Annotated in this window: 55 protein-coding genes (1 of these 55 cut by a window edge); 17 read left to right on the plus strand and 38 right to left on the minus strand. The window is 64.3% G+C overall.

The genetic code is table 11. The annotated features are described in order from the left end of the window. Positions 1-116 precede the first annotated feature (116 nt). The gene (locus tag OEJ36_RS01915) at positions 117-1,082 is read right to left on the minus strand and encodes a CobW family GTP-binding protein (RefSeq protein ID WP_263400172.1); all 966 of its coding nucleotides are present in this window, start codon (positions 1,080-1,082) and stop codon (positions 117-119) included. 82 nt (positions 1,083-1,164) lie between these two features. Between OEJ36_RS01915 and OEJ36_RS01920 the strand changes: the two genes are divergently transcribed. Then, positions 1,165-1,524, plus strand: coding sequence for an NADH:ubiquinone oxidoreductase (locus tag OEJ36_RS01920; RefSeq protein WP_263400173.1), 360 nt, complete (start codon positions 1,165-1,167; stop codon positions 1,522-1,524). A 156-nt stretch (positions 1,525-1,680) separates the two neighbouring features. Here the strand turns inward: OEJ36_RS01920 and zigA are convergent, their stop codons facing one another. Together zigA and dksA are read right to left on the minus strand one after the other, a co-directional pair. Next, positions 1,681-2,886 (minus strand): zinc metallochaperone GTPase ZigA, encoded by a 1,206-nt coding sequence (gene zigA, locus OEJ36_RS01925; RefSeq protein ID WP_263400174.1) that lies wholly within the window; start codon positions 2,884-2,886, stop codon positions 1,681-1,683. A 51-nt stretch (positions 2,887-2,937) separates the two neighbouring features. Continuing rightward, on the minus strand, positions 2,938-3,357 hold the full coding sequence (gene dksA, locus OEJ36_RS01930) for an RNA polymerase-binding protein DksA (protein ID WP_263400175.1): 420 nt from the start codon (positions 3,355-3,357) through the stop codon (positions 2,938-2,940). A gap of 70 nt (positions 3,358-3,427) precedes the next feature. Here dksA and folE2 point away from each other — a divergent pair, with 70 nt between their 5' ends. Further along, complete coding sequence (folE2, locus tag OEJ36_RS01935) at positions 3,428-4,330, plus strand: GTP cyclohydrolase FolE2 (RefSeq protein WP_263400176.1); 903 nt, start codon at positions 3,428-3,430, stop codon at positions 4,328-4,330. A gap of 4 nt (positions 4,331-4,334) precedes the next feature. Here folE2 and OEJ36_RS01940 read toward each other — a convergent pair whose 3' ends face one another. The 3 genes from OEJ36_RS01940 to OEJ36_RS01950 form a co-directional block, all read right to left on the minus strand. Further along, the gene (locus OEJ36_RS01940) at positions 4,335-5,432 is read right to left on the minus strand and encodes a M14 family metallopeptidase (RefSeq protein WP_263400177.1); all 1,098 of its coding nucleotides are present in this window, start codon (positions 5,430-5,432) and stop codon (positions 4,335-4,337) included. Positions 5,433-5,604: 172 nt separating this feature from the next. After that, entirely contained in the window at positions 5,605-7,074 is a 1,470-nt protein-coding gene (locus tag OEJ36_RS01945; RefSeq protein WP_263400178.1) for a CapA family protein, read from the minus strand. A gap of 16 nt (positions 7,075-7,090) precedes the next feature. Further along, positions 7,091-8,380: an MFS transporter gene (locus OEJ36_RS01950; protein WP_263400179.1), complete on the minus strand. Its 1,290-nt coding sequence runs from the start codon at positions 8,378-8,380 to the stop codon at positions 7,091-7,093. Positions 8,381-8,511: 131 nt separating this feature from the next. Between OEJ36_RS01950 and OEJ36_RS01955 the strand changes: the two genes are divergently transcribed. Further along, positions 8,512-9,039, plus strand: coding sequence for a hypothetical protein (locus OEJ36_RS01955; protein ID WP_263400180.1), 528 nt, complete (start codon positions 8,512-8,514; stop codon positions 9,037-9,039). Positions 9,040-9,042: 3 nt separating this feature from the next. Here OEJ36_RS01955 and OEJ36_RS01960 read toward each other — a convergent pair whose 3' ends face one another. The 22 genes from OEJ36_RS01960 to rpmH form a co-directional block, all read right to left on the minus strand. Beyond that, the gene (locus tag OEJ36_RS01960) at positions 9,043-9,972 is read right to left on the minus strand and encodes a LysR family transcriptional regulator (RefSeq protein WP_263400181.1); all 930 of its coding nucleotides are present in this window, start codon (positions 9,970-9,972) and stop codon (positions 9,043-9,045) included. A gap of 155 nt (positions 9,973-10,127) precedes the next feature. After that, positions 10,128-11,975 (minus strand): glutamine--fructose-6-phosphate transaminase (isomerizing), encoded by a 1,848-nt coding sequence (gene glmS / locus OEJ36_RS01965; protein WP_263400182.1) that lies wholly within the window; start codon positions 11,973-11,975, stop codon positions 10,128-10,130. An 11-nt stretch (positions 11,976-11,986) separates the two neighbouring features. Then, positions 11,987-12,757: a DeoR/GlpR family DNA-binding transcription regulator gene (locus OEJ36_RS01970; RefSeq protein ID WP_021217154.1), complete on the minus strand. Its 771-nt coding sequence runs from the start codon at positions 12,755-12,757 to the stop codon at positions 11,987-11,989. 116 nt (positions 12,758-12,873) lie between these two features. Beyond that, on the minus strand, positions 12,874-14,238 hold the full coding sequence (gene glmU, locus OEJ36_RS01975) for a bifunctional UDP-N-acetylglucosamine diphosphorylase/glucosamine-1-phosphate N-acetyltransferase GlmU (RefSeq protein WP_263400183.1): 1,365 nt from the start codon (positions 14,236-14,238) through the stop codon (positions 12,874-12,876). 99 nt (positions 14,239-14,337) lie between these two features. Next, the gene (locus OEJ36_RS01980; RefSeq protein ID WP_021217152.1) at positions 14,338-14,763 is read right to left on the minus strand and encodes a F0F1 ATP synthase subunit epsilon; all 426 of its coding nucleotides are present in this window, start codon (positions 14,761-14,763) and stop codon (positions 14,338-14,340) included. A 43-nt stretch (positions 14,764-14,806) separates the two neighbouring features. Then, positions 14,807-16,183 carry a F0F1 ATP synthase subunit beta gene (gene atpD, locus OEJ36_RS01985; RefSeq protein WP_021217151.1) on the minus strand — a complete coding sequence of 459 codons (1,377 nt, stop codon included), beginning with the start codon at positions 16,181-16,183 and terminating at the stop codon, positions 14,807-14,809. A 30-nt stretch (positions 16,184-16,213) separates the two neighbouring features. After that, entirely contained in the window at positions 16,214-17,074 is an 861-nt protein-coding gene (gene atpG, locus OEJ36_RS01990; protein WP_021217150.1) for a F0F1 ATP synthase subunit gamma, read from the minus strand. Between the two features lie 50 nt (positions 17,075-17,124). Continuing rightward, the gene (gene atpA / locus OEJ36_RS01995) at positions 17,125-18,669 is read right to left on the minus strand and encodes a F0F1 ATP synthase subunit alpha (RefSeq protein ID WP_021217149.1); all 1,545 of its coding nucleotides are present in this window, start codon (positions 18,667-18,669) and stop codon (positions 17,125-17,127) included. Positions 18,670-18,690: 21 nt separating this feature from the next. Continuing rightward, complete coding sequence (locus OEJ36_RS02000) at positions 18,691-19,227, minus strand: F0F1 ATP synthase subunit delta (RefSeq protein WP_021217148.1); 537 nt, start codon at positions 19,225-19,227, stop codon at positions 18,691-18,693. 12 nt (positions 19,228-19,239) lie between these two features. Next, positions 19,240-19,710 carry a F0F1 ATP synthase subunit B gene (locus OEJ36_RS02005; protein WP_021217147.1) on the minus strand — a complete coding sequence of 157 codons (471 nt, stop codon included), beginning with the start codon at positions 19,708-19,710 and terminating at the stop codon, positions 19,240-19,242. Between the two features lie 48 nt (positions 19,711-19,758). Beyond that, complete coding sequence (gene atpE, locus OEJ36_RS02010; protein WP_003457994.1) at positions 19,759-20,016, minus strand: F0F1 ATP synthase subunit C; 258 nt, start codon at positions 20,014-20,016, stop codon at positions 19,759-19,761. Between the two features lie 190 nt (positions 20,017-20,206). Then, positions 20,207-21,076: a F0F1 ATP synthase subunit A gene (atpB, locus tag OEJ36_RS02015; protein ID WP_021217146.1), complete on the minus strand. Its 870-nt coding sequence runs from the start codon at positions 21,074-21,076 to the stop codon at positions 20,207-20,209. A gap of 16 nt (positions 21,077-21,092) precedes the next feature. After that, entirely contained in the window at positions 21,093-21,500 is a 408-nt protein-coding gene (locus OEJ36_RS02020; protein WP_043241800.1) for a F0F1 ATP synthase subunit I, read from the minus strand. 147 nt (positions 21,501-21,647) lie between these two features. Then, a complete protein-coding gene (locus OEJ36_RS02025) occupies positions 21,648-22,520 on the minus strand; it encodes a ParB/RepB/Spo0J family partition protein (RefSeq protein ID WP_021217144.1) in 873 nt (290 codons plus the stop codon). A gap of 9 nt (positions 22,521-22,529) precedes the next feature. Continuing rightward, entirely contained in the window at positions 22,530-23,318 is a 789-nt protein-coding gene (locus tag OEJ36_RS02030) for a ParA family protein (protein WP_021217143.1), read from the minus strand. 15 nt (positions 23,319-23,333) lie between these two features. Continuing rightward, positions 23,334-23,981: a 16S rRNA (guanine(527)-N(7))-methyltransferase RsmG gene (gene rsmG, locus OEJ36_RS02035; protein WP_263400184.1), complete on the minus strand. Its 648-nt coding sequence runs from the start codon at positions 23,979-23,981 to the stop codon at positions 23,334-23,336. Next, the gene (gene mnmG / locus OEJ36_RS02040) at positions 23,981-25,873 is read right to left on the minus strand and encodes a tRNA uridine-5-carboxymethylaminomethyl(34) synthesis enzyme MnmG (protein WP_263400185.1); all 1,893 of its coding nucleotides are present in this window, start codon (positions 25,871-25,873) and stop codon (positions 23,981-23,983) included. Before mnmG ends, rsmG begins: the two co-directional genes overlap by 1 nt. A 510-nt stretch (positions 25,874-26,383) precedes the next feature. Beyond that, positions 26,384-27,751 carry a tRNA uridine-5-carboxymethylaminomethyl(34) synthesis GTPase MnmE gene (mnmE, locus tag OEJ36_RS02045; RefSeq protein WP_263400186.1) on the minus strand — a complete coding sequence of 456 codons (1,368 nt, stop codon included), beginning with the start codon at positions 27,749-27,751 and terminating at the stop codon, positions 26,384-26,386. Between the two features lie 86 nt (positions 27,752-27,837). Further along, the gene (gene yidC / locus OEJ36_RS02050; RefSeq protein ID WP_263400187.1) at positions 27,838-29,553 is read right to left on the minus strand and encodes a membrane protein insertase YidC; all 1,716 of its coding nucleotides are present in this window, start codon (positions 29,551-29,553) and stop codon (positions 27,838-27,840) included. Positions 29,554-29,555: 2 nt separating this feature from the next. Next, positions 29,556-29,801, minus strand: coding sequence for a membrane protein insertion efficiency factor YidD (gene yidD, locus OEJ36_RS02055; RefSeq protein WP_021217138.1), 246 nt, complete (start codon positions 29,799-29,801; stop codon positions 29,556-29,558). Then, complete coding sequence (rnpA, locus tag OEJ36_RS02060) at positions 29,794-30,198, minus strand: ribonuclease P protein component (RefSeq protein ID WP_263400188.1); 405 nt, start codon at positions 30,196-30,198, stop codon at positions 29,794-29,796. Before rnpA ends, yidD begins: the two co-directional genes overlap by 8 nt. Before the next feature lie 14 nt (positions 30,199-30,212). After that, a complete protein-coding gene (rpmH, locus tag OEJ36_RS02065) occupies positions 30,213-30,347 on the minus strand; it encodes a 50S ribosomal protein L34 (RefSeq protein ID WP_021217136.1) in 135 nt (44 codons plus the stop codon). Positions 30,348-30,871: 524 nt separating this feature from the next. On the opposite strand from rpmH, the gene dnaA reads away from it, so the two are divergent. From dnaA to OEJ36_RS02105, 8 genes are all read left to right on the plus strand, one after another. Continuing rightward, on the plus strand, positions 30,872-32,335 hold the full coding sequence (gene dnaA / locus OEJ36_RS02070) for a chromosomal replication initiator protein DnaA (protein WP_031286948.1): 1,464 nt from the start codon (positions 30,872-30,874) through the stop codon (positions 32,333-32,335). A 38-nt stretch (positions 32,336-32,373) separates the two neighbouring features. After that, a complete protein-coding gene (dnaN, locus tag OEJ36_RS02075) occupies positions 32,374-33,477 on the plus strand; it encodes a DNA polymerase III subunit beta (RefSeq protein WP_263400189.1) in 1,104 nt (367 codons plus the stop codon). Between the two features lie 7 nt (positions 33,478-33,484). Then, positions 33,485-34,594: a DNA replication/repair protein RecF gene (gene recF, locus OEJ36_RS02080; RefSeq protein ID WP_184488150.1), complete on the plus strand. Its 1,110-nt coding sequence runs from the start codon at positions 33,485-33,487 to the stop codon at positions 34,592-34,594. Further along, positions 34,591-37,011 (plus strand): DNA topoisomerase (ATP-hydrolyzing) subunit B, encoded by a 2,421-nt coding sequence (gyrB, locus tag OEJ36_RS02085; RefSeq protein WP_263400190.1) that lies wholly within the window; start codon positions 34,591-34,593, stop codon positions 37,009-37,011. The genes recF and gyrB overlap by 4 nt, the downstream gene beginning before the upstream one ends. Before the next feature lie 166 nt (positions 37,012-37,177). Further along, complete coding sequence (locus OEJ36_RS02090; protein ID WP_263400191.1) at positions 37,178-37,378, plus strand: hypothetical protein; 201 nt, start codon at positions 37,178-37,180, stop codon at positions 37,376-37,378. Between the two features lie 355 nt (positions 37,379-37,733). Then, entirely contained in the window at positions 37,734-37,973 is a 240-nt protein-coding gene (locus tag OEJ36_RS02095; protein ID WP_263400192.1) for a type II toxin-antitoxin system RelB/DinJ family antitoxin, read from the plus strand. After that, a complete protein-coding gene (locus OEJ36_RS02100; protein ID WP_263400193.1) occupies positions 37,963-38,250 on the plus strand; it encodes a type II toxin-antitoxin system RelE family toxin in 288 nt (95 codons plus the stop codon). The genes OEJ36_RS02095 and OEJ36_RS02100 overlap by 11 nt, the downstream gene beginning before the upstream one ends. 6 nt (positions 38,251-38,256) lie before the next feature. Next, positions 38,257-40,812 (plus strand): TOTE conflict system archaeo-eukaryotic primase domain-containing protein, encoded by a 2,556-nt coding sequence (locus OEJ36_RS02105; RefSeq protein ID WP_263400194.1) that lies wholly within the window; start codon positions 38,257-38,259, stop codon positions 40,810-40,812. A 128-nt stretch (positions 40,813-40,940) separates the two neighbouring features. On the opposite strand, the gene OEJ36_RS02110 is transcribed toward OEJ36_RS02105, so the two are convergent. From OEJ36_RS02110 to glyQ, 4 genes are all read right to left on the minus strand, one after another. Next, positions 40,941-41,711, minus strand: coding sequence for a lysophospholipid acyltransferase family protein (locus tag OEJ36_RS02110; RefSeq protein ID WP_263400195.1), 771 nt, complete (start codon positions 41,709-41,711; stop codon positions 40,941-40,943). 13 nt (positions 41,712-41,724) lie between these two features. After that, positions 41,725-42,255, minus strand: a complete 531-nt coding sequence (gene gmhB / locus OEJ36_RS02115) for a D-glycero-beta-D-manno-heptose 1,7-bisphosphate 7-phosphatase (protein ID WP_263400196.1) — start codon at positions 42,253-42,255, stop codon at positions 41,725-41,727. A gap of 84 nt (positions 42,256-42,339) precedes the next feature. Further along, positions 42,340-44,394, minus strand: a complete 2,055-nt coding sequence (gene glyS, locus OEJ36_RS02120) for a glycine--tRNA ligase subunit beta (RefSeq protein WP_263400197.1) — start codon at positions 44,392-44,394, stop codon at positions 42,340-42,342. After that, the gene (gene glyQ / locus OEJ36_RS02125) at positions 44,391-45,338 is read right to left on the minus strand and encodes a glycine--tRNA ligase subunit alpha (RefSeq protein WP_031287876.1); all 948 of its coding nucleotides are present in this window, start codon (positions 45,336-45,338) and stop codon (positions 44,391-44,393) included. The genes glyS and glyQ overlap by 4 nt, the downstream gene beginning before the upstream one ends. A 207-nt stretch (positions 45,339-45,545) precedes the next feature. Here glyQ and OEJ36_RS02130 point away from each other — a divergent pair, with 207 nt between their 5' ends. The 3 genes from OEJ36_RS02130 (at position 45,546) to OEJ36_RS02140 (ending at position 47,425) form a co-directional block, all read left to right on the plus strand. Next, positions 45,546-46,097, plus strand: a complete 552-nt coding sequence (locus tag OEJ36_RS02130) for a DNA-3-methyladenine glycosylase I (RefSeq protein WP_263400198.1) — start codon at positions 45,546-45,548, stop codon at positions 46,095-46,097. Between the two features lie 82 nt (positions 46,098-46,179). Continuing rightward, positions 46,180-47,067 carry a lysophospholipid acyltransferase gene (locus OEJ36_RS02135; RefSeq protein WP_263400199.1) on the plus strand — a complete coding sequence of 296 codons (888 nt, stop codon included), beginning with the start codon at positions 46,180-46,182 and terminating at the stop codon, positions 47,065-47,067. Positions 47,068-47,161: 94 nt separating this feature from the next. After that, a complete protein-coding gene (locus OEJ36_RS02140; RefSeq protein ID WP_263400200.1) occupies positions 47,162-47,425 on the plus strand; it encodes a PilZ domain-containing protein in 264 nt (87 codons plus the stop codon). 1 nt (position 47,426) lies between these two features. Here the strand turns inward: OEJ36_RS02140 and OEJ36_RS02145 are convergent, their stop codons facing one another. The 6 genes from OEJ36_RS02145 to def form a co-directional block, all read right to left on the minus strand. Beyond that, entirely contained in the window at positions 47,427-47,855 is a 429-nt protein-coding gene (locus OEJ36_RS02145) for a hypothetical protein (protein WP_263400201.1), read from the minus strand. Positions 47,856-47,863: 8 nt separating this feature from the next. After that, positions 47,864-48,184 carry a tetratricopeptide repeat protein gene (locus OEJ36_RS02150; protein WP_263400202.1) on the minus strand — a complete coding sequence of 107 codons (321 nt, stop codon included), beginning with the start codon at positions 48,182-48,184 and terminating at the stop codon, positions 47,864-47,866. Between the two features lie 27 nt (positions 48,185-48,211). Continuing rightward, positions 48,212-49,585, minus strand: coding sequence for a Trk system potassium transporter TrkA (gene trkA, locus OEJ36_RS02155; RefSeq protein ID WP_043241845.1), 1,374 nt, complete (start codon positions 49,583-49,585; stop codon positions 48,212-48,214). Between the two features lie 11 nt (positions 49,586-49,596). Beyond that, the gene (rsmB, locus tag OEJ36_RS02160) at positions 49,597-50,910 is read right to left on the minus strand and encodes a 16S rRNA (cytosine(967)-C(5))-methyltransferase RsmB (RefSeq protein ID WP_263400203.1); all 1,314 of its coding nucleotides are present in this window, start codon (positions 50,908-50,910) and stop codon (positions 49,597-49,599) included. Further along, a complete protein-coding gene (gene fmt / locus OEJ36_RS02165; protein ID WP_263400204.1) occupies positions 50,907-51,851 on the minus strand; it encodes a methionyl-tRNA formyltransferase in 945 nt (314 codons plus the stop codon). Before fmt ends, rsmB begins: the two co-directional genes overlap by 4 nt. 67 nt (positions 51,852-51,918) lie before the next feature. Next, on the minus strand, positions 51,919-52,425 hold the full coding sequence (gene def, locus OEJ36_RS02170; protein WP_043241851.1) for a peptide deformylase: 507 nt from the start codon (positions 52,423-52,425) through the stop codon (positions 51,919-51,921). A gap of 141 nt (positions 52,426-52,566) precedes the next feature. Here def and OEJ36_RS02175 point away from each other — a divergent pair, with 141 nt between their 5' ends. From OEJ36_RS02175 to OEJ36_RS02185, 3 genes are all read left to right on the plus strand, one after another. Further along, positions 52,567-53,592 carry a LysM peptidoglycan-binding domain-containing protein gene (locus OEJ36_RS02175; protein WP_263400205.1) on the plus strand — a complete coding sequence of 342 codons (1,026 nt, stop codon included), beginning with the start codon at positions 52,567-52,569 and terminating at the stop codon, positions 53,590-53,592. An 84-nt stretch (positions 53,593-53,676) separates the two neighbouring features. Further along, positions 53,677-54,762, plus strand: coding sequence for a DNA-processing protein DprA (dprA, locus tag OEJ36_RS02180; RefSeq protein ID WP_263400206.1), 1,086 nt, complete (start codon positions 53,677-53,679; stop codon positions 54,760-54,762). Positions 54,763-54,801: 39 nt separating this feature from the next. Further along, positions 54,802-55,309, plus strand: partial view of an L-threonylcarbamoyladenylate synthase gene (locus OEJ36_RS02185; protein WP_263400207.1) — the 5' portion only. Its footprint extends 50 nt past the window's final position; only the first 508 of its 558 coding nucleotides appear in the window; the start codon lies at positions 54,802-54,804; the stop codon falls past the right edge of the window.

Raw genomic sequence — 55,309 nt, forward strand, 5'->3', positions numbered from 1 at the left:
CCGGCGCAACGACTGCGTTCGGCCTCCTGGAGGGGCGTTGGCGGCTGCTCCAACTCCTTCGCCAGGTTTACAGACTGCAGTGCGCTTGAAGGCTTCCGTCGGAACGACGGTACGGCTCAAGTCAGTCGACAAGCCTCGAATCCAGCCTTGAGCGGGTCCTCGTCCTGGGGCGTGGAGAAAATCAGCTCCAGCCGCGAGTCCTTGCGCCATTCGCTGGCCTGCCAGTGGAGGGGCGCACCGTCGAGGGCATTGCCGGAGAGCCAACCGGCGTTGCTGTGGATAACCAGCTTGGCGCGGCGCCAGCCGAGGCTCGCCAACCACAACTGCACACGCATCAGCTCGAAGGTCTGCGAGGGGTGCCAGCGCCAGCCGATGGTCCAGCCATCCGCCGCATCCTGTGCCTGGATAATGGGCTGCCCGGGGTTTATCCACAGCGCGGGCGGAGCCGCCTGGCCGGAGGGCAGGGTCGGGTTATCCACAGCGGCGCCGGCCTTGGCATCGAGCCCCGGCAGGTCGGCCAGGGGCAGACGGCCCTGCACCGTCCAGCTTACGGGCAGCGGCGGCAGTTGGTCGGCCACTCGCTGGCGGCTATCGGCATCGAGGTTCTCGGCCTTGTTCAGCACCAGCAGGCCGGCGCCTTCGAGGGCATCGCGCTGGCTGTCGGGCAAGGCATCGCCACGGGCCAGGGCGGCGGCATCCAGCACCAGCAGGCTCGGCTGCAGGGCCAGCACGCCTTCCCAGGGCGGCTCGCGCAGCTGGCGCATCAGCTCGGCGGGGTGGCCGAGGCCGGAAGGTTCGATGAACAGCCGGTCCGGCCGCGCCTTGCGCAGCAGGCGGCCGAGGCCGACCTGGAAGGGCGCACCGTTGACGCAGCACAGGCAGCCACCGGCCACCTCGGCCAGGGCGATGCCGTCGTCGCCGGTTTCCAGCAGCGCGGCATCCAGGCCGACCAGGCCGAATTCATTGATCAGCACCGCCCAGCGCTCGTCGTGCGGGCGCTGCGCCAGGAGGTGGCGGATGAGGCTGGTCTTGCCGGCGCCCAGGGGGCCGGCCACCAGGTGGGTGGGGATATGGGCAAGCATCGCGCTATGGTGCTGCGTCACGGGTTCGGAATAAAGCCTCGTGCTAGAGTCGCGCCCATTATTTTCCCGAGGTCCTGCGTTCATGCGTCTCTGCCTACTGCCCCTGCTGCTGGTCCTGTCCGCCGATGCGCTGGCCGAGGCCTGCATCGTCCACAGCCAGAGCGACCAGCTCGACGTGAAGGTCTGCCAGCAGAACCGCAGCATCCCGCCGCAGCTGTTCCGCGACGGCTTCTGCAAGCCGCAGATGCCCGGGCAGAAGGTCGAGGTGAGCTACGCCGACCAGTGCCCGAGCGGCGCTTTCGGCGTGTGCAGCAACGCCCAGGTGAGCAACATCGCCTACCGCCAGGACATCCACTACTACGGCGTGGCCACCGACGCGCGCTACCTCAAGCCCTTCTGCGAGGGGCAGAGCAAGGGCACCTGGGAGCAGGAGAAGCCCTAGTCATCCCCTGGTAACAGCGCCGTGCTTCACTGGCGCTGGGTACCTCACCCCATTCCGGCCCAGCGCCGGTGTGACTCTTGGTGATAGGGCCGCCCCACGGGGCGGCCCTTTTTTTGCCCGGCCGATGGGTTATCCACAGCCCGGCTTATCCACAGTTCAGGCCACCTGCTCACCCCAGCCACCGAAGGGGTTGGGCAACGCCTCCCAGCTCGCCATGCCCCCGGCCAGTTCGCGGTCGTCCAGCAGGCAGGCGTCCAGTTCGCGATGCAGGCGCTCGAAGTCGATGCCCTGGCCGATGAACACCAGCTCCTGACGGCAGTCGCCCACGTCCGCTTCCCAGTGGTTCATCACCGCGCGCAGGCCGTCTTCGTCGGTGGGCCACTGTTCGCGGGGTACGAAGCGCCACCAGCGCCCGGCGTGGCCATGGCGCATCAGGCCGCCGGCCTGGGACCAGCTGCCAGCCTCGCGGGGTTGGCTGGCCAACCAGAAGTAGCCCTTTGAGCGCAGCAGACGGCCGTTGGTCCATTCGCGGTCGAGGAAGGCGTGGAAGCGCTGCGGGTGGAAGGGCCGGCGCGCGCGGTAGGCGGTGGAGGCGATGCCATAGGCTTCGGTCTCCGGCACGTGCTCGCCGCGCATCTCCTTGAGCCAGCCGGGGGCTTCGGCGGCACGGTCGAAGTCGAAGCGGCCGGTGTCGAGGATCTTTTCCAGGGGCACCTGGCCCATGCTCATGGGCAGGATCTCGGCATGGGTGTTGAGGCGCGCGAGGATGGCGGTCAGCTCCTCGCGCTCGGCCTGGCTGATGAGGTCGATCTTGCTGATGAGGATGACGTCGGCGAACTCCACCTGCTCGATCAGCAGGTCGGTGATGGAGCGCTCGTCTTCCTCGCCCAGGGTCTCGCCACGGCTGGCCAGGCTCTGCGCCTCGTGGAAGTCACGCAGGAAATTCACGCCATCGACCACGGTGACCAGGGTGTCCAGCCGCGCCAGGTCGGAGAGGCTCTGGCCCTGCTCGTCGCGGAAGGTGAAGGTCTCCGCCACCGGCAGCGGCTCGGAGATGCCGGTGGATTCGATCAGCAGGTAGTCGAAGCGCCCTTCGCCGGCGAGGCGGCTGACCTCTTCCAGCAGGTCTTCGCGCAGGGTGCAGCAGATGCAGCCGTTGCTCATTTCCACCAGGCGTTCTTCGGCGCGATTGAGGCTGACGTCGCGCTGCACCTCGCTGCCGTCGATGTTGATTTCGCTCATGTCGTTGACGATCACGGCGACGCGCAGGTTCTCGCGGTTCTTCAGCACATGGTTGAGCAGGGTGCTCTTGCCGGCGCCGAGGAAGCCGGAAAGCAGGGTGACGGGGAGTCGGGCGGTCATGGGTTTCTCCGGTTCAGGCTGGGCGGCTCGGGTGGCCGCTCTGGGGGTTTCTCAGGCTTCGCGCCGGTGGCGCTCGCGTTGTTCCTGGCGTTCCTTGGCTTCGATGCACAGTTCGGCGGTCGGGCGCAGCAGCAGGCGGCGCAGGCCGATGGGCTCGCCGGTCTCCAGGCACCAGCCGTATTCGCCACGGGCCAGGCGTTCCAGGGCACCGTCGATCTTGTCGAGCAGCTTCTTTTCCCGTTCCAGGCGCCGCAGCTGCCACTGGCGCTGCTCCTCGCGACTGGCGATGTCGACGTCGTCGCTGGCCGGGTGGGCCTCGCGCAGCTCGTCGATTTCTTCGTCGATGCGGGCACGCAGGTCATCGCGTTCCGTCAGCAGCAGCAGGCGGAAATAGGTCTGCTGGGCGTCGTCCATGTAGCGATCGGCGGGCTGGTCGAGCAGGTCCTGCTCGCTGAAGGGAAGGTCGGGCATGATGGCGGCCACTTGATTTTCAAGTGTTATAACATAACATAATCTTCCGAATTCAAACCCCGGATCAACGATGAACGTCCAGACCTTGCCCGACATGGCCATCCAGAACGCCCCCTGCCACGGCGCCCTCGATTGGGTGGGCATGGGGGATATCGCCCTGCCCCTGATCCTCTGCGGCCAGCCGGTAAAGGCGCGGGTGGATATCGGCGTCAGCCTCGACGACGCCAGTGCAAGGGGCATCCATATGTCACGGCTGTACCTGGCACTGGGGGAGGAGCTGGGCAATAAACCGGCGACCTTGCCCGCGCTGCGCCAGCTGCTGCAGCGCTGCCTGGACAGCCACGAAGGCCTTTCCCGCAGCGCTTCCCTGGAGCTGCGTGGCGAGCTGTTGCTGGAGCGCCCGGCGCTGGTGAGCGCGCTGTCCGGCCACAAGGCTTATCCCTTCGAGATCGCTGTACGCCTCGATCCATGGGGGTTTCACGTGGAACTGCAGGCCGAGGTGGGCTATTCATCCACCTGCCCCTGCTCGGCGGCGCTGTCACGCCAGGCGACGCAGAATGCCTTCGCCCGGCACTTCGCCGAGCGCCTGGCGTCCTTCGAGGAGGTGCATGAGTGGCTGGGCAGCCAGGCGGGGATGCCGGCGACGCCCCACAGCCAGCGCAGCCAGGCGTACCTGCGCGTCCGCCTGGCTGGCGAGGAGTTGCCCCTGGTGGAGCTGCTGGACAGCGCCGAAGCAGCCCTGGGCACCGCCCTGCAGACGGCGGTCAAGCGTGCCGACGAGCAGGCTTTCGCAATAGCAAATGGCCACAACCTGCTGTTTTGCGAGGATGCCGCCCGCCGCCTGGACCAGGCCCTGAAAGCCCTGCCCTGGGTGTTGGCGCACCAACTGCGCGTGGTGCATGCGGAGAGCCTGCACGCCCACGACGCGGTGGCCTGCGCCAGCTGGCGATGGGAGCAGCAACCCGCGCGCTAGGGGCTCAGACGGCGAAATGCGGGGCGCCGCGCAGGCCGTCGAGGGTTTGCAGGGCCACTTCCCTGCCCTGCTCCAGCACCTGGCGCTTCCAGTCGTCCGCATCCACATAGAAGGCGTCGCGCATGCGCTGCTTGATGCGCGTGACGGTGGCGGCGTCCGCTTCGGGGTGGTTCTGCAGCCACTGTTCGGCGCGCAGGGCGCTGAGCACCTTCCAGCCCGGCTGCGTGCCGTATTCCAGGGTCAGCCCGGTGTATTCGGCCTGGGCGCATTCGGCCATCACCGCCATGTCCAGGGTGCCGTTGAGGTGCGCCGAGGTGGAGCTGCCATCGAAGCTGTTGGTCAGCCCGGGGCCCCACCAGGCACGGGAGCGTTGCATGTCTTCCTCGCGCTGCAGCCCCTTGTAGATGCGCTCGCCAACGCCGCGCGGGCCAAGCCCGGTGTGCAGGTCGATCCAGCCCAGGCGGCGGCACTGGCGGCCGTGGCGCTGGAGGATGGTGCACAGGGTGCGGTTGCTCCAGGTGGGCGCGTCCCCGGCGAAGAACAGGCCGCGGGGGTCGCCGTGCTGGCCACGGGAGATGCCCGCCTGCAAAGCGGCGCGGCCATGGCGCAGGGCGTAGCCCACCAGGCCCAGGCTGCTGAGCAGCGTCGGCGGGCAGCGCTGGGGCAGCAGCAGCGGCGCCACGGCACGGTAATCGGGGTTGTCCGGCAGTGGCTGGTCGAAGTCGACGAAGTTGCGGTTGAGGTCGACGTTCTCCTGGGTCACCCGGCGCAGCCAGGAGAAGCCATAGGGGTTCATCGCGTGGATGTAGAGCACCGCCAGGTCCGCTTCGCGGCCGCGGGCCATCCAGGCGTCGTCACCCAGCAGGTGCAGTTGCACGCCTGAGCCGCAGAAGCCTTCCACGCCATGGCAGCCACTGCTGATCACCAGCAGGTTGGCGGCATCGGCCGGGCCGCTGCGGGCGACATCGACGGCCAGTTGCTCGCCATCACGGCCGGCCAGGGGATGAATGTGGGATTCCACCACCAGCCCGCGCTCGGCGCAGCGGTTGAGGAATTTCTCGCGGGCTTCGGCGTAGCTCTGGGAAAAGCAGGACAGCGTCATGGTTCACCTGTGGATAACAGCGCGTCGTGCCAGGCACGCGGGGCCGGAGCGCGGACGGACGGATAGCCCGCACGCGGCCAGGCACGCGCCGCAATGAAGAGTGGAAAGGTGCGGGGCGGATGACCCCTGGCCCCCGGTTGCCGATCCGGCGCGCCGGGGGCCGCGACGCCGCTCAGGCGTCCGGGGTGATGCGCCCGAGGCTGCTGGTTCGCTCGCCCAGGTGCACGTCCTCGATCTCGATATGGGTGCCGAACTCGGCCGAGAGGTCCCGCAGGCGCTCGAGGATGCGCCGGGCCTGGCCGCCATTGGCGTCGGTGTCGAAGGCCAGGCGCGGGATGCCCCGCTCGGCATCCCGCCCGTCGAACCCAAGCTCGATGGGGTGCAGGAGCATCTCCTTGAGGCAGCCCTTGGCGTCGAAGCGGCATTCGGCGACCACGCTTTCGAACCAGATCGGCTCGGCGAAGATGCCCACCACGCGGCGCCATTCGAGGAACTCGGCGGGCGTCGACAGGCGCGGATTGGTGATGCCCTTGGGTCCCACGATCGCCTCGGCGGCCATCCACTCCAGCTCTTCCCATTCGTCACGGGCAACCACCTGCTGGCTGTTGTCCATGAAGCAGAAGTTGCCCAGGGAGTAGAGCAGCGGCTTGCCCTTGTACAACTCGATGCCACGCAACTGGTGCGGGCCATGGCCACAGAGCATGTCGGCGCCGTTGTCCACCAGGGCACGGGCCAGGCCCGGCAGGTAGCTGGGGACTTCGGTGGTGAAGTTGTCCGGCTCGTGGGTGTGCTGGGCGACGAGGGTGAAGTCCGAGGTCTGCTTGGCCTGGCGCAGGTTGCGCAGGATTTCGGCCTGGTCGCGCTTGTCGCACTCGTGGTGGATGCGCAGCGACCCTGGCGCGGCCTTGGGGTCGACGCGGTAGTGCAGCGCCATGCCCAGGTGCACGCTGTGCTCGCCGTGCAGGGCCTTGAGCAGGTAGTGGTCCTGGAAGGCTTCCTGGTCGTTGAGGCGCTTGAGCACGGCGAAGTCTTCCGACGACACCAGGCGATGGGGCGTGGTGCGCAGCGGGTTAAGCCCCGGGCGCGGTGGCACCACGCCGAGACCGTCGCCCGCCGGCGAGTTGGCTTCGAAGGTGGTGGCGTAGGAAATCAGCGAAGCGCGCGCCTTGCCGGTGTTGACGAAGGCCGGGGCGCGGGCGGCGGCGAGGCTGGAGCCGGTGCCGGCGTGGGCGATGCCGGCGTCGTCCAGCAGCTGGTCGGTCATGCGCATACCGGCTACGCCCCAGTCCAGCGCGTGGTTGTTGGCCCGGGCCATGAGGTTGAAGCCCATGCTGGCGAGGTCGGCCGGCGCATCGGCATCGCTGATCAGCCAGGCGAAACCGGATTCCGCCTCCGGGTGGCCGTCGTAGCGCTGCAGGTCGATGGCCGAGCCTTCGTAGTTGCCCACCACCAGATCGCCACGGCCGAGGATGTCCAGCAGCTCTGGCGACTTGCGCGCCAGCTTCTCGCGGATGGCGTGGGTGATGATGATGTCGCCCACGGCGACCACGCAGAAACCGTCCTCGACATCCGCCTCACGCCAGGTGGGTTGCAGTTCGAGGGTTTCGGGGCGTTGCTGCGGAGCTTTCACACGTTGCTGCATGACGCGTATTCCTGGCTTAGGCCTGGCACGGGGCCGGGGCGTTGACGGAGTCCTGGGAGTGGCGGGCGATCTGGCGGCGGCTGCGCTCGGGGTCGATCAGCGCCACACCGACGAGGGCACTGGCGATGAGGGCCAGGCCGAACAGGCCGACGGTGAGCTCGAAGCCCTGGAGGATGTCGCCACCGCGCCAGGCGACGGCCTGGCCCACCAGGTGCGGGGCGAGCATGCCGGCGCTGGTCATCAGGCCGATGTGGATGGCCAGCATGCTGCCGCGCTGCCGGGCCGGGGCGATGAAGGCGACGATGCTATTGGCGAAGGCCGGCAGCAGGTTCACCAGGATGCCGCCCAGCAGGTAGAGGCCGAGGGTGCCCGCCAGGCCCTGCTCGAAGAAGCCCATGACGGCCATCGCCACACCCGCCACCAGGCAGGCCAGGGTCGGCGGTGCGACCATCGCCAGGCGCACGCTGGCACCGCGCTTGAGGGCGCGCTGGGAAAGGCCGGACACCAGCAGGTTGAGGACGATCACGCCGAGGGTGGCGGCCATCACCACGTAGCCCGACTGCATGGGCGCCAGGCCCAGGCCCTTCTGCAGGTAGACCGGCACCCAGCTGTAGATCAGCGCGGTGGGCAGGTAGCTGCAGAAGCCGGCCAGGGTGATGAAGACGAAGGTGCGGTTGAGCAGCAGGCGGCGGTAGGGCACCACGGCACCGGAGGTGGCGTCGCTGGCGTCGTCATGGCGGCCTTCACGGCCGTGGACGAGCCACAACACCAGCCACACCAGGCCGGCACCGGCGAGGATCAGGTAGCCCACGCGCCAGCCCAGGTGCTGGATCAGCAGCGGCAGCGACAGGGCACCGGCGATGGCGCCGAGCATGATCGCCACCTGGATCAGCGCCGAGGGCAGCACCCGTTCACGGGGGGCGTACCACTTGAAGCAGGCGTGCTGGGTCACCGCGGTGCCCGGGCCGCAGCCGGCGCCGAGCAGCATGCGGCTGGCCACCAGGGCGAAGAAGCTGCTGCTGATGGCGGTGAGCAGTTGGGCGAGCATCCACACCAGCGACATGCCACCGAGGATCCAGCGGCTGGGCAGGCGGTTGGCGAGAAAGCCCACCAGCACGCCCGATACCGAGTAGAGGAAGAAGAAAGCGCTGCCGATGAAGCCGAACTGCTCGGGCGTCAGCTTCAGCTCGTCGATGATTTGCGGCCCGGCGAAGGCGAAGATGCTCTTGTCCAGCACGCTGATGACCATCACCGCCATCAGCAGCGCCACCACCAGCGGGCGACGCGCGTTTTCGGATGCTTGCATGGAGCGGCCCTTGCTCGAACTGCGGAATGGCACGCAGGATGCCCCAGGCCGGCGCAGGCGGATAATCACCTCTGCGCATGCGTATCGGCTTTGGTTATGCTCCCGAAAATTCCCCGCACGAGGTGCCCAGCATGCGCATTCCCTCTCGCCGGATGCCTGGCTCGGAACCTGAGCGCCCCCCTGTCCTCCTCCGCTATCGGCTGCTCGCCATTGCCATCTCGGGCGGCCTGCTGCTGGCTATCTGGCTGAAGCCCATCCTGCTGATCGGCCTGGTTGCATTGGCTTTTCTGGGGGTGGCCGAGCACGTCACCCGATCGCGCCATATCCAACGCCTGGCTCAGGAGCGGCGCGGGGAGTCCATCTGCCAGTTCGCCCGCACCTTCCCTCGGCGTGAGGTCGACACCTGGGTCATCCGCGCCGTGTACGAGGAACTGCACGACTATCTGGGCGGCGCATTGCCCATACGAGCAGACGATCATCTGCGCAAGGATCTGCGTGTGGATGGCGAGGACCTTGACCTCGACCTGCTCGGCCCCATCGCCGCACGATGCGGCCGCTCCCTTGAAAGCACCGACCTCAATCCCTGGTTCGGCAAGGTGCACCGCGTGCAGGATCTGGTGCGCTTCCTCGATCGCCAGCCACGGCTGACCTCGGCCTGAGGATCACTTCCCCGGACTATTCACTTCGTTCGGCTGCGGCGCATTGGGGTGGCGGTAGGCGTACACCAGCTCGTCGATCAGCGCCTTGGCCTCGCGGGTGACCAGCTCCTGGTCGCGGCAGACCAGGGAGATGTTCATGGGTGGCACCTGTTCGGCCAGGTCGAGGATTTCCAGGTCCTGGCCCAGCTTGCTGACGTGGTCGAGGATGCGCCGCGACCAGTAGCTGACCGCATCGGTGTTCAGCGCCAGCTCGGAGAAGAGCACCACCGAGGCGCATTCGATCACCCGCTGCGGCGGCGGCAGGCGGTAAGTCTCGAACATGCAGCCGATGCGGGACTGCTCCAGGGAGTCCTGCAGCAGCCATTCCTCCCCCAGCAGCTCGGAGAGCGAGCGGGCATTGCGCAGCGGGTGGCCCTTGCGTACGGCCAGCACCGTGGGCTGGGCGTAGAGCTCGGCCCAGTGGAAGCCATCGTTGTTGCGGCTGGCGGGCAGGGACGTGAGCACCAGGTCGAGCAGGCCTTCACGCAGGCCCTCCATCAGCTTGGAAGGACGCAGCTCGTGGATCTGCACCCGCACATTGGGGTAGCGCTTGCGGTAGCGGTTGAGGCTGTCGATGAACTGCGCGCCCGGGGTGACCGGTGATACGCCGATGGAGACCTTGCCATCCATCACGCCCTTGAGGGTGTCGATCTCCTCCCGTGCACGGCGCACCTCTTCGAGGATCAGACGCGCGCGACGCACCAGGCGCTCGCCGAAATCGGTGGCGGTGATGCCCCGGTTGGAGCGCACCAGAAGCTGGACCCCGAGATCGGCCTCGAGCTCCTTGATGCTCTTGGACAGGGCCGGCTGCGAGATGTGCAACAGGCGCGAAGCCTCCTGGATGCTGCCGCTCTCGTAGATGGCGACGATGGCGCGGAGCTGGTGCAACTTCATGGACGGGCCCGGTTTCCTGTTGACGTGGGGCGACTGTAAGGCAAGAGCCATCCCCGGTGCTGTAAAGAGAAGTAGCCCGGGCTTCAGCCCGGGGGCGCTTCTGGAGCGGAAACGAAAAGGCCCCCTTGCGGGGGCCCTTCTTTATCGACCGGGCATCATTCCACGGTGACGGACTTGGCCAGGTTGCGCGGCTGGTCGACGTCGGTGCCCTTGAGCACGGCGACGTAGTAGGACAGCAGCTGCAGCGGCAGGGTGTAGAGGATCGGCGCCAGGGCGTCGACGATGTGCGGCATGGCCACCACGTGGGTGCCTTCGCCGTTGTCGATGCCGGCTTCACGGTCGGCGAAGACCACCAGCTGGCCGCCACGGGCGCGCACTTCCTGCAGGTTGGATTTGAGCTTTTCCACCAGCTCGTTATTGGGCGCGACGGTGACCACCGGCATGTCGGCATCCACCAGGGCCAGGGGGCCGTGCTTGAGCTCGCCGGCCGGGTAGGCCTCAGCGTGGATGTAGGAGATCTCCTTGAGCTTGAGCGCACCCTCCATGGCCACCGGGTATTGGGCGCCACGGCCGAGGAACAGGGTGTGGTGCTTCTCGGCAAAGAGCTCGGCGACCTTTTCCACGGTCTTGTCCATGGCCAGGGCTTCGCCCAGGTGGGTCGGCAGGCGGCGCAGGGCTTCCACCAGGCGCGCTTCCTCGGCCTTGTCCAGGGTGCCGCGCACCTGGCCGAGGCTGAGGGTGAGCAGCAGCAGGGACACCAGCTGGGTGGTGAAGGCCTTGGTGGAGGCGACGCCGATTTCCGGGCCGGCCAGGGTCAGCAGGGTGAGGTCGGATTCGCGCACCAGGGAGCTGGTGCCGACGTTGCAGATGGCCAGGCTGGCGAGGTAGCGCCCTTCTTCATTGGAGCGTGCCTTGGCGTTGCGCAGGGCGGCCAGGGTGTCGGCGGTTTCACCGGACTGGGAGATGGTGACGAACAGGGTGTCGGGCTGCACCACGACCTTGCGGTAGCGGAACTCGCTGGCCACTTCCACCTGGCAGGGGATGCCGGCCAGGTCTTCGAGCCAGTAACGGGCGACCATGCCGGCGTGGTAGCTGGTGCCACAGGCGACGATCTGCACGTTGCGCACCTTGGCGAACAGCTCGGCGGCCTGCGGGCCGAAGGCCTGGACCAGCACGTGGTCGGAACCCAGGCGACCTTCCAGGGTGCGCTGCACGACCTTGGGCTGCTCGTGGATTTCCTTGAGCATGAAGTGGCGGTACTCGCCCTTGTCGGCGGCTTCGGCGCCTTCGTGGTACTGCACGGCCTCGCGTTGCACCGCGTTGCCCTGCTGGTCCCAGACCTGCACGCTGTCGCGGCGGATTTCGGCGATGTCGCCCTCCTCCAGGTACATGAAGCGGTCAGTGACCTGGCGCAGGGCCAGTTGGTCGGAGGCGAGGAAGTTCTCGCCCAGGCCAAGGCCGATCACCAGCGGGCTGCCGCTGCGGGCGGCCAGCAGGCGGTCGGGCTGGGCGCGGTTGATCACCGCCAGGCCGTAGGCGCCGTGCAGTTGCGGGACCACGGCCTTGAGGGCAGCGGCAAGGTCGCCGGCCTCGCCCAGGGTGTGGTGCAGCAGGTGGACGATGACTTCGGTGTCAGTGTCGGAGGTGAACACGTAGCCCAGGCCCTTGAGCTGGGCGCGCAGCGCTTCGTGGTTCTCGATGATGCCGTTGTGCACCAGGGCCAGGTCGCCGGAGAAGTGCGGGTGGGCGTTGTGCTCGGTGGGCGCGCCGTGGGTGGCCCAGCGGGTGTGGGCGATGCCCAGGCGACCGGCCAGGGGCTGCTCGGCCAGGGCCTGTTCCAGCTCGCTGACCTTGCCGACGCGGCGGCGGCGCTGGAGCACGCCATCGTTGTCCAGCACGGCGACGCCGGCGCTGTCGTAACCGCGGTATTCGAGACGCTTGAGGCCTTCCACGAGGATGGCGGTGATGTTCCGTTCAGCCACTGCGCCGACGATGCCACACATAAATTTTCTCCTCAGTTATCCACAGGCGCGCAGACCAGGGTGATGCCCCGCGCCTCTATCTGTTGGCGAGCGTCCTGGGGCAGGCGCTCGTCGGTGATCAGGGTATGGACGCTGCTCCAGGGCAGCTCCAGGTTGGGGATGCGCCGCCCGACCTTGTCGGCCTCGACCATGACGATCACCTCGCGGGCGACCTCGGCCATGACCCGCGACAGGCCCAGCAGTTCGTTGAAGGTGGTGGTGCCACGGGCCAGGTCGATGCCGTCGGCACCGATGAACAGCTGGTCGAAGTCGTAGGAGCGCAGGACCTGCTCGGCCACCTGGCCCTGGAAGGACTCGGAGTGCGGGTCCCAGGTGCCGCCGGTCATCAGCAGCACGGGTTCCTGTTCCAGGTCGCGCAGGGCGGTGGCGACGTTCAGCGAGTTGGTCATCACCACCAGGCCGGGGCGGTGGCCCAGCTCGGGGATCAGCGCAGCAGTGGTGCTGCCGCTGTCGACGATGATCCGTGCATGTTCGCGGATGCGATCAGCGGCGGCCCGGGCGATGGCCTGTTTGTAGCGGGAGACCGGCTGGCTGGCCTCGACCATGAACTCCTGGGGCACCGGCACGGCACCGCCATAGCGGCGCAGCAGCAGGCCGTTGGCCTCCAGGGCGGCGAGGTCCTTGCGGATGGTGACTTCCGAGGTGGCGAAACCCTTGGCGAGCGCGTCGACACTGACTTCGCCCTGCTCGGCCAGGAGGGCGAGGATGGCGTGGCGACGTTGCGGCGTATTGCGCTTCGACATGCTTAAGTTTCGATTCGAAAGAAAAAGAGTGCGAATCAAAACCTAACGAAGCTTTTGCGTCAAGACCTGAAACGACAAAAGGCGGCACAGGCCGCCTTTTGCAGTTATCCACAGGCTTATTTCTTCAGCTTCACCGGGCGTTTCCAGCCTTCGATGTTGCGCTGCTTGGCGCGGCCGACCGCCAGGGCGTGGGCGGGCACGTCCTGGGTGATGGTGGAGCCGGCACCGGTGGTGGCGCCGTCGCCCAGGGTCACCGGGGCGACCAGGGCGCTGTTGGAGCCGATGAAGACGTCCTCGCCCATCACGGTGCGGGACTTGTTGGCGCCGTCGTAGTTGCAGGTGATGGTGCCGGCACCGATGTTGGTGCGCGCGCCGATCTCGGCATCCCCCAGGTAGCTGAGGTGGCCGGCCTTGGCGCCCTCGCCGAGGACGGCGTTCTTGATCTCGACGAAGTTACCCACATGGGCCTTGGCCCCTAGCACCGCCCCCGGGCGCAGGCGGGCGAACGGGCCGCAGTCGGCGCCCTCGCCCACTTCGGCGCCATCCAGGTGGCTGTTGGCCTTGACGATGGTGCCACGGCGCAGGGTGCTGTCCTTGATCACGCAGTTGGGGCCGATCTGCACGTTGTCCTCGATGACCACGCGACCTTCGAGGATCACGTTGACGTCGATGAGCACGTCACGGCCAACGCTGGCTTCGCCGCGCAGGTCGAAGCGCGCCGGGTCCAGCAGGGTGACGCCCTGGGCCATGAGGCGGCGGGCGGCGCGTTTCTGGTAGTGGCGCTCGAGCTCGGAAAGCTGGATGCGGTCGTTGGCGCCCTGCACTTCCATGGCGTCCTGGGGCAGCTCGGTGGCGACCACCAGGCCATCGGCCACGGCCATGGCGATGACGTCGGTGAGGTAGTACTCGCCCTGGGCGTTGTTGTTGGAGAGGCGGCCCAGCCAGTCGGCCAGGCGCTTGCCCGGGACGGCGAGGATGCCGGTGTTGCCTTCGCGGATGAGACGCTGCTCGGGGCTGGCGTCCTTGTGCTCGACGATGGCCTTCACCACGCCTTGCTGGTCACGCACGATGCGGCCGTAGCCGGTGGGGTCGTCCAGCTCGACGGTGAGCAGCGCCAGTTGCTCGGGGCCGACCTTCTGCAGCAGGCGCTCCAGGGTCTCCACTTCGATCAGCGGCACGTCGCCGTAGAGGATCAGCACGCGCTCGGCGCTGAGCTGCGGCAGGGCCTGGGCGACGGCGTGGCCGGTCCCCAGCTGCTCGGCCTGGATCACGAAACCGAGGTCATCCGCTGCCAGTCGTTCCTTCACCGTGTCGGCGCCATGGCCGATCACCACGTGGATGCCCTGGGGCTGCAGCTTGCGCGCACTGTCGATGACGTGGCCAAGCATGGCCTTGCCGGCGATGGGGTGGAGGACCTTGGGCAGGGCCGAACGCATGCGGGTGCCCTGGCCAGCGGCGAGGATGACGATATCGAGTGACATGGAGGGGAGCTTCCGAGCCTGTGGATAACCGGCACTGCCGGAAAAGAAAAAGGGTAGCCAAGGCTACCCTTTTACTCGCTTGCGATGAAGAGCGCGGGGTTAGCCGCCGAACTTCTTGCGGATCTGCTGGACGGTGCGCAGCTGGGCAGCAGCCTCGGCCAGGCGAGCAGCGGCGGAGGAGTAATCGAACTCCGCGCCCTTCTCGTTCAGAGCCTTTTCAGCAGCCCGCAGGGACTCCTGAGCAGCAGCTTCGTCCAGGTCGCCGGCGCGCAGAACGGTGTCGGCCAGGACCTTCACCATGTTCGGCTGCACCTCGAGGAAACCACCGGAGATGTAGTACACCTCCTCCTCGCCACCCTGCTTCACCAAGCGGATCGGGCCCGGCTTGAGGTCGGTGATCAGCGGGGCGTGACCCGGCGCGATACCCAGATCGCCGAGGTTGCCGTGCGCAATCACCATCTCCACCAGACCGGAGAAGATCTCCGCTTCGGCGCTGACGATATCGCAATGGACAGTAATAGCCATACGCTTGCCTCACGTAAGCGCCCGTCGCCGGGCGCCCAGGGGGTTACAGTTTCTTCGCTTTCTCGATGGCTTCTTCGATGCCGCCGACCATGTAGAACGCCTGCTCGGGCAGGTGATCGTAGTCGCCGTTGAGGATGCCTTTGAAGCCAGCGATGGTGTCCTTCAGGGAGACGTACTTGCCGGGCGAACCGGTGAATACTTCAGCCACGAAGAACGGCTGGGACAGGAAGCGCTGGATCTTACGAGCGCGGGATACGAGCTGCTTGTCCGCTTCGGACAGTTCGTCCATACCCAGGATCGCGATGATGTCCTTCAGTTCCTTGTAACGCTGCAGAACGTACTGGACGCCGCGAGCGGTGTCGTAGTGGTCCTGACCGATCACCAGCGGGTCGAGCTGGCGAGAGGTGGAGTCCAGCGGGTCCACGGCCGGGTAGATACCCAGGGACGCGATGTCACGGGACAGAACGACGGTGGCGTCCAGGTGGGCGAAGGTGGTCGCCGGGGACGGGTCGGTCAGGTCGTCCGCAGGAACGTATACGGCCTGGATCGAGGTGATCGAACCGGTCTTGGTAGAGGTGATGCGCTCTTGCAGAACGCCCATTTCCTCAGCCAGGGTCGGCTGGTAACCCACCGCGGACGGCATACGACCCAGCAGCGCGGACACTTCGGTACCGGCCAGGGTGTAGCGGTAGATGTTGTCCACGAACAGCAGAACGTCACGGCCTTCGTCACGGAACTTCTCGGCCATGGTCAGGCCGGTCAGTGCAACGCGCAGACGGTTGCCCGGCGGCTCGTTCATCTGGCCGTATACCAGGGCCACTTTGTCCAGAACGTTGGAGTCCTTCATCTCGTGGTAGAAGTCGTTGCCCTCACGGGTACGCTCACCCACACCGGCGAACACGGAATAACCGCTGTGCTCGATGGCGATGTTACGGATCAGTTCCATCATGTTTACGGTCTTGCCGACACCGGCGCCACCGAACAGACCGACCTTGCCGCCCTTGGCGAACGGGCAAACCAGGTCAATTACCTTGATACCGGTTTCCAGCAGCTCGTTGGAGCCAGCCTGCTCGGCATAGGACGGAGCAGCGCGGTGGATTTCCCACTGCTCTTCTTCGCCAATGGGGCCGGCTTCGTCGATCGGGTTGCCCAGCACGTCCATGATCCGGCCGAGGGTCGCTTTGCCCACCGGTACGGAAATGGCCTTGCCAGTGCTGGCGACGTCCAGGCCACGTTTCAGGCCTTCGGTCGAACCCATCGCAATGGTACGTACCACGCCGTCGCCCAGCTGCTGCTGAACTTCGAGGGTGGTTTCAGCGCCTTGAACTTTCAGCGCCTCGTAGACGTTCGGCACCTGGTCACGCGGGAATTCCACGTCGATGACGGCGCCGATGATTTGAACGATACGTCCGCTACTCATCATTTGGTCCTCTGAATATTTGAACCGTTCTTAAACCGCGGCAGCGCCGCCGACGATTTCCGAGATCTCTTGGGTGATCGCAGCCTGACGGGCCTTGTTGTAGACCAGCTGAAGTTCGCTGATCAGGTCACCGGCGTTGTCAGTGGCGTTCTTCATCGCGATCATCCGCGCCGCTTGTTCGGCTGCGTTGTTCTCGACGACCGCCTGGTACACCTGCGACTCCACGTAGCGCACCATCAGGCCGTCCAGCAGCTCTTTGGCGTCGGGTTCGTAGAGATAGTCCCAGTGGTGCTTGAGATCCTGGTCGGCATCTGCCACCAGCGGAACCAACTGCTCCACGGTGGGCTTCTGGGTCATGGTGTTGATGAACTTGTTGGAGACTACCGAGAGACGGTCGATACGACCTTCCAGGTAGGCATCCAGCATCACCTTGACGCTGCCGATCAGGTCGTTGATCGAAGGCTCTTCGCCGAGTTGGCTGATGGCTGCGACGACGTTGCCGCCGAAGTTGCGGAAGAATGCCGCACCCTTGCTGCCGATCACGCAGAGATCGATCTCCACGCCCTTCTCGCGGTTCGCCGACATGTCCTTGACCAGGGCCTTGAACAGGTTGGTGTTCAAGCCACCGCACAGACCACGGTCACTGCTCACCACGACATAACCGACGCGCTTGATTTCGCGCTCGATCATGAACGGGTGGCGGTATTCCGGGTTGGCGTTGGCCAGATGACCAATCACCTGACGGATACGCTCCGCATAGGGACGGCTGGCAGCCATGCGCATTTGAGCCCTGCGCATCTTGCTGACGGCCACCTTTTCCATGGCGCTGGTGATCTTTTGCGTGCTTTTGATGCTCGCAATCTTGCTGCGAATCTCTTTTGCGCCTGCCATTTGACACCTATCGGGTTAGCAAGCGGGCGTCTTGCGACGCCCGCTGCGGCTTACCAGGTTTGGGTGGCTTTGAACTTCTCGATACCGGCTTTGAGGCCAGCGTCGATTTCGTCGTTGAAGTCACCCTTCTCGTTGATCTTCGCCAGCAGAGCGGCGTGATCCCGGTTGAAGTAGGCAATCAGGGCCTGCTCGAAGGCGCCGACTTTGGCGACTTCGACGTCCTGCAGGAAGCCACGTTCGGCCGCGTACAGGCTCAGCGACATGTCAGCGATCGACATGGGCGCGTACTGCTTCTGCTTCATCAGCTCGGTAACGCGTTGACCGTGTTCCAGCTGCTTGCGGGTCGCTTCGTCCAGGTCAGAGGCGAACTGGGCGAAAGCCGCCAGTTCACGGTACTGGGCCAGGGCGGTACGGATGCCACCGGACAGCTTCTTGACGATCTTGGTCTGGGCTGCACCACCTACGCGGGATACCGAGATACCGGCGTTGACGGCCGGACGGATACCCGAGTTGAACATGGCGGATTCCAGGAAGATCTGACCGTCGGTGATGGAGATCACGTTGGTCGGAACGAACGCGGAAACGTCACCGGCCTGGGTTTCGATGATCGGCAGAGCGGTCAGGGAACCGGTCTTGCCAGTCACGGCGCCATTGGTGAACTTCTCGACGTACTCTTCGGAAACGCGGGAAGCGCGCTCCAGCAGACGGCTGTGGAGATAGAACACGTCGCCTGGGTAGGCTTCGCGGCCCGGCGGGCGGCGCAGCAGCAGGGAGATCTGGCGGTAGGCAACGGCTTGCTTGGACAGATCGTCATAAACGATCAGCGCGTCTTCGCCGCGGTCGCGGAAGTACTCGCCCATGGTGCAGCCGGCGTACGGTGCGATGAACTGCAGCGCAGCAGATTCGGAAGCCGAGGCAGCCACCACGATGGTGTTGGCCAGGGCGCCGTTCTCTTCCAGCTTGCGCACGACGTTGGCGATGGTCGATTGCTTCTGACCGATGGCAACGTAGACGCAGCGGATGCCGCTGTTCTTCTGGTTGATGATGGCGTCGACCGCGAGGGCGGTCTTGCCGATCTGACGGTCACCGATGATCAGCTCACGCTGGCCACGGCCTACCGGGATCATGGCGTCGACGGACTTGTAACCGGTCTGTACCGGCTGGTCGACCGACTTACGCCAGATCACGCCCGGCGCAACCTTCTCGACAGCGTCGGTAGCGACGTTGTTCAGAGGGCCTTTGCCGTCGATCGGGTTGCCCAGGGCATCGACCACGCGACCCAGCAGTTCCGGACCAACCGGTACTTCCAGGATGCGGCCGGTGCACTTGGCGCTCATGCCTTCGGCGAGGGTCAGGTAGCTACCCAGTACCACGGCACCCACGGAGTCTTGTTCCAGGTTCAGCGCCATACCATAGACGCCACCGGGGAACTCGATCATCTCGCCGTACATCGCGTCGGCCAGACCGTGAATACGCACGATACCGTCGGATACGCTGACGATGGTGCCTTCGTTACGGGCTTGGGAGGACACGTCGAGTTTCTCGATGCGCCCCTTGATGATTTCACTAATTTCGGACGGATTGAGTTGCTGCATTGCTCTGCTGCCCCTTCAAACTCAGGATTTCAACGCTTCGGCCAGTTTCGCGAGCTTGCCGCGAACCGAGCCATCGATAACCAGGTCGCCGGCACGGATGACGACGCCGCCTATCAGGCTGGCATCCTCCGCGGCGTGCAGGCGCACTTCCCGGCTGAGCCGTGCGCTGAGAACCTTGGCGAGTTTGTCTTGCTGTTCTGTGTTCAATGCAAAGGCACTGGTGACTTCCACGTCGATCGACTTCTCCTGCTCGGCCTTGTACAGCTCGAACAGTTCGGCGATTTCCGGCAGCAGCACGAGGCGGCTGTTCTCGGAGAGCACGTGGATGAAATTGCTTACCGATGCATCGAACTTCTCACCAACCACCTCGACAAAGGTGTTGGCTTTTTCTTCGCTCGTCAGACGCGGGGCTTTGAGCACCTGCTGCATGGTGGTGTCCTGGGACACCGCAGCGGCCAGGCCTAGCATGGCCGACCAGGCGGCCAGCTGCTGATGGGCCTGGGCGTACTCGAAAGCAGCCTTGGCGTAAGGTCGGGCCAGCGTGGTCAGTTCTGCCATGATCGCCCTCGCTTAGATTTCGGCGGCCAGTTTGTTAACCAGCTCCGCGTGCGCGTTTTGATCGATAGTGGCACCCAGGATCTTCTCGGCACCGCCGACGGCCAGGCTACCCAGTTGGGCGCGCAGCGCGTCTTTGACGCTGTTCAGTTCCTGTTCGATCTCGGCCTGAGCCTGCGCCTTGAGGCGCTCGCCTTCTACACGGGCCTGATCGCGAGCTTCGTCGACGATCTGGGTACCGCGTTTCTTGGCTTGCTCGATGATTTCAGCTGCCTGAGTCTTGGCTTCGCGCAGTTGCTGGGCCACTTTTTCGTGGGCCAGCTCCAGGTCACGAGCCGCGCGGTTGGCAGCGTCCAGGCCGTCGGCAATCTTCTTCTGACGGTCGCGCAGTGCCGTGATGACCGGAGGCCACACGAACTTCATGCAGAACAGTACAAAAATGAAGAACGCGACGGACTGGCCGATCAGGGTTGCATTAATGTTCACGCCAACACCTCGCTCGTTCGTTGTCAGTCCAATCCTCTAGAAAGAGGATTATTGGGCTACCTGAGCAATGAACGGGTTAGCGAAGGTGAAGAACAGAGCGATACCAACGCCGATCATGGTCACGGCGTCCAGCAGGCCGGCGACGATGAACATTTTGACCTGCAGCATCGGGACCATTTCCGGCTGGCGAGCGGCGCCTTCCAGGAACTTGCCACCCAGCAGACCGAAGCCGATAGCGGTACCCAGGGCACCCAGGCCAATCAGCAGAGCTACGGCGATCGCAGTGAGACCTACTACAGTTTCCATTTTTCCTCCCGACTTTATGTCGTGTTGGTTAAGGTTTAAGTGAAGCGGTAAAACGAAATCGTCTTCTTTCCAGCTGCCCTTTCGGGCATTCCCGCGCTGGTTGGCGCGGGACCATCTCGAACCCCATCCCTCATCCGCCCTTCGGGCGCCTTCCCCCGAGGGAGAAGGACATCAGGGACGAGCTGCGTTCTTAATGGTTGTCTTCGTGCGCCATCGACAGGTAGACGATGGTCAGCATCATGAAGATGAAGGCCTGCAGGGTGATGATCAGGATGTGGAACACAGCCCACGCCCACTGCAGTGCGATACCCAGGCCGCTGAGCAGGATCATGCCGGCGCCGAACATGACGGCGATCAGGATGAACACCAGCTCGCCGGCGTACATGTTGCCGAACAGACGCAGGGCCAGGGAGATCGGCTTGGCCACCAGGGTCACGAACTCGAGCAGGAAGTTCACCGGGATCAGCAGGATCTGAACGAAGATGTTCTTGCTGCCGAAGGGGTGCAGGGTCAGCTCGCCGACGAAGCCGCCGATGCCCTTGACCTTGATGCTGTAGAAGATGATCAGCGCGAACACCGACAGGGCCATGCCCAGGGTGGCGTTCGGGTCGGTGGTCGGTACGGCACGGAAGAACAGGTGCTCGTTACCGGTGATCTTCGCCGCCAGGACCGGAATCCAGTCGACCGGAACCAGGTCGATGGCGTTCATCAGGAAGATCCAGACGAAGATGGTCAGTGCCAGGGGGGCGATCAGCGGGTTACGGCCGTGGAAGGTGTCCTTCACGCTGCCGTCGACGAAGTCGACCATGACTTCGACCAGGTTCTGCAGGCCGCCGGGGATGCCGGAGGTGGCTTTGCGGGCCGCCATGCGGAACAGGATCACGAACAGCAGGCCTACGGCGATGGACCAGCCCAGGGTGTCCACGTGGAAAGCCCAGAAGCCCATTTCCTTGGCTTGCTCGGCGGTGTGGGCGAAGCCCCATTCGCCGGACGGCAGTTTACCGAAAGTCAGGTTTTGCAGGTGGTGCTGGATATAGCCCGAAGCGGTTTGCTCTGCCATGTTTGCCTCAAACGCCCTAAGGTTTCGAAAATCTTGTTCTCATTAACAGGGGAGCGAACCAGCTGACCGCCTGGGTCAGCAGGAAGACACCGAATACCGCCAGTGCTTCCAGGGGTTTCACGCCTGCGAACGTCAGTGCGAAGAGCACCGCCGTCAGAATCATCTTGCCCATCTCGCCGGCATAAAAAGACCGGACTATCGCCTGAGCCGCGCGCGCTCCACTGAAACGGAACGCCTTGTGGGCGAAATACAGATTCGGCACCCACGCGATCAGGCCGCCGCACAAACCAGAGTAACCAGCTACACCATCGCGCCATAGCCAAAGAACGACAGCGGCGATCAGCAACACGACCAGTTGGGCCAGCAGCACCGGGAATACCGGAAGGCGATGGAAGGGCAGGCGGTTTTGCATGCGTAGATCCATCGCAGCGGGTCCTCTGAGTCGGCGCCTCGAATCAATAACTTGGCATAGTTTGTGCCGACAAAATTGCGCGCAGAGTATAGGGGTGGAATACCCCCTATTCAACTGCCGGGTAGTGAATTCCGACCGCGCGCTACATGGTCAAATGTTTCAGCGAATGTGGGCCAGAACGCCTTGCAACTCGTCGAGGGAGTTGTAGCGGATGACCAGCTGACCTTTGCCTTTCTGGCCGTGTTTTATCTGCACCGGAGCGCCCAGCCGCTCAGCGAGGCGCTGTTCGAGGCGACTGATGTCCGGATCGGCCTTGACCGGTTCGACAGCTTTGTCCTTGCCGCTCAGCCATTGCCGCACCAGTGCCTCGGTTTGGCGCACGGTCAGGCCTCGTGCGACAACATGTCGCGCCCCTTCGACCTGCTGTTCGGCCGGCAGACCGAGCAGGGCACGGGCATGGCCCATTTCCAGATCCCCGTGGGAAAGCAGGGTCTTGATCTCCTCGGGGAGGGCGATCAGGCGCAGCAGGTTGGTGATGGTCACCCGCGATTTGCCGACGGCCTCGGCGACCTGCTGCTGGGTCAGCTGGAACTCCTGCTGCAAGCGCTGCAGGGCAACGGCTTCCTCGATGGGATTGAGGTCTTCGCGCTGGATGTTCTCGATCAGCGCCATGGCGATGGCGGCTTCATCCGGCACTTCGCGCACCAGGGCGGGGATCCGATCCAGGCCGGCCTGGTGGCTGGCACGCCAGCGGCGTTCGCCGGCGATGATCTCGAAGCGACCACCGTCGATGGGGCGCACCACGATGGGTTGCATGACGCCTTGGGCACGGATCGACTGCGCCAGCTCTTCGAGGGCGGTCGGGTCCATGTCACGGCGGGGTTGGTATTTGCCACGCTGGATCAGCTCCAGGGGCAGGTTCTGCAGTTCGCGGGTGTCGGCCTTGGCGGCCTCCTCCTGCAGTACGGTCGCGGTGTTTCCGCCCAGCAGGGCGTCCAGGCCACGGCCCAGACCTCTTTTCTTCGCTGCCATGCGGTTTCCTTATGCAGTAGCGGTTTTGGCGTTCGCACGCTGGCGGCGAACCAGCTCGCCAGCCAGCGCCAGGTAGGCGAGGGCGCCACGGGATTGCTTGTCGTAGACGAGTGCCGGCATGCCGAAGCTGGGAGCCTCGGCGAGACGGACGTTACGCGGGATGACGGCGTCGTAGAGCTTGTCGCCGAAATGCTCCTTGAGCTGCGCGGTGACGTCGTTGGTGAGGCTGATGCGCGGGTCGTACATGGTGCGCAGCAGGCCTTCGATCTTCAGGCTCGGATTGAGCAACTGACCAATGCGCTGGATGCTGTTGACCAGGTCCGACAGCCCCTCCAGCGCGTAGTACTCGCACTGCATGGGAATGATCACGCCATCGGCGGCGACCAGGGCGTTGATGGTCAGCATGTTCAGCGAGGGCGGGCAGTCGATGAGGATGTAGTCGTAGTTCTCGCGGATCGGCGCCAGCGCATAGCGCAGGCGGCTTTCCTTCATCTTCATTTCCAGCAGGGCGACTTCCGCGGCGGTGAGGTCGCGGTTGGCCGGCAGCAGCTGGTAGCCGCCGTGCTCGGAGAATTGCATGGCCTCGGCCAGGTCGCATTCACCGATCAGCACGTCGTAGATGGAGTTTTCCAGGGCGTGCTTGTCGATGCCGCTGCCCATGGTGGCGTTGCCCTGGGGATCGAGATCGATCAGCAGCACGCGGCGCTTGGTCGCAACCAGCGATGCCGCCAGGTTGATGCAGGTGGTGGTCTTGCCCACTCCACCTTTCTGGTTGGCGATCGCGAATACCTTAGCCATGGCTGCCTTTCCCCCTTATTCCGTGCGGCGCAGTATCAGCAGATGGCGTTGACCTTGGCAACCGGGAACCGCCAGGGCGTGCTCCGCGTCAAGGCGGAAGTCCGCAGGCAGTGCAACCAGCTCGTCGGTGGGGTGCAGGCCCTTCATCGCCAGCCAGTGGGTCTCGCCATCGCCCAGGTGACGGGTCCAGTTGGCGAAATCCTCCAGCGAGCTGAAGGCACGGGAAATGATGCCGGCGAACGGGCGCTCGGGCTGCACGGCTTCGACCCGGCTGTGGATAACTTCGAGGTTGTCCAGCTTGAGCTCCAGCTTCACCTGAGTGAGGAAGCGGGTCTTCTTGCCGTTGGAGTCCAGCAGGGTGAAACGGCGTTCGGGGAACAGGATCGCCAGGGGAATACCGGGCATGCCGCCACCGCTGCCGACATCGAGCCAGCTGTCGCCCAGTGCGGCCACATGGGGCACCACGCTGAGGCTGTCGAGCAGGTGGCGCGAGACCATTTCGTCCGGGTCACGCACCGCGGTCAGGTTGTAGGCCTTGTTCCATTTGATCAGCAATGCCAGGTAGCCGAGCAGCAGCTCGTGCTGCCGGGGGGAAAGTTCGACGGCGAGTTGCTGTGCACCACGGGACAGCTCGTCGCCGTGGCGGGAGGTGACGTGCGACATCAGGTGCTCTGCTCCAACTGGCGACCGGCGCCGCGTTTCTTCAGGTGGATCAGCAGCAGCGAAATGGCCGCCGGCGTGACGCCGGGGATGCGCGAAGCCTGGCCGAGGGTTTCCGGGCGGCCTTGGCCGAGCTTGTGCTGGATCTCCTTGGACAGGCCGGAGATGGTCGCGTAGTCGAGGTCGGCAGGCAGGCGCGTGTCTTCGCTGGCGCGCAGGCGGGCGATCTCGTCCTGCTGGCGGTCGATGTAGCCGGCGTACTTGGTCTTGATCTCCACCTGTTCGGCGACCTGCGGGTCTTCGGCGCCGTTGCCGGTCACTTCCACCAGGCCGACATAGTCGATCTCCGGGCGGCTGAGCAGGTTGAGCAGGTTGTATTCATGGGTCAGCGGCGTGCCGAAGCGCTCGGCGATGGCGTCGCCCTGGGGCGTACCGGGACGCACCCAGGTGCTCTTCAGGCGCTGTTCTTCCAGGGCGATGCCTTCGCGCTTGGCTTCGAACGCCGCCCAGCGGCGATCATCCACCAGGCCGAGCTCGCGGCCTTTTTCGGTCAGGCGCAGGTCGGCGTTGTCTTCCCGCAGGATCAACCGGTACTCGGCACGCGAGGTGAACATGCGGTACGGCTCCTGGGTGCCCAGGGTGATCAGGTCATCGACCAGCACGCCGATATAGGCCTCATCGCGACGCGGGCACCAGGCTTCCTTGCCTTGGGCGCGCAGCGCGGCGTTGGCGCCGGCGAGCAGGCCCTGGGCACCGGCTTCTTCATAACCGGTGGTGCCGTTGATCTGGCCGGCGAAGAACAGCCCGCCGATGACCTTGGTCTCCAGGCTGTACTTGAGGTCGCGCGGGTCGAAGTAGTCGTACTCGATGGCGTAGCCCGGACGCACGATGTGGGCGTTCTCCATGCCGCGGATGGAGCGGACGATGTCCAGCTGCACATCGAAGGGCAGCGAGGTGGAGATGCCGTTGGGGTACAGCTCGTGGGTGGTCAGGCCTTCCGGCTCGAGGAACACCTGGTGGCTGTCCTTGTCCGCGAAGCGGTGGATCTTGTCTTCGATGGACGGGCAGTAGCGCGGGCCGACGCCTTCGATCACACCGGAGTACATCGGCGAGCGATCGAGGTTGCTGGCGATGATCTCGTGGGTGCGCGCATTGGTGTGGGTGATCCAGCAGCTGACCTGGCGCGGGTGCTGTTCCTTGTTGCCGAGGAAGGACATCACCGGGATCGGCGTATCACCGGGCTGTTCGGTCATCACCGAAAAGTCCACCGAACGACCATCGATGCGCGGCGGGGTACCGGTCTTCAGTCGGCCGACACGCAGGGGCAGTTCGCGCATGCGCTTGGCCAGGGCGTTGGAAGGCGGGTCGCCGGCACGGCCACCTGAATAATTCTGCAGCCCGATGTGGATAAGTCCGCCGAGGAAGGTACCGGTGGTCAACACCACGGAATCCGCGTGGAAGCGAAGGCCCATCTGGGTCACGACGCCTTTTACCTGATCGTTTTCCACAATCAGGTCATCGCAGGCCTGCTGGAATATCCACAGGTTGGGTTGGTTCTCGAGGATCTCGCGGATGGCTGCCTTGTACAGCACGCGGTCGGCCTGGGCGCGGGTAGCACGCACGGCCGGGCCCTTGCGGCTGTTGAGCACACGGAACTGAATGCCGCCGAGGTCGGTGGCAGTCGCCATCGCGCCGCCGAGGGCGTCGATTTCCTTGACCAGGTGGCTTTTGCCGATGCCGCCGATAGCGGGGTTGCAGCTCATCTGGCCGAGCGTTTCGACGTTGTGCGTCAGCAGCAGGGTTTTCACCCCCATGCGCGCAGCTGCCAGTGCAGCCTCGGTGCCGGCATGGCCGCCGCCGATAACGATCACGTCAAAACGGGAAGGGAAATCCACCACGCACCTCGTGCCTGTTCTGTAAATGGGGAAATAGGGAAGGCGGCAAGTATAGGGACTTCCCCCCTGTGAATGAAGCCTTTTGCACAAAAAATAGCCAACCGTTCGGTGTACTCCCCTTTCGCCTGTCCACATCCTGTTCGACCGGCTTTGGCTTCCCGGGCTTCGGGGCTAATAGATAAGAAGAGAGAAAGAATTCTTATAGAGCTTGTTCATTGTTTATATGAATGGTGAAGGGCTTTTTTGTGGATAAGTGCCTCAAGACCATAAAGGGCGCTGGCTGCAGAGAATGATAAGCCTGTGCTGAACCTGGCGGTTTCCTCCGGGTAAGCCGTGCACCCCCTGTGGATGGAATGGGTACTTATGCACAGGGCGGTTATGCCCCCGGTTATCCTCAGGCTTATGGACGGGGTTCAGGGCTAGTTATCAACAGGGTTTATTTGCCTCTGGATAAGTCCGCGGGCATAAAAAAGCCACCCGAAGGTGGCTCGTTTCATCAGCGGAAAGCCGCTACTTGCCGATGCAGAAGCTGGAGAAGATACGACCCAGCAGGTCGTCCGAACTGAAGGCACCGGTTATCTCCCCCAGTGCCTGTTGAGCATGGCGCAGATCCTCCGCCAGCAGTTCACCCGCCCCGGCCAGGGTGAGCTGCGAGCGGCCGTGTTCCAGATGGCTGCTGGCCTGGCGCAGGGCTTCCAGGTGGCGTCGGCGCGCACTGAAGCTGCTTTCGGCGGTCTGCTCGTAGCCCATGCAGGCCTTGAGGTGCTCGCGCAGCAGTTCGAGGCCCTCTCCCGAACGGGCGGAGAGATTCAGCGTGACGTGGCCATCGGCACTGGTCTGCAGGTCGACGGCGTCGCCTGACAGGTCCGCCTTGTTGCGGATCAGGGTGACCTTGGCCGGGTCGGGGCGGCTGTCGAGGAATTCGGGCCAGAGGGCGAAGGGATCGGCGCTTTCCGCTGCCGTGGCGTCGACCACCAGGAGGACGCGGTCCGCTTCCTCGATGGCCTTGAGGGCACGCTCCACGCCGATCTTTTCCACATGGTCATCGGTATCCCGCAGGCCAGCGGTATCCACAACGTGCAGCGGCATGCCGTCGATGTGGATATGTTCGCGCAGTACATCCCGTGTGGTGCCCGCGATCTCGGTGACGATGGCGGCTTCACGGCCTGCCAGGGCGTTGAGCAGGCTGGACTTGCCGGCATTGGGCCGCCCGGCGATGACCACCGTCATGCCTTCCCGCAGCAGCGCACCCTGGCCCGCTTCGCGCAAGACTGTGGATAAGTTTTCCCGAACCCCATCCAGCAGCCCGAGGACATGGCCATCGGCGAGGAAGTCGATTTCCTCCTCAGGAAAGTCGATGGCGGCTTCTACATAGATGCGCAGCTGGATGAGTCTTTCCGTGAGCCCTTGTACGCGGCGGGAGAATTCACCCTGCAGGGAGCGCAGGGCGTTGCGCGCGGCCTGCTCGGAGCTGGCCTCGATCAGGTCGGCGATGGCTTCCGCCTGGGCCAGGTCGAGCTTGTCGTTGAGGAAGGCACGTTCGCTGAACTCGCCCGGGCGGGCCTGGCGCGCGCCCAGCTCCAGGCAGCGGCGCAACAGCAGGTCGAGCACCACGGGGCCGCCATGGCCTTGCAGCTCAAGGACGTCCTCACCAGTGAATGAGTTGGGGCCGGGGAAATAGAGTGACAGGCCTTCGTCCAGGGTCTCGCCGGCGGCATCCTGGAAGGGGCCGTAATGGGCATGGCGGGGCTTGAGCTGGCGACCGGCGATGGCCTGGGCGATACGGGCTGCCTGTGGGCCGGAGACCCGGACGATGCCGACGCCGCCACGGCCTTGGGCGGTGGCGACGGCGGCGATGGTTTCACGCACAGCGTTCATGGCTGGCTCCCGGAAGGTCACTGAATGGCGGATAGCAAGACGCCCCACTGAGGGGGCGTCTTGTTCAACGGATTACAGCGTGGTTATCAGGCCGCTGCTTTCTTCGTCGCTGCTTCGATCTTGCGGGTAATGTACCACTGCTGGGCGATGGACAAGCAGTTGTTGACCACCCAGTAAACCACCAGACCGGCAGGGAACCAGAGGAAGAAGAAGGTGAAGATGATCGGCATCAGCTTCAGTACCTTCGCCTGCATGGGGTCCGGCGGCGTCGGGTTCAGCTGCTGCTGGATGAACATGGTGGCGCCCATGATGATCGGCAGGATGAAGAACGGATCCTTGATCGACAGGTCGGTGATCCAGAACATCCACGGGGCCTGGCGCATCTCGACGCTTTCCAGGAGTACCCAGTAGAGGGCGAGGAAGACCGGCATCTGCACCAGGATCGGCAGGCAGCCACCGAGCGGGTTGATCTTCTCCTTCTTGTACAGCTCCATCATCGCCTGGGACATCTTCTGGCGATCGTCACCGAACTGTTCCTTCAGCGCCTGCAGCTTCGGCGACACGGCGCGCATGCGGGCCATGGACTTGTAGCTGGCGGCGGAGAGGGGGAAGAAGGCGAGCTTGATCAGCACGGTCAGGGCGATGATCGACCAGCCCCAGTTGCCGAGGATGCTGTGGATATGTTGCAGCAGCCAGAAGATCGGCTGGGCGATGAACCACAGGAAGCCGTAGTCGACGGTCAGTTCCAGGCCCGGGGACAGTTCCTTCAGGTGGTTCTGCACCTTCGGACCGGCGTACAGGGTGGCGGAGGTTTCGCCCTGGGCACCGGCAGCGACGCTCAGGCTGGAACCGACGAAGCCGACGATGTAGTTGCCTTTCGGATCCTTGCGGGTCTGGATGACGTTGGTCTGGCCCTTGTCGGCGACCCAGGCGGTCACGAAGTAGTGCTGCAGCCAGGCGACCCAGCCACCGCTCACGCTTTCCTTGAACCAGGCGTCGGGATTGCCTTCGCGGCGCTTCTCGTCCTGCTTGTCGATGTCCTTGATGGAGATCTTCTTGTAGGGCTCGCTGGGGGTCCAGACGGCAGCGCCGAGGTAGGTCGAAACGCCGGTCGCGGTGCTGGAGGACGGGTCGGCGCTGCCGTCGCGCTTGAGCTGCGCGTACATGCTGCCGTTCCAGGCCTGGGCGCTCTGGTTATCGATGCGGTAGGCGACCTGCAGGTCGTACTTGCCGCGGGTCAGGGTGAAGCGCTTGACGTAGTTGACGCCGTTTTCGCTGAAGGTCAGCTCGACCACCAGCTGATCCTGGCCGTCTTCCAGTTTGTACTGGCGCTGAGTGGCGCTGTAGAGCGGGCGGCCGGTGGGGCGCGCATCGGGACCGTTGGTGCCGATCAGGCCGCTCTGGGCCTGGTAAAGACGCTCGTTGCCGTTGTCGAACAGCTGGAAGGGGACATCCGGGCGGTCCTGGCGACGGGGGTACTTCGGCAGGGTCAGCTGAACGATGTCGCCGCCGTTGGGGTCGATGGCCAGATTGAGCACGTCGGTTTCGACGCGGATCAGCTCGTTGCTCGGCGCCACCTGAGCAGCGGCAGGTGCGCTGTGCTCGGTATTGTCGGCGGTCGGGACGTCGTCATTGGCGGCTTGCTGAGTCGGAGTCGCGGAGTCAGGCAGCGTCGCGGTGTTGGCGGCGGGTGCACTGGCGGTCGGCAAGGCGGCCTGGCCGTAGTCCTGGTTCCACTGGAGAACCATCAGGTAGGACACGATTGCCAGGGCGACGATCAGGATCGAGCGTTGAATATCCATGATTACTCGGCCATCGAAGAGGATTGGGAGGTTTTTACGGGCGGAACCGGGTCGTAGCCGCCGGGATTCCAGGGATGACAGCGGCCCAGCCGACGCGCAGTCAGCCAGCCACCGCGAAGGAGACCATGATTTTCGATGGCCTCCAGCGCGTAGCAGGAACAGCTGGGATAGAAGCGACAGTGACTGGCCATCAGCGGGCTGATGGCATAGCGGTAGAACTGGATCGGTACGAGGGCCAGTTTACGCATGGGGACTGTCGGCCACCCCTGATTCGGTCTGGGATTCAGGGCGAGGCCGGCTGCGGGCTAGACGCTTCCAGAGCTTTTCGAACTGATGCTTCAGTTCTTCGTTCTCCAGATCACCCAGGCCTTTTTTCGCCACGATCACGATGTCCCAGCCGGCCAGCAACTCGAGGTTGTGGCGGAAGGTTTCTCTGATCTGGCGTTTGAGGCGGTTGCGTTCGACTGAAAGCTTGACGCTCTTCTTGCCGATCACCAAGCCGAGGCGGGGATGATCCAGAGCGTTGTCGCGCGCGAGCAGCAGGACGTTCTTGCCGGGAACCTTGCCGGTTGGGGAGTCGAAGACTGCCTTGAATTGCCGGGGGACCAGCAGACGCTTCTCCCGGCCGAAGCCTCGACTCACCACCTGTTCCGGGTGAATCAGACGGTCAGGCGCTTGCGGCCCTTGGCGCGACGACGCGACAGGACTGCACGGCCGTTCTTGGTAGCCATGCGGGCACGGAAACCGTGAACACGAGCGCGCTTGATGGTGCTGGGTTGGAAAGTGCGTTTCATGATGCTTTACCTGGGTGATCACAACGGGCCGACGTGGCCCCCGTTTAAAGAGACCGGCGATTCTAGAGAAATGGCGCGTGCAGGTCAATTTCCAACCAACCTGTTCCGATCAAAAGAATAAGAAAGGAAGAAGTACTTAAGAAAGGCTTGTTTTGTTTATAACTCTTGGTTGCATCAGGTCCTGTGGAAAACTGTCTCCGGGCTACGGCAGGCGAAGGCTTGACCAAAGGATAAGCCTGTCCGAAAGCGGTGCCCTGGCTGTGTGCGGTCTGGGGGCAAGCTGGGGATTAAAGTACGAGTTGCTCACAGGGAGGTTGTCCACCGTGTTCCGGGTGGGGTTGTCCAGAGGGTTGTTGTGTGGTTATCCACAAAGTTTCGAGGCACGCTTCCCGGATTGAAGATATCCAATAACATCTTGATTTTCCTTGGTGAAACGCCGTTCTTCATGTGGATAACTTTGTCCACGGCAGCTACAATGACGCCTGTTTTTTCGCGTCGTACTCCTTTCCGTTTGGGGGATATCCGTGTCAGTGGAACTTTGGCAGCAGTGCGTCGAGCTATTGCGTGACGAGCTGCCCGCCCAGCAATTCAACACCTGGATCCGCCCGCTGCAGGTCGAGGCCGAGGGAGACGAGCTCCGTGTCTACGCGCCCAACCGTTTCGTGCTGGATTGGGTCAATGAAAAGTACATGGGCCGCCTTCTCGAACTGCTCGGCGAGCGTGGCAACGGACTCGCCCCAGCCCTTTCCTTATTAATAGGCAGCAAACGCAGCATGCCACCGCGTGTCGCGCCGCTGCCGATTACGGCTCCGCCCGTGATGACAGCTCCTCCGGTTGCGCCCGTCGCTGCGCAGCGCGTGGAGACGGTGCAGGATTCCCGGGGCGGCTTCGATCCCCTGGCGTCGGTGTCGGCACCGCAGGCCGTGCGCACCGAGCGTTCGGTCCAGGTCGAGGGTGCGCTCAAGCACACCAGTTACCTGAACCGTACCTTCACCTTCGAGAACTTCGTCGAGGGCAAGTCCAACCAGTTGGCCCGCGCGGCTGCCTGGCAGGTGGCGGACAATCCCAAGCACGGCTACAACCCGCTGTTCCTCTATGGCGGCGTAGGCCTGGGTAAAACCCACCTGATGCACGCGGTGGGCAACCACCTGCTGAAGAAGAACCCCAACGCCAAGATCGTCTACCTGCATTCCGAGCGTTTCGTGGCGGACATGGTCAAGGCGTTGCAGCTGAACGCGATCAACGAGTTCAAGCGCTTCTACCGCTCGGTGGATGCCCTGCTGATCGACGATATCCAGTTCTTCGCCCGCAAGGAGCGTTCCCAGGAAGAGTTCTTCCACACCTTCAACGCCCTGCTCGAGGGCGGCCAGCAGGTGATCCTCACCAGCGACCGCTACCCGAAGGAAATCGAAGGCCTGGAAGAGCGCCTCAAGTCCCGCTTCGGCTGGGGCCTGACCGTTGCCGTGGAGCCGCCTGAGCTGGAGACCCGAGTCGCCATCCTGATGAAGAAGGCCGAGCAGGCGAAGGTCGACCTTCCCCACGATGCGGCCTTCTTTATTGCCCAGCGCATCCGCTCCAACGTGCGTGAGCTGGAAGGCGCGCTGAAGCGGGTGATTGCCCACGCCCACTTCATGGGCCGCGACATCACCATCGAGCTTATCCGTGAGTCGCTGAAGGACCTGCTGGCCCTGCAGGACAAGCTGGTCAGCATCGATAACATTCAGCGCACCGTGGTCGAGTACTACAAGATCAAGATCTCCGACATGCTCTCCAAGCGCCGCTCGCGTTCGGTAGCACGTCCGCGCCAGGTGGCCATGGCTCTTTCCAAGGAGCTGACCAACCACAGCCTTCCGGAGATCGGGGACGCCTTTGGCGGACGAGACCACACCACAGTTCTGCACGCCTGTCGTAAGATTGCGGAACTCAGGGAATCCGACGCGGATATCCGCGAGGACTACAAGAACCTGCTGCGTACGCTCACCACTTGATAGCTCAAGCGCAGCCCATTGAGGCAAGGGACTAGACCATGCATTTCACCATTCAACGCGAAGCCCTGTTGAAACCCCTGCAACTGGTCGCCGGCGTCGTCGAGCGCCGCCAGACCTTGCCGGTTCTCTCCAACGTTCTTCTGGTCGTGGAAGGCCAGCAGCTGTCGCTCACCGGCACCGACCTCGAAGTCGAACTGGTTGGCCGCGTGGCCCTGGAAGAGACCGCCGAGCCTGGCGAAATCACCGTTCCGGCACGCAAGCTGATGGATATCTGCAAGAGCCTGCCGAGCGATGCGCTGATCGACATCCGCGTGGATGAGCAGAAGCTGCTGATCAAGGCCGGCCGCAGCAAGTTCACCCTGTCGACGCTGCCTGCCAATGACTTCCCCACCGTCGAGGAAGGCCCGGGTTCGCTGACCTTCAGCCTGGTGCAAAGCAAACTGCGTCGCCTCATCGAGCGCACCAGTTTCGCCATGGCCCAGCAGGATGTCCGCTACTACCTGAACGGCATGCTGCTGGAAGTCAGCGCCAACCTGCTGCGCGCCGTCGCCACCGATGGTCACCGTCTGGCCATGTGCTCCATGGAGTCCGGTATCGAGCAGGCCGATCGTCATCAGGTGATCGTGCCGCGCAAAGGCATTCTCGAACTGGCTCGCCTGCTCACCGAGCAGGACGGCGAAGTGCGCATCGTCCTTGGCCAGCACCACATCCGTGCCACCACCGGCGAGTTCACCTTCACCTCCAAGCTGGTGGACGGCAAGTTCCCGGATTACGAGCGCGTCCTGCCCCGTGGCGGCGACAAGCTGGTAGTGGGTGATCGTCAGGCCCTGCGTGAAGCCTTCAGCCGCACCGCGATTCTTTCCAACGAGAAGTACCGCGGTATCCGTCTGCAACTGGCTGCCAGCCTGCTGAAAATTCAGGCCAACAACCCGGAGCAGGAAGAGGCCGAGGAAGAAGTGGCCGTCGAGTACAACGGCAGCAACCTGGAAATCGGTTTCAACGTCAGCTATCTGCTGGACGTGCTGGGCGTGATGACCACTGATCAAGTGCGTCTGATCCTCTCCGATTCCAACAGCAGCGCCCTGCTCCAGGAAGCGGACAACGACGACTCCGCCTACGTCGTTATGCCGATGCGCCTGTAACCACTCGATGTCCCTCAGCCGCGTCACTGTCACCGCGGTGCGTAACCTGCACCCGGTGACACTCTCCCCCTCCCCCCGCATCAACATCATCCACGGCGCCAACGGCAGCGGTAAAACCAGCGTGCTCGAGGCCATCTATCTCCTCGGCCTCGCCCGCTCCTTCCGCAGCGCCAAACTGCAACCGGTCATCCAGTACGAGCAGCCCGCCTGCACGGTATTCGGCCAGGTTGAATTGCTCGAAGGGCGTAGCAGCAGCCTGGGGATTTCACGCGATCGCCAAGGCGAGTTCCAGATTCGTATCGATGGGCAGAATGCGCGCAGTGCTGCGCAGCTCGCTGAAACGCTGCCGCTGCAGGTGATCAACCCGGACAGTTTCCGTTTGCTCGAAGGCGCCCCGAAGATCAGGCGGCAGTTCCTCGATTGGGGAGTGTTCCACGTGGAACCTCGATTTCTGCCTGCTTGGCAGCGCCTGCAGAAGGCCCTGAGACAGCGGAACTCGTGGCTCCGGCATGGTACACTTGACGCCGTTTCGCAAGCGGCTTGGGACCGGGAACTGTGCTTGGCCAGCGATGAAATCGATGGTTATCGGCGGGCCTATATTCAGGCCTTGAAGCCTGTTTTCGAACGCACCCTGGGTGAGTTGGTCGAACTCGATGCGCTCAGCCTGAGCTACTACCGAGGCTGGGATAAAGATCGCCAGCTCTCCGAAGTACTCGCCTCTTCCCTCCTCCGGGACCAGCAAATGGGACACACCCAATCTGGCCCCCAACGAGCCGATTTGCGACTGCGCCTTGGAGCGCATAACGCGGCCGATATCCTTTCGCGTGGTCAGCAGAAGCTGGTCGTCTGTGCGCTACGAATCGCGCAGGGGCACCTGTTGAACCAGGCCAAGCACGGCCAATGTATCTATCTGGTGGACGACCTACCGTCTGAACTGGATGAGCAGCACCGGCGCGCACTGTGCCGCTTGCTGGACGATTTGGATTGCCAGGTGTTCATCACCTGTGTCGATCACGAACTAATGAGGGACGGCTGGCGAACGGATACGCCGGTAGCCATGTTCCACGTGGAACATGGTGGTATCACCCAGACCTTTGATCATCGGAGTGAAGCATGAGCGAGAACAATACGTACGACTCTTCCAGCATTAAGGTGCTGAAGGGACTGGACGCCGTACGCAAGCGCCCCGGCATGTACATCGGCGATACCGATGATGGTACCGGCCTGCACCACATGGTGTTCGAGGTCGTCGATAACTCCATCGACGAAGCGCTGGCGGGCTACTGCTCCGAGATCAGCATCACCATCCACACCGATGAATCCATCACCGTTCGCGACAACGGCCGTGGTATTCCGGTGGATATTCACAAGGAAGAAGGCGTCTCCGCCGCCGAAGTCATCATGACCGTGCTCCACGCCGGCGGTAAGTTCGACGACAACACCTACAAGGTGTCCGGCGGTCTGCACGGTGTAGGTGTATCGGTGGTGAACGCCCTCTCCGAAGAGCTGCGCCTTACCATTCGCCGCGCGGGCCAGGTCTGGGAACAGATCTACCACCATGGCGTGCCGCAGTTCCCCCTGCGCCCGGTCGGTGAGACCGATGGCACCGGCACTGAAGTGCACTTCAAGGCTTCCAGCCAGACCTTCAACAACATCCATTTCAGCTGGGACATCCTGGCCAAGCGCCTGCGCGAACTCTCCTTCCTCAACTCCGGCGTGGGCATCGTCCTGCGTGACGAGCGCTCCGGCAAGGAAGAGCTGTTCAAGTACGAGGGTGGCCTGAAGGCGTTCGTCGATTATCTGAACACCAACAAGACCGTGGTGAACCAGATTTTCCACTTCAACATGCAGCGCGAAGAAGACGGCGTAGGCGTGGAAGTGGCCCTGCAGTGGAACGACAGCTTCAACGAGCACATCCTCTGCTTCACCAACAACATTCCTCAGCGCGACGGCGGTACCCACCTTGCCGGCTTCCGCTCGGCGCTGACGCGTAACCTGAACAACTACATCGAGCAGGAAGGCCTGGCGAAGAAATTCAAGATCGCCACCACCGGTGATGACGCCCGTGAAGGTCTTACCGCCATCATCTCGGTCAAGGTTCCGGACCCGAAATTCAGCTCCCAGACCAAAGACAAGCTGGTCTCCAGCGAAGTCAAAACCGCGGTCGAGCAGGAGATGGGCAAGTACTTCGCCGACTTCCTGCTGGAAAACCCCAACGAAGCCAAGGCCGTCGTCGGCAAGATGATCGACGCCGCCCGCGCCCGTGAAGCCGCGCGCAAGGCCCGTGAGATGACCCGCCGTAAAGGCGCCCTGGATATCGCTGGCCTGCCCGGCAAGCTTGCCGACTGCCAGGAGAAGGACCCTGCCCTCTCCGAACTCTACATTGTGGAGGGTGACTCCGCGGGCGGTTCTGCGAAGCAGGGCCGTAACCGCAGGACCCAGGCGATCCTGCCGCTCAAGGGCAAGATCCTCAACGTTGAGAAGGCTCGCTTCGACAAGATGCTGTCGTCGCAGGAAGTCGGCACCCTAATCACCGCGCTCGGCTGCGGTATCGGGCGTGAGGAATACAACATCGACAAACTGCGCTATCACAACATCATCATCATGACGGACGCCGACGTTGACGGCTCGCACATCCGTACCTTGCTGCTGACCTTCTTCTTCCGTCAGATGCCCGAGCTGATCGAGCGCGGCTACATCTACATCGCCCAGCCGCCGCTCTACAAGGTGAAGCGCGGCAAGCAGGAGCAGTACATCAAGGACGACGAGGCCATGGATGAATACATGACCCAGTCGGCCCTGGAAGACGCCAGCGTGCACGTCAACGAGAGCGCTCCTGGCCTCTCTGGCGAGGCCCTGGAGCGCTTGGTCAACGAGTACCGTGCGGTGATGCGCACCCTCAAGCGCCTGTCGCGCCTGTACCCGCAGGAGCTAACCGAGCACATGGTCTACCTGCCCCGCGTAAGCGTGGAGCAGCTGGCCGACCAGGCTGCCATGCAAAGCTGGCTGGAGGGCTTCCAGGCGCGCCTGAGCGCTTCCGAGAAGTCCGGGCTGACCTACTCCGCCAGCCTGCGTGAAGACCGCGAGCGTCACCTCTGGCTGCCCGAGGTGGAGCAGGTTGCCCATGGTCTGTCTCACTACATCACCTTCAACCGCGACTTCTTCGCCAGCAACGACTACAAGCTGGTAACCGCCCTGGGCGACCAGCTGAACAACCTGCTGGAAGAAGATGCCTTCGTGCAGCGTGGTGAGCGCCGCAAGGCCATCACCAGCTTCAAGGAAGCCCTGAGCTGGCTGATGACCGAAAGCACCAAGCGTCACACCATCCAGCGATACAAAGGGCTGGGTGAGATGAACCCGGAGCAGCTGTGGGAAACCACCATGGACCCGAACGTGCGCCGTATGCTCAAGGTCACCATCGAGGATGCCATCGGCGCCGACCAGATCTTCAACACCCTCATGGGTGATGCGGTCGAACCCCGCCGCGATTTCATCGAAAGCAATGCCCTGGCGGTATCCAACCTCGACGTTTGAGTCGATGCCCAGGGGCCGCTAGATGCCCCCAAATGGACGGGTGATTGTCCATTGATTGATACGCCAGACCCCGGCCTAGTGCCGGGGTTTCTTTTGGCCGTTCGTATGAATCCATTGATAGACTGCTGCCGTTAGACGCCCCAAGACGTGCGCTTACAGTAATCAAATGAACGCCCATATTCGCCCTCTCCTCCCTGCTCACACCTATCGCGTCGCTCCAGCTTCTGGGCGTGAAAAAGGCACTGACTTCGAAGCGCTGATATGCGCCTACCTGCGCGATGAAGCCACCTATCGCGATCTCTACGACAAGGTGTGGATGGATGTAAGCGTCTGGCCAACACACCTCTCCGGCTCTTCAAGCCTCTAATGGATGTGGATGACTTGTCACAGGACCTGGTGATCGACCTGCCTTGGCAGTGGCTTGGGCGTGGTGCCGAGATTAGGCTCCTTTAGTCGGGAACCAATGGCTTATCGTCGAGGGCCAGAAATCCTCACACTCGGCGCCATGGATTCTGCCGCTTTCGATCATCTGACGACCGCGCCAACTGACCACGAAGTTGAGGCAGGCCTCAATCCCCTTCGAGATTTTTCTACCAGACTTGTTAATAAACTCCTGAATCACCTGCATCTCCGTCAATCGCCGAGCGGGTGATCAAGTGGTTGCCAGTAGGCCACAGGACTGGCATCGTAACGACGAATGTCTTTACGTGGAGGCCGATACCATGGCTTCGATCAATATTCGCATCGACGATGAGCTGAAAGTCCGCGCATACCGGGAACTGGAGAAGCTTGGCGTCACCCCTTCTGAGCTGATGCGCCAAGCCCTGCAATATGTGGCTGAGCGAGGCCAGCTGCCTTTCCGTCCGGTTCTGCTGACTGAGGAAGATGAGGCTCTGATCGCCGCAGTGCGTGAACGCCTTGCCGCTCCGCAGCGTGTCAAGGTCTCGCTGGATGACCTATAGCCTCGAATTCGATGCGCGAGCACTGAAGGAGTGGCACAAGCTGGGGAACACCGTCCGCGAGCAGCTCAAGAAGAAGCTTGCAGAGGTGCTGGTCAACCCGCGCGTCGAGGCGAATCGCCTTCACTCGCTACCCGACTGTTACAAAATCAAGCTGCGCAGCAGCGGTTATAGGTTGGTCTATCAGGTGATCGACCATGAGGTGGTGGTGTTTGTCGTCGCGGTGAATCGACGTGACCATGAGCAGGCTTACCGCAAGGCCGCTGAGCGGCTCAAATAATGCACGATGAGTAATGACGATCTTGAGCAACTGCGGGCCGAGAATGCCCGTCTGATCGCTTTGCTGGAGGCCCATGGCGTCGAGTGGCGGCTACCGGCTGAGCTGCCAGAGCCTCAGCAGGCCATTGCGCTGCCGCCGTTAGTCCCGGTTCTGGATACCCATGAGAAGCTGGCGCTGTTCAAGCGTCTGTTCAGGGGGCGTACCGACGTATTCCCCCTGCGTTGGGAAAGCAAGGCCGGGAAGTCCGGCTACTCGCCCGCGTGTGCGAATGAATGGCGCCCTGGTGTGTGCAGGAAACCTCTAATCAAATGCGGCGATTGCTCGTACCGGCAGTTGCTACCGTTCACCGACCAGGTGCTCTATAAGCATTTGGCCGGAGAAATTGTCATCGGTGTTTACCCATTGCTATCGGATGACACCTGCTACTTTTTGGCGGTGGACTTTGATGAAGCCGACTGGCGTGAAGATGTCACGGCGTTTGCCCTCTCATGTCGCGAATTAGGTGTGCCGGTCGCGGTGGAGGTTTCTCGCTCCGGCAACGGTGCCCACGCCTGGATTTTCTTCGAGCACAGCGTGCCTGCATCTGAGGCACGCTTTCTTGGCTCCGCGATCATCAGCCATACCTGTGAACGTACCCGGCAGCTGATGCTGGGATCCTATGATCGGCTGTTTCCAAATCAGGACAGCATGCCCAAGGGCGGTTTTGGCAATTTGATCGCGTTGCCCTTGCAGAAGCGGGCTCGCGCCCATGGCGGCAGTGTTTTTGTCGATGAGAAGCTGGTGCCCTATCCCGATCAGTGGGCATTTCTGGCCAGTGTCCAACCTATGCCGGTGAAGGACATTGCGCCGGCTACGCTGCGAGCCAGTGGCGGCAGCCATCCGTTGGGTGTCGCGGACATAACCGATGATGATGGTGTTAAGCCCTGGCAGCGCACACCGGAAAAGACTCAGAAACTGGCCTGTCCGCTACCAGCGTCGGTCAGCGTGACTCTGGCCAACCAGATCTATTTCAATAAGTCGGAACTGCCCCAACCTTTGGTCAACAAGCTCATTCGGCTGGCGGCATTCCAGAATCCGGAGTTCTACAAAGCTCAGGCCATGCGCTTTCCTGTGTGGAACAAGCCCCGGATCATTGGTTGTGCCGAAAACTATCCGCAGCATATTGCCCTGCCGCGTGGGTGCTTGGACGGCATCCAGACTCTGCTGGATGAAAACAATATAGAGCTGGTGCTGCATGATGAGCGCTTCGCTGGGAAGCCCATCGATGTCAGTTTTGTGGGAACGCTGCGTTCGGATCAGGAGGCTGCACTGGCGTGCATGCTGGAGCACGACACCGGCATCCTCTGCGCTCCGACGGCATTCGGCAAAACTGTCACCGCTGCTGCCTTGATTGCTCGGCGTTGCGTGAACACGTTGGTGCTGGTTCACCGAACGGAATTGCTCCAGCAGTGGAAGGAGCGATTACAGGCGTTTCTGGGGGCTGACAAGAAGACAGTTGGCAGCATCGGTGGTGGTAAGGCCAAGCCGACCGGCATCATCGATGTGGCGGTGATGCAGTCACTATCACGGCAAGGTGAGGTCAGCGAACAGGTGAAGAACTACGGGCAAATCATCGTGGATGAATGCCATCACTTGTCGGCGTTCTCCTTTGAGGCCCTTCTCAAGGCGGCCCCCGCGAGATACGTGATGGGGCTGACCGCAACGCCTATTCGGCGCGACGGCCAGCAGCCGATCATTTTCATGCAGTGCGGGCCGATTAGGCATACCGCATCGAGGTCTGGGAGTGCGCCTGCTGAGTTGAGGGTAATTCCCAGGTGGCTGCCCCGTCCTATCCTCATGCCAGAAGGCGCTGGTATCCAGGATGTCTTCTTGCAGGTGTGCAGCGATGCGGAGCGGACAGACAAGATTGTGGCTGAGGTCGAAGTTGCATTTGGGCAGGGCAGAAAGATTCTGCTGCTGACGGAGCGAACGGACCACCTCAATGCCATTGAGATGAGGTTGACTGGGCGAGTCGAAAGCCTGTTTACCCTGCATGGGCGGATGTCCAGGAAACAGCGGGCTTCACTAATCGGTGAGCTGGAAGCTCTGCCACCCGACGCACCCAGGGTGATCCTGGCCACTGGGAAACTGGTCGGTGAGGGGGTCGATCATCCTGCGCTGGATACCTTGGTACTGGCGATGCCGGTGTCCTGGAAGGGCACCCTTCAGCAGTATGCCGGTCGCCTGCATCGGGAGCACTCAGACAAGGCGGATGTTCGCATCATCGATTTCATCGACTCCGGGCATCCAGCCTTGTTGCGCATGTGGAGCAAGCGCCAGACCGGCTACAAGGCGATGGGCTATGAAACGGATCGCAAGGAAATGGAGAACGCGATGAGTGACGAGGAAAAAGCGGTGCCGAGCGACGAGGAGATCTCCGCGTACATGATGCGACTGGTGCGCTCGGGGCGGGTCAAGGCGACGGTGCTGGTGGTGCAGACGGAGAAGGAATTTCCCACGGCAGGCAGGGACAGGATCATCCGCTGCTTCAACGCCCTGGACTCCAAGTACCTCAAGGGATAGCACCAACGGAAAGAAGCTTATGCACTTTTTTCCGATTTCCCCCCGATCAGCTGAAGGCCTTTCGAATCAAGGCCTTGAGCGATTCCAATGGCATAAAGCCGGCATTTAATGCACAGCTTATCCACAGATCAGGCCTGGCTGGAAATGGGCTCTTGCAGCGGCTGCTGCAGGCCTTCGATTTCGCGCTGGGTTTGCTCGACCCAGGCGTATGCGCGGTCGTTGAGTTCGGCGATGGCGCGGGGGCCGCTGCCCTCGGCGAACATCAGTGGGCCGATGACCACCTGGATGGTGCCGGGGCGCTTGCTCCAGCCTTCCTTGGGCCAGAAGCTCCCCGCGTTGTGGGCGATGGGCAGCACCGGCATCCCGGCGTTCACCGCCAGCGCCGTGCCACCCCGGGAGAACTTGCCCATCTGCCCTACCGGCACGCGGGTGCCCTCGGGGAAGACCAGCACCCAGGCGCCCTGCTTGAGGCGCTCATCGCCTTGCTTGGCCAGCTGCTTGAGTGCCGCCTTGGGGTTGTTGCGGTCGATGGCGATGGGCTTGAGCAGCGCCATGGCCCAGCCAAAGAAAGGCACGAACAGCAACTCGCGCTTCACCACCTGGCTCAGGGGCTCGAAGAAGCCGGAGAGGAAGAAGGTCTCCCAGGTGCTCTGGTGCTTGGCCAGGATCACGCAGGGCTCTGCAGGGATGTTATCCAGCCCGTGCACTTCATAGCGCACGCCGGCAACCGTCTTCGCCAGCCAGGTGGCGAAGCGGCACCAACGCCAGACGACGAAGCGGTAGCGGGCGCGGAACGGCAGGAAGGGGGCGATGAAGAAGCTCAGCGTGCCCCAGACGAAGGCGCTGGACGACAGCAGCAGGTAAAAGAAGAAGGTTCTGATTGCCTGCACTGTCGTCATGGTGTCCTTGGCCTTAGTTGAGAAGGTGTGCGGCTATGGCCGCCAGATCGTCGAATAAAAGCGTATTCCCGGGCAAACCCTTCGCCAGGGTGATCTCGCCCTTGCCGGTCCTAACCAGAACGGGCTGACAATCGACGGCCTGAGCCGCTTCCAGGTCACCACTGCTGTCGCCAACGAACCACACGCCGACCAGAGGTACGCCGTAGTACGCGGCGATCTGCTTCAGCATGCCGGGCTTCGGTTTGCGGCAATCGCAGCCCTCATTCGGGCCGTGGGGGCAATGCACGATCAGCCCCACTTCCCCGCCCTGCTCCGCCACCAGCTCGCGCAGGCGCGCATGCATGGCATCGAGGGTTTCCGGGGGGTAGTAGCCGCGGGCGACGCCGGACTGGTTGGTGGCCACGGCCACGGTCCAGCCTGCGCGGGACAGTTGCGCAATGGCTTCGATCGAACCCGGGATGGGGATCCATTCGTCAACGGACTTAATGTACGCGTCGGAGTCCTGGTTGATGACACCGTCGCGATCGAGGATGAGTAACTTCATTAATACGCCTCAAGCGCCAAGCCACAAGCTGCAAGCGTGCTCAAGACCAGGTCTTGCCGCTTGCTGCTTGTGGCTTGCAACTGCTTAGCCCAATACCGAGATATCGGCGACGCCGAGGAACAGGCCGCGCAGCTTCGCCAGCAGGGCGTAGCGGTTGGCGCGGACGGCGGCGTTTTCGGCATTGACGAGCACCGCTTCGAAGAAGGTGTCGACCGGCTCGCGCAGGCTTGCCAGATGGGCCAGGGCTTCGCTGTAGCAGCGTGCGGCGGCCATGGGCTGTACCGCGCGCTCGGCGGCCGCTACGGCCTCGGCAAGGGCCTTCTCGGCAGCTTCCTGCAGCAGGGCGGCGTCGACGCTCTCCGGCACGGCGCTTTCGGCCTTGCCCAGCAGGTTGGAAACCCGCTTGTTGGCGGCGGCCAGGGCGGCGGCTTCCGGCAGCTTGCGGAAGGCCTGGACGGCCTGCACGCGCTGGTCGAAGTCCAGGGCCGAGGTGGGCTGCAGGGCACGCACCGAGAGGTACACGGCGACGTCCACGCCTTCGTCTTCATAGCGCGCGCGCAGGCGGTCGAAGATGAAGTCCTGCACCTGGGTGGATAGGCCTTCGGCCTTCACCTTGGTGCCGTACTGGGCGATGGCGAAGTCCACGGCACCGGCGAGGTCCAGGTCGAGCTGCTTCTCGATGAGGATACGCAGCACGCCCAGGGCCTGGCGACGCAGGGCGAAGGGGTCCTTGCTGCCAGTGGGCAGCATGCCGATGCCGAAGATGCCCACGAGGGTATCCAGCTTGTCGGCCACGGCCACGGCTGCACCGGTCAGGGTCTGTGGCAGCTCGGCGCCGGCACCGCGCGGCATGTACTGCTCGTTCAGGGCCTGGGCGACGTCTTCCGCTTCACCGTCGTTCTTGGCGTAGTAGTAGCCGGCGATGCCTTGCATCTCCGGGAACTCGCCGACCATCTCGGTGGCCAGGTCGCACTTGGCGAGGATGCCGGCGCGGGCGGCTTTCACCGGGTCGGCGCCAACCTGCTCGGCGACGTAGGCGGCCAGGGCGGAAATGCGCTCGGCCTTCTCGAACACGGTGCCGAGCTGGGCCTGGAACACCACGTTCTTCAGGCGCTCGTTGAAGGTCTCCAGCTTCTGCTTCTTGTCCTGCTTGAAGAAGAACTCGGCGTCGGTGAGGCGCGGGCGCACGACCTTCTCGTTGCCCGAGACGATCTGCACCGGGTCCTTGCTCTCGACGTTGGCCACGGTGATGAAGCGCGGCAGAAGCTTGCCGTTGGCATCCAGCAGGCAGAAGTACTTCTGGTTGTCCTGCATGGTGGTGATCAGCGCTTCCTGGGGCACCTCGAGGAAGCGTTCCTCGAAGGAGCACACCAGCGGCACCGGCCACTCCACCAGCGCGGTGACTTCGTCCAGCAGGTCGGCGGGCACAACGGCACTGCCCTTCTGCTCGGCCGCCAGCTCGGCGACGCGGCGGGAGATGATCTCGCGACGTTCGGCGAAGTCGGCCAGCACGTGGGCGGCGCGCAGGTCGTCCAGGTAGCTGGCGGGGCTGCCGATGCGGACGTGTTCAGGGTGGTGGAAGCGATGGCCACGGGATTCGCGGCCCGCCTTCTGGGCGAGGATCTCGCAGTCGACCACCTCGTCGCCGAAGAGCATCACCAGCCACTGGGTGGGGCGCACGAACTCTTCACGACGTGCCGCCCAGCGCATGCGCTTGGGAATCGGCAGGGCGGCCAGGGAGGCTTCGACGATGCCGGCCAGCAGGCCAGCGGCGGCCTGGCCGGGGATGGTCTGGCTGAACTTCAGCTTGGGGCCGCTCTTGTCGATCTGCTCGAGGTCGACGCCGCACTTCTTGGCGAAGCCGAGGGCTGCCTGGGTCGGGTTGCCGGCGGCGTCGAAGGCGGCCTGCAGCGGCGGGCCGTCGAGGTTGACGCTGCGGTCAGGCTGCTGGGTGGCCAGTTGCTCGATCTGCACCGCAAGGCGGCGCGGGGCGGCGTAGACGCGGGCAGCGCCGTGGCTCAGGCCGGCGTTCTTGAGGCCGCCGAGGATGCCGGCGAGGAAGGCGTCACCGAGGGACTTGAGGGCCTTGGGTGGCAGCTCTTCGGTGCCCAGTTCGACGAGGAAATCTTGTGCACTCATTCTGCCGCCTCCAGCTTGGCCAGTACTTCGTCACGCAGTTCGGGGGTGGCCATGGGGAAGCCCAGGCGCGCGCGCGCCTGCAGGTAGCTCTGGGCCACGGCGCGGGCCAGGGTGCGCACACGCAGGATGTAACGCTGGCGCTCGGTCACCGAGATGGCGCGGCGGGCATCCAGCAGGTTGAAGGTGTGGGAAGCCTTGAGCACCATCTCGTAGGTCGGCAGCGGCAGCTGCAGCTCGATCAGGCGGTTGGCTTCGCTCTCGTAGAAGTCGAACAGCTCGAACAGCTTCGGCACGTTGGCGTGCTCGAAGTTGAAGGTGGACTGCTCCACCTCGTTCTGGTGGAACACGTCGCCGTAGGTGACCACGCCGAAGGGGCCGTCGGTCCACACCAGGTCATAGACCGAGTCCACGCCCTGCAGGTACATGGCCAGGCGTTCCAGGCCGTAGGTGATCTCGCCGGTCACCGGGTAGCACTCGATGCCACCGACCTGCTGGAAGTAGGTGAACTGGGTGACTTCCATGCCGTTCAGCCAGATTTCCCAGCCCAGGCCCCAGGCGCCGAGGGTGGGGGATTCCCAGTTGTCCTCGACGAAGCGGATGTCGTGCACCAGCGGATCGATGCCGATGCGCTTCAGCGAACCCAGGTACAGCTCCTGGAAGTTCTCCGGGTTGGGCTTGAGGACCACCTGGAACTGGTAGTAGTGCTGCAGGCGGTTGGGGTTCTCGCCATAGCGACCGTCAGTGGGGCGACGGCTGGGCTGCACATAGGCAGCGTTCCAGGTTTCCGGGCCGATGGCCCGCAGGAAGGTAGCGGTGTGGAAGGTGCCGGCGCCAACTTCCATATCGTAGGGCTGCAGCACCACGCAACCCTGCTCCGCCCAGTACTGCTGGAGGACGAGGATCAGGTCTTGGAAGGTGCGCACGGCAGGCGTAGTCTGGCTCACGAAATTTACCTGTGCTGAGGCTGCGACAAAGCCGGGGAGTATACCCGATCGAATCCCGCCGAACCCAGCAGCCACAGGCGTCTCGCTGATTTCCCCGGAGGCGGCCCGGCTCTCCTTCCGGCGGTCGGTTTCCGGCCCTTCCGTTACTGGTTTTTTATACAGCTCGATGCGTATAGTGCGTCTTTTCCCGTTCCAGGAAGGACCCCCATGCCCCGCTGCTTCTGGTGCAACGACGACCCGCTCTACATCGACTACCACGACACCGAATGGGGCGTGCCCCAGCGTGACCCGCAGTGGCTCTTCGAGATGCTGCTGCTGGAAGGCTTCCAGGCCGGGCTGTCGTGGATCACCGTGCTGAGGAAGCGCGAGCGCTACCGCCAGGTGATGTTCGGCTTCGACGCCCAGCGCCTGGCGCGCATGACCGACGAGGAGATCGAGGAACGCATGCAGGACCCGGGCATCATCCGCAACCTCGCCAAGCTCAAGGCCGCACGGCAGAACGCCCAGGCCTGGTTGCGCCTGGAAGACCCGGTGAAGCTGCTCTGGTCCTTCGTCGGCGGGGTGCCGCGCATCAATCACTTCACCGGACGTGGCGAGGTGCCGGCGGTGACGCCCGAGGCCGAAGCCATGAGCAAGGCGCTGAAGAAGGCCGGCTTCACCTTCGTCGGTCCGACCATCTGCTACGCCTACATGCAGGCCGCCGGCATGGTCATGGACCACACCACCGACTGCGACCGCTACCAGGCGCTGAAGGGCTGAAGCCTCCGCCGAGACCAATTGGTCATCGATTCTGGCGCGCGGCTGGTTAGAATACGCGCCTCGTCGATTGCTGGAGTTGCCCGTGGAGAAGTTCAAAGGCGCGTTGGTCGTGGGGTTCCTGCGGCTCTTCGCTCTCCTGCCCTGGGGTGTGGTCCAGCGCCTGGGTGCCGGCATCGGCTGGCTGATGTGGCGCCTGCCCAACCGCTCGCGCGACGTGGTGCGCATCAACCTGTCCAAGTGCTTCCCCGAGCTGAACGCGGCCGAGCTGGACGAGCGCACCCGCCTGAGCCTGATGGACATCGGCCGCACCCTGACCGAGAGCGCCTGCGCCTGGATCTGGCCGGCGCAGAAATCCATCGGCCTGGTGCGCGAGGTGGAAGGCCTGGACGTGCTGCGCGACGCGCTGGCCAGCGGCAAGGGCGTGGTGGGCATCACCAGCCACCTAGGCAACTGGGAAGTGCTCAACCACTTCTATTGCGACCAGTGCAAACCGATCATCTTCTACCGCCCACCGAAGCTGAAGGCGGTGGACGAGCTGCTGCGCAAGCAGCGTGTGCAGCTGGGCAACCGTGTGGCCCCGTCCACCCGTGAAGGCATCCTCAGTGTCATCAAGGAAGTGCGCAAGGGCGGTGCCGTGGGCATTCCGGCCGACCCCGAGCCGAGCCTTTCCAGCGGCCTCTTCGTGCCCTTCCTCGGCACCACCGCGCTGACCAGCAAGTTCGTCCACGGCATGCTTTCCGGCGGCAAGGCCCGCGGGGTGTTCCTGCATGCGCTGCGCTTGCCCGATGGCTCCGGCTTCAAGGTGATTCTCGAGGCCGCGCCCGAGGCCATGTACAGCGAGGACGCCGAGACCTCGGTCGCCGCCATGAGCGGTGTGGTCGAGCGCTATGTGCGCACCTACCCGACCCAGTACATGTGGAGCATGAAGCGCTTCAAGAAGCGTCCCGAAGGGGAGAAACGCTGGTATTGAGGCGCCTTATGGCGCCTTTTTTCCGTCACCGCTGTGCGCCGCTGCGGTTTTAGGCTATTAACGGCACACCAAGGCTGAGGATGGCGAACAGACGATGTCGAACCAGCGGCAGTACCCGCGCACTCCGATGAAGTGCCGGATCAAGATCAGTCACGAAAGCTTCGGCGAAATACTCGCCCAGACCCGCGACCTCTCCGATGGCGGTGTCTACGTGCGCCACCCCGATCTCGTCGCCCTGCCCCTGGGCACCATCGTCACCGGCCAGGTCCAGGACCTGCCCTTCGAGGCGCCGGTCTTGCAGATGGAGATCATGCGCGCGGATGCCGAAGGCGTCGGCCTGCGCTTCATCGATCGCTGACTCAGCCGTCGCCCTCTGCGCCCATCAGCACCAGGGCCTCGCAGCCTTCACGGCGACATCCCCAGCGATATTCCTCCCGGGTCGGCCCGTCACCGCGCCAGGTGGTGGCCGTGGCCGCCGCATTGATGCGGAAGTTCCACATCTGGCCACGCCCGTCATGCACCCGCCCTTCGATGCTGCAGGGCAGCCAGGCGAACTGGTGATGCAGGACCACGCCATCGAGCAGCTCGCCGAGGGTGAAGAAACGCTCGACCTGGGCCTTCGACATCGACCAGCCCGCGCAGGCTTCGGCGGTGGCCATGTCGGTGTTGGTCACACCTTCGAACAGCGGGCGCGAGGCTTCGAGCAGCGTATAGGGCCCACTGGGCTCGGCGGCACCGGCCGGCAGCGCTAGCGTCATGGCCAGCGCGAAGGGCACGAGGCGGCTCATGGCGGCACTCAACGGGGCGCTGCCTGGCGGTCGAGACGCTTGAGGAACACCGTCATCTCCTTCTCCGCCTGCTTGTCGCCCTGGGCCTGGGCGGCTTGCAGCCCCTGGGTCCAGGCCTGCCGTGCACCCTCGTCGTCACCTGCCTGTTGCAGCGCCTTGCCGAGCAGCTTCCACGCCGCCGAGTACTTGGCGTCGAAGGCCACGCAGGCCTTCAGGTGTTCAGCGGCCCGGGCAGTGTCGCCCTGGTCGAGGTAGCCCTTGCCGAGGCCGAAGCGCAGCAGCGAGTTGTCGTTGCCCTTGGCGAGCATCTTCTCCAGTCCTTCGAGCATTTCCCCTCCTCCCTTGTTCGTGCGTCTTTAGAAGAACGTCAGCCCGACCTGGAACAGGCGCTCGGCATCACGGATGTACTTCTTGTCGACGAGGAACAGGATCACGTGGTCGCCGGACTCGATCACCGTGTCGTCGTGGGCGATCAGCACCTCGTCGTTGCGGATGATGGCGCCGATGGTAGTGCCCGGCGGCAGGGCGATGTCTTCGATCATGCGGCCCACCACCTTGCTCGACTTGGCGTCGCCGTGGGCGATGGCCTCGATGGCCTCGGCCGCGCCCCGGCGCAGGGAGTGCACGCTGACGATGTCGCCGCGGCGCACGTGGGTCAGCAGGGTGCCGATGGTGGCCAGCTGCGGGCTGATGGCGATGTCGATGTCGCCGCCCTGCACCAGGTCGACGTAGGCGGGGTTGTTGATGATGGTCATCACCTTGCGCGCGCCCAGGCGCTTGGCCAGCAGCGAGGACATGATGTTGGCCTCGTCGTCGTTGGTCAGCGCCAGGAAGATGTCGGCATCGTTGATGTTCTCTTCCACCAGCAGGTCGCGGTCGGAGGCGCTGCCCTGCAGCACCACGGTGCTGTCGAGGGTGTCGGAGAGGTAGCGGCAGCGGGCCGGGTTCATCTCGATGATCTTCACCTGGTAGCGGCTCTCGATGGCCTCCGCCAGGCGCTCACCGATATGGCCGCCACCGGCGATGACCACGCGCTTGTAGCTGTCCTCCAGGCGGCGCATCTCGCTCATCACGGCGCGGATGTGCGCCTTGGCGGCGATGAAGAAGACCTCGTCGTCGGCCTCGATCACCGTGTCGCCCTGGGGCGTGATCGGCCGGTTGCGGCGGAAGATCGCGGCGACGCGGGTGTCGACGTTGGGCATGTGCTGGCGCAGCTGGCGCAGCTCCTGGCCCACCAGCGGGCCGCCGTAGTAGGCCTTCACGCCCACCAGCTGGGCCTTGCCCTCGGCGAAGTCGATCACCTGCAGCGCGCCGGGGTATTCGATCAGGCGCTTGATGTAGTTGGTGACCACCTGCTCGGGGCTGATCAGCACGTCCACCGGGATCGCTTCGTTGTCGAACAGGCCGGCGCGGGTCAGGTAGGCCGCCTCGCGCACGCGGGCGATCTTGGTCGGGGTGTGGAACAGGGTGTAGGCGACCTGGCAGGCCACCATGTTCACCTCGTCGCTGTTGGTCACCGCCACCAGCATGTCGGCGTCGTCGGCACCGGCCTGGCGCAGCACGGTGGGGAAGGAGCCCCGCCCCTGCACGGTGCGGATGTCGAGGCGGTCGCCGAGGTCGCGCAGGCGTTCAGCGTCGGTGTCCACCACCGTGATGTCGTTGGCTTCGCCGGAGAGGTGCTCGGCGAGGGTGCCGCCGACCTGTCCCGCACCGAGGATGATGATCTTCACTGATCGCTCCGTTAGCCGCGCGGTGAGGCGGCGATCTTTATCAGCTTGGCATAGTAGAAGCCGTCGTGGCCGTCTTCCTGGGCCAGCAGCTGGCGCCCGTGGGGTTGCTTGAGGCCGAAGCTGCCGGCGATATCCAGTTCGCGGGCGCCGGGTGTGCGGGCGAGGAAGGCGGCGATGTTCTCGCTGTTCTCCATCGGCAGCGTGGAGCAGGTGGCGTAGACGAGCACGCCGCCGACTTCGAGTGTGGGCCACAAGGCGTCGAGCAGCTCGCCCTGCAGCTGCGCCAGGGCGGGGATGTCCTCGGCCTGGCGGGTCAGCTTGATGTCGGGGTGGCGGCGGATCACGCCGGTGGCCGAGCAGGGTGCGTCCAGCAGGATGCGCTGGAACGGTTTGCCGTCCCACCAGGCAGCAGTATCGCGGCCGTCGGCGGCGATCAGCGTGGCCTGCAGGCCGAGGCGCTGAAGGTTCTCGCGCACCCGTACCAGGCGGCTCTCTTCCAGGTCCACGGCCACCACGCCGGCCAGGCCGGGCTCGGCTTCCAGCAGGTGGCAGGTCTTGCCGCCGGGGGCGCAACAGGCGTCGAGCACGCGCTGGCCGGGGGCGAGTTCGAGCAGGTCGGCGGCCAGCTGCGCGGCTTCGTCCTGCACGCTGACGCGGCCTTCGGCGAAGCCGGGCAGGGTCTTCACGTCACGGGCTTCGAGCAGGCGGATGCCGTCGCGACTGAATGTGCAGGGCTCGGCCTCGATGCCGACCTGGCGCAGTTCGGCAAGGTAGGCGTCGCGCTCGCCGTGACGGCGGTTGACCCGCAGGATCAGTGGCGGGTGCGCGTTGTTGGCGGCGCAGATCGCTTCCCAGTGCTCGGGCCAGGCCGCCTTGAGCGCCTTCTGCAGCCAGCGCGGGTGGGCGGTGCGCACCATGGGGTCGCGCTCCAGCTCGGCGAAGATCGCCTCGCCGTCACGCTGGGCATTGCGCAGCACGGCGTTGAGCAGGCCCTTGGCCCAGGGCTTCTTCAGCTTCTCGGCGGCCCCCACGGTTTCGCCGATGGCGGCGTGGGCGGGGATGCGGCTGTAGAACAGTTGATAAAGGCCGACCAGCAGCAGCGCCTCCACATCCTTGTCGGCACTCTTGAAAGGCTTTTGCAGCAGGCGTTCGGCCAGGGCCGAGAGCCGGGGCTGCCAGCGGGCCGCGCCGAAGGCGAGGTCCTGGGCGAGACCGCGATCGCGCGGATCGACCTTGTCCAGTTGTGTGGGCAGGCTGCCGCCCAGCGAGGCCTTGCCGGAGAGGACGGCGGTCAGCGCACGGGCTGCGGCGAGACGCGGGTTCATGCGCCGAGCACCAGGCCGGTGGCGAACTGCTCACGGCGGCTGTTGAACAGGTCGGCGAAACCCAGCGGCTTGCCGCCGGGCAGTTGCAGGCGGGTCAGGCGCAGGGCGCCGCTGCCGCAGGCTACGGTCAGGCCGTCCTTGTTGGCGGCGAGGATCTGCCCCGGCTGGCCCTGGCCTTCGCCGAGCTGAGCGGCCAGTACCTTCAGCGGCTCGCCACCGAGGGTGCTGTGGCAGATGGGCCAGGGGTTGAAGGCGCGCACCAGGCGCTCCAGCTCATCGGCCGGGCGGCTCCAGTCGATGCGGGCTTCGTCTTTGTTCAGCTTGTGCGCATAGGTGGCCAGGGCATCGTCCTGCACCTCGCCCACCAGGGTGCCGGCGGCGAGTTGCCCGATGGCTTGCACCACGGCTTGCGGGCCAAGGGCGGCGAGGCGGTCGTGGAGGCTGCCGCCGGTGTCGTCGGCGGTGATCGGGGTGACGACCTTGAGCAGCATCGGCCCGGTGTCCAGGCCCGCTTCCATCTGCATCACGGTGACGCCGCTCTCGGCATCGCCAGCCTGCACCGCACGCTGGATCGGCGCGGCGCCACGCCAGCGCGGCAGCAGCGAGGCATGGCTGTTGATGCAGCCGAGGCGCGGGGTATCGAGTACCACCTGGGGCAGGATCAGGCCGTAGGCGACCACCACCATCAGGTCGGCACCGAGGGCCTTGAGCTCGGCCTGGGCATCGGCGTCACGCAGGGTCGGCGGCTGCATCACGGGGATGCCGTGCTGCAGGGCGAGTTGCTTGACCGGGCTCGGCATCAGCTTCTGGCCACGGCCCGCCGGGCGGTCCGGCTGGGTGTAGACGGCGACGATGCTGTGCGGCGTGTCGAGCAGGGCCTTGAGGTGCTCGGCGGCGAACTCCGGGGTGCCGGCGAAGACGAGGCGCAGTGCTTGGGTCATGCGGGGCTCACTTGGTCACTCTGAAAAAGAAAAAGGCTTGCCGGAGCAAGCCTTTGGGGTTCGGCGATCAAGCCTGCTGGCGGTGCTGCTTTTCCAGCTTCTTCTTGATCCGGTCGCGCTTGAGCGTCGACAGGTAATCGACGAACAGCTTGCCGTTGAGGTGGTCGCACTCGTGCTGGATGCACACCGCGAGCAGCCCCTCGGCGATCAGCTCGTAGGGCTTGCCGTCGCGATCCAGGGCCTTGATGCGCACCTTCTGCGGGCGGTCGACGTTCTCGTAGAAGCCCGGTACCGACAGGCAGCCTTCCTGGTACTGGTCCATCTCGTCGGTCAGGGATTCGAACTCGGGGTTGATGAAGACCATGGGCTCGGACTTGTCTTCGGACAGGTCCATCACCACCACGCGCTTGTGCACGTTGACCTGAGTCGCGGCGAGGCCGATACCCGGTGCGTCGTACATGGTTTCGAACATGTCGTCGATCAACTGGCGCACAGCGTCATCAACCACGTCCACCGGTTTGGCGATGGTACGCAGGCGTGGATCGGGAAATTCGAGGATGTTCAGGATCGCCATATGCGTTTGTGATGCACTTGTAGAATAAAGTCAAAATCCGCTGCTAAGATGATGAGCAGCATTGAAAAACGCCTGCAGAGCCCGGTTGGGGCGGCTCCCAGGCCGTTTCGCGTGAACGCACATAATAAAGGGATTCACCGCATGAGGAAATCACTACTCGCCCTGCTGCTCCTTGCTGCCAGTGGGCTGGCACAGGCTGCGGTGGAACTCAAGGAAGGCCACCCGGAGCACTACACGGTAGTGCGTGGGGATACCCTCTGGGATATCTCGGGCAAGTTCCTGCGCGAGCCCTGGAAGTGGCCGGAAATCTGGCACGCCAACCCGCAGATCGAGAACCCGCACCTGATCTACCCGGGCGACAGCCTTAGCCTCGTCTATGTCGATGGCCAGCCTCGCCTGATGCTGGATCGCGGCGCGTCCCGCGGCACCATCAAGCTGTCGCCCCAGGTGCGCAGCACGCCGATGGCCGAAGCCATTCCGACCATCCCGCTGGAAGCCATCAACAGCTTCCTGCTGAGCAACCGCATCGTCGACACGCCCGAGCAGTTCAACAGCGCGCCCTACATCGTCGCCGGCAATGCCGAGCGCGTGGTCAGCGGCGCGGGCGATCGCGTCTATGCACGCGGCAGCTTCGACGAGCAGAACCCCACCTACGGCATCTTCCGTCAGGGCAAGACCTACATCGACCCCGAGACCAAGGAATTCCTCGGCATCAACGCCGACGACATCGGTGGCGGTGACCTGGTGGCCCAGGAAGGCGACGTGGCTACCATGACCCTCACCCGTTCGACCCAGGAAGCCCGCCTGGGCGATCGCCTGTTCCCGACCGAACAGCGTTCGGTGAACTCCACCTTCATGCCCAGTGCTCCGAGCACCGACGTCAAGGGGGTGATCCTCGACGTGCCCCGTGGCGTGAACCAGATCGGCCAGTTCGATGTGGTGACCATCAACAAGGGCAAGCGCGACGGCCTGGTGGAGGGCAACGTGCTGGCGGTCTACAAGACCGGTGAGACCGTGCGTGACCGCGTCACCGGCGAGTCGGTGAAGATCCCCGATGAGCGTGCCGGCCTGCTGATGGTGTTCCGCACCTACGACAAGCTCAGCTACGGCCTGGTCCTAGCGGCCAGCCGACAGCTGGCGGTGATGGACAAGGTGCACAATCCCTAAGCAAACCAAGCCCCCGTCCTACGGGGGCTTGTTGTATACAGGGTGGCCAGCCGCCCTGCGCGGCGATGGTCAAGGACGATCCCCGTGCCGCCCGCCTCCCCCGCTGAAATCGAAGCCCGCCTGCGTCTTCACAGCCTTCCCGAACTCGGCCCCCAGCGTTTTCGCGTCCTGATCGACGCCTTCGGCAGCGCCTCCGCTGCCCTCAGTGCCCCGGCCGCTGCCTGGCGTTCGCTGCGCCTGCCCGAGGCCAGCGCTGGCCCCCGCCGCAGCGAAGAGGTGCGCGATTGTGCCGCCCGGTCACTGGCCTGGCTGGAACAGGAAGGCAACCACCTGCTGATGTGGGACGACCCCCGCTACCCCGCCCTGCTCGCCCAACTCAACGATGCCCCGCCGCTGCTGTTCGTGCGGGGTGACCCTGCCCTGCTCGAACGCCCGCAACTGGCCATGGTCGGCAGCCGCCGCGCCTCCCGTGCCGGGCTGGATACCGCCCACGCCTTTGCACGCACCCTCGCCGCCGGGGGCTTCTGCATCACCAGCGGCCTGGCCCTGGGCATCGACGGTGCCGCCCACCGGGGCGCGCTGGATGCCGGCGGGCACACGGTCGCCGTGCTCGGCACCGGGCTGGAGCGCATCTACCCGAGCCGGCACCAGGCGCTCGCGGCGGCGATAGTCGAAAGCGGCGGGGCGCTGGTTTCCGAGCTGCCGCTGGACTGCGCGCCCCAGGCCAGCAACTTCCCCCGGCGCAACCGCATCATCAGCGGGCTCTCGCTGGGCGTGCTGGTGGTGGAGGCGAGCCCGTCCAGCGGCTCGCTGATCACCGCGCGCCTGGCCGCCGAGCAGGGCCGTGAGGTCTACGCCATCCCCGGCTCCATCCACCATCCCGGTGCGCGCGGCTGCCACCAGTTGATACGCGACGGCGCCGTGCTGGTGGAGACGGTCGGGCACGTGCTCGAAGCCTTGAGTGGCTGGCAGGTGGTCGCGCCAGAACCCCACGCCGCGTTGCTGGACCACCCGCTGCTGGACCTGCTGCGTGCCGCGCCCTACAGCAGCGAGGCCCTGGCCAGCGCCAGTGGCTGGGAGCTGCCCCGGGTGCTGGCCGCGCTCACCGACCTCGAACTCGACGGCTGCATCGCCCGTGAGGCGGGGCTCTGGGTGCACCGTCGTGGTTGAGGCCTGTACACTCGCGCCATCGTTTTTCGGGAGTGGGCAATGGTCAGCAACTGGCGGGTTCAGCAAGTGGCGCGGATGGTGCGCGATGGCGGTGTTATCGCCTACCCCACGGAAGCCGTCTGGGGGCTCGGCTGCGATCCCTGGAACGAGGACGCCGTCTACCGCCTGCTGGCGCTCAAGGCGCGGCCGGTGGAGAAAGGGCTGATCCTGGTGGCCGACGCTATCGAGCAGTTCGACTTCCTCCTCGACGACCTGCCCGATGAATGGAAGGACACGCTGGCCGCCTCCTGGCCCGGCCCCAACACCTGGCTGGTGCCGCACCAGAACCTGTTGCCGGAATGGATCACCGGGCAGCACGAAAGCGTTGCCCTGCGCGTCAGCGATCACCCGGTGGTGCGTGCCCTGTGCGCCCAGGTCGGGCCGCTGGTGTCCACCTCCGCCAACCCCGCCGGACGGCCTTCCGCCGTGTCGCGCCTGCGTGTGCAGCAGTACTTCCCCGGCGAGCTGGATGCCGTGCTGGTGGGCGCCCTCGGGGGCCGCCGCAACC

The sequence above is a fragment of the Pseudomonas sp. PDM13 genome (genome assembly GCF_025685765.1).
In the GTDB taxonomy this organism is placed as follows: domain Bacteria; phylum Pseudomonadota; class Gammaproteobacteria; order Pseudomonadales; family Pseudomonadaceae; genus Metapseudomonas; species Metapseudomonas solani.

Bases quoted from the DNA above. Each gene is read 5' to 3' on its own strand.
- OEJ36_RS01915 (WP_263400172.1), bottom strand. From the start codon at position 1,082: ATGCTTGCCCATATCCCCACCCACCTGGTGGCCGGCCCCCTGGGCGCC.
- OEJ36_RS01920 (WP_263400173.1), top strand. From the start codon at position 1,165: ATGCGTCTCTGCCTACTGCCCCTGCTGCTGGTCCTGTCCGCCGATGCG.
- zigA (WP_263400174.1), bottom strand. From the start codon at position 2,886: ATGACCGCCCGACTCCCCGTCACCCTGCTTTCCGGCTTCCTCGGCGCC.
- dksA (WP_263400175.1), bottom strand. From the start codon at position 3,357: ATGCCCGACCTTCCCTTCAGCGAGCAGGACCTGCTCGACCAGCCCGCC.
- folE2 (WP_263400176.1), top strand. From the start codon at position 3,428: ATGAACGTCCAGACCTTGCCCGACATGGCCATCCAGAACGCCCCCTGC.
- OEJ36_RS01940 (WP_263400177.1), bottom strand. From the start codon at position 5,432: ATGACGCTGTCCTGCTTTTCCCAGAGCTACGCCGAAGCCCGCGAGAAA.
- OEJ36_RS01945 (WP_263400178.1), bottom strand. From the start codon at position 7,074: ATGCAGCAACGTGTGAAAGCTCCGCAGCAACGCCCCGAAACCCTCGAA.
- OEJ36_RS01950 (WP_263400179.1), bottom strand. From the start codon at position 8,380: ATGCAAGCATCCGAAAACGCGCGTCGCCCGCTGGTGGTGGCGCTGCTG.
- OEJ36_RS01955 (WP_263400180.1), top strand. From the start codon at position 8,512: ATGCGCATTCCCTCTCGCCGGATGCCTGGCTCGGAACCTGAGCGCCCC.
- OEJ36_RS01960 (WP_263400181.1), bottom strand. From the start codon at position 9,972: ATGAAGTTGCACCAGCTCCGCGCCATCGTCGCCATCTACGAGAGCGGC.
- glmS (WP_263400182.1), bottom strand. From the start codon at position 11,975: ATGTGTGGCATCGTCGGCGCAGTGGCTGAACGGAACATCACCGCCATC.
- OEJ36_RS01970 (WP_021217154.1), bottom strand. From the start codon at position 12,757: ATGTCGAAGCGCAATACGCCGCAACGTCGCCACGCCATCCTCGCCCTC.
- glmU (WP_263400183.1), bottom strand. From the start codon at position 14,238: ATGTCACTCGATATCGTCATCCTCGCCGCTGGCCAGGGCACCCGCATG.
- OEJ36_RS01980 (WP_021217152.1), bottom strand. From the start codon at position 14,763: ATGGCTATTACTGTCCATTGCGATATCGTCAGCGCCGAAGCGGAGATC.
- atpD (WP_021217151.1), bottom strand. From the start codon at position 16,183: ATGAGTAGCGGACGTATCGTTCAAATCATCGGCGCCGTCATCGACGTG.
- atpG (WP_021217150.1), bottom strand. From the start codon at position 17,074: ATGGCAGGCGCAAAAGAGATTCGCAGCAAGATTGCGAGCATCAAAAGC.
- atpA (WP_021217149.1), bottom strand. From the start codon at position 18,669: ATGCAGCAACTCAATCCGTCCGAAATTAGTGAAATCATCAAGGGGCGC.
- OEJ36_RS02000 (WP_021217148.1), bottom strand. From the start codon at position 19,227: ATGGCAGAACTGACCACGCTGGCCCGACCTTACGCCAAGGCTGCTTTC.
- atpE (WP_003457994.1), bottom strand. From the start codon at position 20,016: ATGGAAACTGTAGTAGGTCTCACTGCGATCGCCGTAGCTCTGCTGATT.
- atpB (WP_021217146.1), bottom strand. From the start codon at position 21,076: ATGGCAGAGCAAACCGCTTCGGGCTATATCCAGCACCACCTGCAAAAC.
- OEJ36_RS02020 (WP_043241800.1), bottom strand. From the start codon at position 21,500: ATGGATCTACGCATGCAAAACCGCCTGCCCTTCCATCGCCTTCCGGTA.
- OEJ36_RS02025 (WP_021217144.1), bottom strand. From the start codon at position 22,520: ATGGCAGCGAAGAAAAGAGGTCTGGGCCGTGGCCTGGACGCCCTGCTG.
- OEJ36_RS02030 (WP_021217143.1), bottom strand. From the start codon at position 23,318: ATGGCTAAGGTATTCGCGATCGCCAACCAGAAAGGTGGAGTGGGCAAG.
- rsmG (WP_263400184.1), bottom strand. From the start codon at position 23,981: ATGTCGCACGTCACCTCCCGCCACGGCGACGAGCTGTCCCGTGGTGCA.
- mnmE (WP_263400186.1), bottom strand. From the start codon at position 27,751: ATGAACGCTGTGCGTGAAACCATCGCCGCCGTCGCCACCGCCCAAGGC.
- yidC (WP_263400187.1), bottom strand. From the start codon at position 29,553: ATGGATATTCAACGCTCGATCCTGATCGTCGCCCTGGCAATCGTGTCC.
- yidD (WP_021217138.1), bottom strand. From the start codon at position 29,801: ATGCGTAAACTGGCCCTCGTACCGATCCAGTTCTACCGCTATGCCATC.
- rpmH (WP_021217136.1), bottom strand. From the start codon at position 30,347: ATGAAACGCACTTTCCAACCCAGCACCATCAAGCGCGCTCGTGTTCAC.
- dnaN (WP_263400189.1), top strand. From the start codon at position 32,374: ATGCATTTCACCATTCAACGCGAAGCCCTGTTGAAACCCCTGCAACTG.
- recF (WP_184488150.1), top strand. From the start codon at position 33,485: ATGTCCCTCAGCCGCGTCACTGTCACCGCGGTGCGTAACCTGCACCCG.
- gyrB (WP_263400190.1), top strand. From the start codon at position 34,591: ATGAGCGAGAACAATACGTACGACTCTTCCAGCATTAAGGTGCTGAAG.
- OEJ36_RS02090 (WP_263400191.1), top strand. From the start codon at position 37,178: ATGAACGCCCATATTCGCCCTCTCCTCCCTGCTCACACCTATCGCGTC.
- OEJ36_RS02095 (WP_263400192.1), top strand. From the start codon at position 37,734: ATGGCTTCGATCAATATTCGCATCGACGATGAGCTGAAAGTCCGCGCA.
- OEJ36_RS02100 (WP_263400193.1), top strand. From the start codon at position 37,963: ATGACCTATAGCCTCGAATTCGATGCGCGAGCACTGAAGGAGTGGCAC.
- OEJ36_RS02105 (WP_263400194.1), top strand. From the start codon at position 38,257: ATGAGTAATGACGATCTTGAGCAACTGCGGGCCGAGAATGCCCGTCTG.
- OEJ36_RS02110 (WP_263400195.1), bottom strand. From the start codon at position 41,711: ATGACGACAGTGCAGGCAATCAGAACCTTCTTCTTTTACCTGCTGCTG.
- gmhB (WP_263400196.1), bottom strand. From the start codon at position 42,255: ATGAAGTTACTCATCCTCGATCGCGACGGTGTCATCAACCAGGACTCC.
- glyS (WP_263400197.1), bottom strand. From the start codon at position 44,394: ATGAGTGCACAAGATTTCCTCGTCGAACTGGGCACCGAAGAGCTGCCA.
- OEJ36_RS02130 (WP_263400198.1), top strand. From the start codon at position 45,546: ATGCCCCGCTGCTTCTGGTGCAACGACGACCCGCTCTACATCGACTAC.
- OEJ36_RS02140 (WP_263400200.1), top strand. From the start codon at position 47,162: ATGTCGAACCAGCGGCAGTACCCGCGCACTCCGATGAAGTGCCGGATC.
- OEJ36_RS02145 (WP_263400201.1), bottom strand. From the start codon at position 47,855: ATGAGCCGCCTCGTGCCCTTCGCGCTGGCCATGACGCTAGCGCTGCCG.
- OEJ36_RS02150 (WP_263400202.1), bottom strand. From the start codon at position 48,184: ATGCTCGAAGGACTGGAGAAGATGCTCGCCAAGGGCAACGACAACTCG.
- rsmB (WP_263400203.1), bottom strand. From the start codon at position 50,910: ATGAACCCGCGTCTCGCCGCAGCCCGTGCGCTGACCGCCGTCCTCTCC.
- fmt (WP_263400204.1), bottom strand. From the start codon at position 51,851: ATGACCCAAGCACTGCGCCTCGTCTTCGCCGGCACCCCGGAGTTCGCC.
- def (WP_043241851.1), bottom strand. From the start codon at position 52,425: ATGGCGATCCTGAACATCCTCGAATTTCCCGATCCACGCCTGCGTACC.
- OEJ36_RS02175 (WP_263400205.1), top strand. From the start codon at position 52,567: ATGAGGAAATCACTACTCGCCCTGCTGCTCCTTGCTGCCAGTGGGCTG.